Source organism: Chromobacterium sp. CCUG 76385, assembly GCF_059916625.1.
The window spans coordinates 1-55,470 of record NZ_JAUCGU010000016.1 but is presented as its reverse complement, the minus strand read 5'-3'; the positions used below and the strand labels follow the sequence as shown (position 1 = coordinate 55,470).

Annotated in this window: 50 protein-coding genes and 2 tRNA genes; 17 read left to right on the top strand and 35 right to left on the bottom strand. The window is 62.6% G+C overall.

The features are described from left to right. Positions 1-2 precede the first annotated feature (2 nt). The 4 genes from QUG01_RS11985 to QUG01_RS11970 all read left to right on the top strand — a co-directional run bounded on the left by QUG01_RS11985 (position 3) and on the right by QUG01_RS11970 (position 2,218). Positions 3-78 (top strand) — tRNA-His (locus tag QUG01_RS11985). A gap of 27 nt (positions 79-105) precedes the next feature. Next, a tRNA-His gene (locus QUG01_RS11980) sits at positions 106-181 on the top strand. A 167-nt stretch (positions 182-348) separates the two neighbouring features. Then, positions 349-1,023 (top strand): GntR family transcriptional regulator, encoded by a 675-nt coding sequence (locus QUG01_RS11975; RefSeq protein ID WP_500830348.1) that lies wholly within the window; start codon positions 349-351, stop codon positions 1,021-1,023. Between the two features lie 370 nt (positions 1,024-1,393). Beyond that, positions 1,394-2,218, top strand: coding sequence for a pirin family protein (locus QUG01_RS11970; protein ID WP_500830347.1), 825 nt, complete (start codon positions 1,394-1,396; stop codon positions 2,216-2,218). A 66-nt stretch (positions 2,219-2,284) separates the two neighbouring features. Here QUG01_RS11970 and QUG01_RS11965 read toward each other — a convergent pair whose 3' ends face one another. After that, positions 2,285-7,183 (bottom strand): hemagglutinin repeat-containing protein, encoded by a 4,899-nt coding sequence (locus tag QUG01_RS11965; RefSeq protein ID WP_500830346.1) that lies wholly within the window; start codon positions 7,181-7,183, stop codon positions 2,285-2,287. A gap of 166 nt (positions 7,184-7,349) precedes the next feature. Continuing rightward, positions 7,350-8,957, bottom strand: coding sequence for a ShlB/FhaC/HecB family hemolysin secretion/activation protein (locus tag QUG01_RS11960; RefSeq protein ID WP_500830345.1), 1,608 nt, complete (start codon positions 8,955-8,957; stop codon positions 7,350-7,352). A 322-nt stretch (positions 8,958-9,279) separates the two neighbouring features. On the opposite strand from QUG01_RS11960, the gene QUG01_RS11955 reads away from it, so the two are divergent. Further along, on the top strand, positions 9,280-10,599 hold the full coding sequence (locus QUG01_RS11955; RefSeq protein ID WP_500830344.1) for a methyl-accepting chemotaxis protein: 1,320 nt from the start codon (positions 9,280-9,282) through the stop codon (positions 10,597-10,599). A gap of 136 nt (positions 10,600-10,735) precedes the next feature. Here QUG01_RS11955 and QUG01_RS11950 read toward each other — a convergent pair whose 3' ends face one another. The 5 genes from QUG01_RS11950 to QUG01_RS11930 form a co-directional block, all read right to left on the bottom strand. After that, a complete protein-coding gene (locus QUG01_RS11950) occupies positions 10,736-11,161 on the bottom strand; it encodes an aminoacyl-tRNA deacylase (RefSeq protein WP_500830343.1) in 426 nt (141 codons plus the stop codon). Positions 11,162-11,214: 53 nt separating this feature from the next. Next, positions 11,215-12,150 carry a LysR family transcriptional regulator gene (locus tag QUG01_RS11945; RefSeq protein ID WP_500830342.1) on the bottom strand — a complete coding sequence of 312 codons (936 nt, stop codon included), beginning with the start codon at positions 12,148-12,150 and terminating at the stop codon, positions 11,215-11,217. Between the two features lie 37 nt (positions 12,151-12,187). After that, positions 12,188-12,799 (bottom strand): LysE family translocator, encoded by a 612-nt coding sequence (locus QUG01_RS11940; protein WP_500830341.1) that lies wholly within the window; start codon positions 12,797-12,799, stop codon positions 12,188-12,190. Positions 12,800-13,233: 434 nt separating this feature from the next. Continuing rightward, positions 13,234-14,304 carry an alanine racemase gene (alr, locus tag QUG01_RS11935; protein ID WP_500830340.1) on the bottom strand — a complete coding sequence of 357 codons (1,071 nt, stop codon included), beginning with the start codon at positions 14,302-14,304 and terminating at the stop codon, positions 13,234-13,236. Between the two features lie 4 nt (positions 14,305-14,308). After that, on the bottom strand, positions 14,309-15,676 hold the full coding sequence (locus tag QUG01_RS11930; RefSeq protein ID WP_500830339.1) for a D-amino acid dehydrogenase: 1,368 nt from the start codon (positions 15,674-15,676) through the stop codon (positions 14,309-14,311). 79 nt (positions 15,677-15,755) lie between these two features. Here QUG01_RS11930 and QUG01_RS11925 point away from each other — a divergent pair, with 79 nt between their 5' ends. From QUG01_RS11925 to QUG01_RS11915, 3 genes are all read left to right on the top strand, one after another. Continuing rightward, positions 15,756-16,247, top strand: coding sequence for an Lrp/AsnC ligand binding domain-containing protein (locus QUG01_RS11925; RefSeq protein ID WP_043622207.1), 492 nt, complete (start codon positions 15,756-15,758; stop codon positions 16,245-16,247). A 286-nt stretch (positions 16,248-16,533) separates the two neighbouring features. Then, the gene (locus QUG01_RS11920) at positions 16,534-17,661 is read left to right on the top strand and encodes a methyl-accepting chemotaxis protein (protein WP_500830338.1); all 1,128 of its coding nucleotides are present in this window, start codon (positions 16,534-16,536) and stop codon (positions 17,659-17,661) included. Positions 17,662-17,723: 62 nt separating this feature from the next. After that, on the top strand, positions 17,724-18,191 hold the full coding sequence (locus QUG01_RS11915; protein ID WP_500830337.1) for a YbaK/EbsC family protein: 468 nt from the start codon (positions 17,724-17,726) through the stop codon (positions 18,189-18,191). Positions 18,192-18,272: 81 nt separating this feature from the next. Here QUG01_RS11915 and QUG01_RS11910 read toward each other — a convergent pair whose 3' ends face one another. The 10 genes from QUG01_RS11910 to QUG01_RS11865 all read right to left on the bottom strand — a co-directional run bounded on the left by QUG01_RS11910 (position 18,273) and on the right by QUG01_RS11865 (position 27,590). Further along, positions 18,273-19,316, bottom strand: a complete 1,044-nt coding sequence (locus tag QUG01_RS11910) for an ABC transporter ATP-binding protein (RefSeq protein ID WP_500830336.1) — start codon at positions 19,314-19,316, stop codon at positions 18,273-18,275. Between the two features lies 1 nt (position 19,317). Beyond that, a complete protein-coding gene (locus QUG01_RS11905) occupies positions 19,318-20,919 on the bottom strand; it encodes an ABC transporter permease (protein WP_500830335.1) in 1,602 nt (533 codons plus the stop codon). Between the two features lie 71 nt (positions 20,920-20,990). Then, a complete protein-coding gene (locus QUG01_RS11900; protein ID WP_500830334.1) occupies positions 20,991-21,983 on the bottom strand; it encodes an extracellular solute-binding protein in 993 nt (330 codons plus the stop codon). A gap of 153 nt (positions 21,984-22,136) precedes the next feature. Further along, positions 22,137-23,369 carry a flagellar assembly protein T N-terminal domain-containing protein gene (locus QUG01_RS11895; protein ID WP_500830333.1) on the bottom strand — a complete coding sequence of 411 codons (1,233 nt, stop codon included), beginning with the start codon at positions 23,367-23,369 and terminating at the stop codon, positions 22,137-22,139. Positions 23,370-23,419: 50 nt separating this feature from the next. Next, complete coding sequence (locus QUG01_RS11890) at positions 23,420-24,130, bottom strand: LPP20 family lipoprotein (protein WP_500830332.1); 711 nt, start codon at positions 24,128-24,130, stop codon at positions 23,420-23,422. Positions 24,131-24,241: 111 nt separating this feature from the next. Continuing rightward, a complete protein-coding gene (locus QUG01_RS11885) occupies positions 24,242-25,153 on the bottom strand; it encodes a GlxA family transcriptional regulator (protein ID WP_500830331.1) in 912 nt (303 codons plus the stop codon). Further along, on the bottom strand, positions 25,146-26,045 hold the full coding sequence (locus tag QUG01_RS11880; protein WP_500830330.1) for an EamA family transporter: 900 nt from the start codon (positions 26,043-26,045) through the stop codon (positions 25,146-25,148). The genes QUG01_RS11885 and QUG01_RS11880 overlap by 8 nt, the downstream gene beginning before the upstream one ends. Beyond that, positions 26,032-26,244, bottom strand: a complete 213-nt coding sequence (locus QUG01_RS11875; protein ID WP_043622188.1) for a DUF1737 domain-containing protein — start codon at positions 26,242-26,244, stop codon at positions 26,032-26,034. Before QUG01_RS11875 ends, QUG01_RS11880 begins: the two co-directional genes overlap by 14 nt. Before the next feature lie 53 nt (positions 26,245-26,297). Further along, positions 26,298-26,867, bottom strand: coding sequence for an isochorismatase family protein (locus tag QUG01_RS11870; protein WP_500830329.1), 570 nt, complete (start codon positions 26,865-26,867; stop codon positions 26,298-26,300). A gap of 105 nt (positions 26,868-26,972) precedes the next feature. Next, the gene (locus tag QUG01_RS11865) at positions 26,973-27,590 is read right to left on the bottom strand and encodes a LysE family translocator (protein WP_500830328.1); all 618 of its coding nucleotides are present in this window, start codon (positions 27,588-27,590) and stop codon (positions 26,973-26,975) included. A 180-nt stretch (positions 27,591-27,770) separates the two neighbouring features. Between QUG01_RS11865 and QUG01_RS11860 the strand changes: the two genes are divergently transcribed. The 5 genes from QUG01_RS11860 to QUG01_RS11840 all read left to right on the top strand — a co-directional run bounded on the left by QUG01_RS11860 (position 27,771) and on the right by QUG01_RS11840 (position 31,380). Further along, positions 27,771-29,237 carry an aminotransferase-like domain-containing protein gene (locus QUG01_RS11860; protein ID WP_199153313.1) on the top strand — a complete coding sequence of 489 codons (1,467 nt, stop codon included), beginning with the start codon at positions 27,771-27,773 and terminating at the stop codon, positions 29,235-29,237. Positions 29,238-29,435: 198 nt separating this feature from the next. Further along, positions 29,436-29,702 (top strand): translation initiation factor IF-1, encoded by a 267-nt coding sequence (infA, locus tag QUG01_RS11855; RefSeq protein WP_043622179.1) that lies wholly within the window; start codon positions 29,436-29,438, stop codon positions 29,700-29,702. A gap of 43 nt (positions 29,703-29,745) precedes the next feature. After that, positions 29,746-29,931 carry a hypothetical protein gene (locus QUG01_RS11850; RefSeq protein WP_500830327.1) on the top strand — a complete coding sequence of 62 codons (186 nt, stop codon included), beginning with the start codon at positions 29,746-29,748 and terminating at the stop codon, positions 29,929-29,931. Between the two features lie 130 nt (positions 29,932-30,061). Next, positions 30,062-30,331 (top strand): carbohydrate-binding protein, encoded by a 270-nt coding sequence (locus QUG01_RS11845; protein ID WP_500830326.1) that lies wholly within the window; start codon positions 30,062-30,064, stop codon positions 30,329-30,331. After that, positions 30,235-31,380: a chitinase gene (locus QUG01_RS11840; RefSeq protein ID WP_500830325.1), complete on the top strand. Its 1,146-nt coding sequence runs from the start codon at positions 30,235-30,237 to the stop codon at positions 31,378-31,380. Before QUG01_RS11845 ends, QUG01_RS11840 begins: the two co-directional genes overlap by 97 nt. 90 nt (positions 31,381-31,470) lie before the next feature. On the opposite strand, the gene QUG01_RS11835 is transcribed toward QUG01_RS11840, so the two are convergent. The 4 genes from QUG01_RS11835 to uvrA all read right to left on the bottom strand — a co-directional run bounded on the left by QUG01_RS11835 (position 31,471) and on the right by uvrA (position 35,890). Next, positions 31,471-31,851 carry a hypothetical protein gene (locus tag QUG01_RS11835; protein ID WP_500830324.1) on the bottom strand — a complete coding sequence of 127 codons (381 nt, stop codon included), beginning with the start codon at positions 31,849-31,851 and terminating at the stop codon, positions 31,471-31,473. 139 nt (positions 31,852-31,990) lie between these two features. Further along, on the bottom strand, positions 31,991-32,302 hold the full coding sequence (locus tag QUG01_RS11830; RefSeq protein ID WP_500830323.1) for a thioredoxin family protein: 312 nt from the start codon (positions 32,300-32,302) through the stop codon (positions 31,991-31,993). 51 nt (positions 32,303-32,353) lie between these two features. Beyond that, positions 32,354-32,797 (bottom strand): VOC family protein, encoded by a 444-nt coding sequence (locus QUG01_RS11825; protein ID WP_500830322.1) that lies wholly within the window; start codon positions 32,795-32,797, stop codon positions 32,354-32,356. Positions 32,798-33,055: 258 nt separating this feature from the next. Continuing rightward, positions 33,056-35,890 carry an excinuclease ABC subunit UvrA gene (gene uvrA / locus QUG01_RS11820; protein ID WP_500830321.1) on the bottom strand — a complete coding sequence of 945 codons (2,835 nt, stop codon included), beginning with the start codon at positions 35,888-35,890 and terminating at the stop codon, positions 33,056-33,058. A 157-nt stretch (positions 35,891-36,047) separates the two neighbouring features. Here uvrA and QUG01_RS11815 point away from each other — a divergent pair, with 157 nt between their 5' ends. Beyond that, positions 36,048-37,409: an MFS transporter gene (locus QUG01_RS11815; RefSeq protein WP_500830320.1), complete on the top strand. Its 1,362-nt coding sequence runs from the start codon at positions 36,048-36,050 to the stop codon at positions 37,407-37,409. Positions 37,410-37,549: 140 nt separating this feature from the next. Here the strand turns inward: QUG01_RS11815 and flgL are convergent, their stop codons facing one another. Genes flgL through flgB form a run of 11 tightly spaced genes read right to left on the bottom strand, consistent with a single transcriptional unit; the run spans position 37,550 to position 47,639 of the window. Further along, positions 37,550-38,473, bottom strand: a complete 924-nt coding sequence (gene flgL / locus QUG01_RS11810) for a flagellar hook-associated protein FlgL (RefSeq protein WP_500830319.1) — start codon at positions 38,471-38,473, stop codon at positions 37,550-37,552. Between the two features lie 28 nt (positions 38,474-38,501). Beyond that, positions 38,502-40,292, bottom strand: a complete 1,791-nt coding sequence (gene flgK / locus QUG01_RS11805; RefSeq protein WP_500830318.1) for a flagellar hook-associated protein FlgK — start codon at positions 40,290-40,292, stop codon at positions 38,502-38,504. A 48-nt stretch (positions 40,293-40,340) separates the two neighbouring features. Beyond that, on the bottom strand, positions 40,341-41,276 hold the full coding sequence (gene flgJ / locus QUG01_RS11800; protein ID WP_500830317.1) for a flagellar assembly peptidoglycan hydrolase FlgJ: 936 nt from the start codon (positions 41,274-41,276) through the stop codon (positions 40,341-40,343). A gap of 44 nt (positions 41,277-41,320) precedes the next feature. Continuing rightward, a complete protein-coding gene (locus tag QUG01_RS11795) occupies positions 41,321-42,418 on the bottom strand; it encodes a flagellar basal body P-ring protein FlgI (protein ID WP_500830316.1) in 1,098 nt (365 codons plus the stop codon). A 21-nt stretch (positions 42,419-42,439) separates the two neighbouring features. Next, the gene (locus QUG01_RS11790) at positions 42,440-43,123 is read right to left on the bottom strand and encodes a flagellar basal body L-ring protein FlgH (protein ID WP_500830315.1); all 684 of its coding nucleotides are present in this window, start codon (positions 43,121-43,123) and stop codon (positions 42,440-42,442) included. A 46-nt stretch (positions 43,124-43,169) separates the two neighbouring features. Further along, complete coding sequence (gene flgG / locus QUG01_RS11785) at positions 43,170-43,952, bottom strand: flagellar basal-body rod protein FlgG (protein ID WP_043622143.1); 783 nt, start codon at positions 43,950-43,952, stop codon at positions 43,170-43,172. A 36-nt stretch (positions 43,953-43,988) separates the two neighbouring features. Further along, entirely contained in the window at positions 43,989-44,729 is a 741-nt protein-coding gene (locus QUG01_RS11780; protein ID WP_500830314.1) for a flagellar basal body rod protein FlgF, read from the bottom strand. Positions 44,730-44,751: 22 nt separating this feature from the next. After that, a complete protein-coding gene (gene flgE / locus QUG01_RS11775) occupies positions 44,752-46,023 on the bottom strand; it encodes a flagellar hook protein FlgE (RefSeq protein ID WP_500830313.1) in 1,272 nt (423 codons plus the stop codon). A gap of 45 nt (positions 46,024-46,068) precedes the next feature. Then, positions 46,069-46,788, bottom strand: coding sequence for a flagellar hook assembly protein FlgD (locus QUG01_RS11770; protein ID WP_500830312.1), 720 nt, complete (start codon positions 46,786-46,788; stop codon positions 46,069-46,071). A 20-nt stretch (positions 46,789-46,808) separates the two neighbouring features. Further along, complete coding sequence (flgC, locus tag QUG01_RS11765; protein ID WP_071108316.1) at positions 46,809-47,219, bottom strand: flagellar basal body rod protein FlgC; 411 nt, start codon at positions 47,217-47,219, stop codon at positions 46,809-46,811. Positions 47,220-47,225: 6 nt separating this feature from the next. After that, a complete protein-coding gene (flgB, locus tag QUG01_RS11760; protein WP_500830311.1) occupies positions 47,226-47,639 on the bottom strand; it encodes a flagellar basal body rod protein FlgB in 414 nt (137 codons plus the stop codon). 246 nt (positions 47,640-47,885) lie between these two features. Here flgB and QUG01_RS11755 point away from each other — a divergent pair, with 246 nt between their 5' ends. Then, positions 47,886-48,683: a response regulator gene (locus tag QUG01_RS11755; RefSeq protein ID WP_500830310.1), complete on the top strand. Its 798-nt coding sequence runs from the start codon at positions 47,886-47,888 to the stop codon at positions 48,681-48,683. Positions 48,684-48,731: 48 nt separating this feature from the next. Here the strand turns inward: QUG01_RS11755 and QUG01_RS11750 are convergent, their stop codons facing one another. After that, the gene (locus tag QUG01_RS11750; RefSeq protein WP_500830309.1) at positions 48,732-49,559 is read right to left on the bottom strand and encodes a hypothetical protein; all 828 of its coding nucleotides are present in this window, start codon (positions 49,557-49,559) and stop codon (positions 48,732-48,734) included. 487 nt (positions 49,560-50,046) lie between these two features. Between QUG01_RS11750 and QUG01_RS11745 the strand changes: the two genes are divergently transcribed. Next, positions 50,047-51,363, top strand: coding sequence for a DEAD/DEAH box helicase (locus QUG01_RS11745; RefSeq protein WP_500830308.1), 1,317 nt, complete (start codon positions 50,047-50,049; stop codon positions 51,361-51,363). Between the two features lie 65 nt (positions 51,364-51,428). On the opposite strand, the gene QUG01_RS11740 is transcribed toward QUG01_RS11745, so the two are convergent. Both QUG01_RS11740 and QUG01_RS11735 read right to left on the bottom strand, forming a co-directional pair. Continuing rightward, a complete protein-coding gene (locus tag QUG01_RS11740; protein WP_500830307.1) occupies positions 51,429-53,102 on the bottom strand; it encodes a glycoside hydrolase family 9 protein in 1,674 nt (557 codons plus the stop codon). A gap of 44 nt (positions 53,103-53,146) precedes the next feature. After that, positions 53,147-54,358: an ROK family protein gene (locus QUG01_RS11735; RefSeq protein ID WP_500830306.1), complete on the bottom strand. Its 1,212-nt coding sequence runs from the start codon at positions 54,356-54,358 to the stop codon at positions 53,147-53,149. Between the two features lie 143 nt (positions 54,359-54,501). Between QUG01_RS11735 and QUG01_RS11730 the strand changes: the two genes are divergently transcribed. Then, a complete protein-coding gene (locus QUG01_RS11730) occupies positions 54,502-55,368 on the top strand; it encodes a glucosamine kinase nucleotide-binding domain-containing protein (RefSeq protein ID WP_500830305.1) in 867 nt (288 codons plus the stop codon). Positions 55,369-55,470 lie beyond the last annotated feature (102 nt).

Genomic DNA, 55,470 nt, shown 5'->3' with positions numbered 1-55,470 from the left:
CGGTGGATGTAGCTCAGTTGGTAGAGTCCCGGATTGTGATTCCGGTTGTCGTGGGTTCGAGTCCCATCATCCACCCCAAAGATTTCGGCCATCGCGTCACCAGCGGTGGATGTAGCTCAGTTGGTAGAGTCCCGGATTGTGATTCCGGTTGTCGTGGGTTCGAGTCCCATCATCCACCCCAGAAATTGAAAGCCCGACGGATCCGTCGGGCTTTTTTCATGTCCTCCTCCGCAAATTACAGATTCGCGACAAAAATATTCAAGTTAGATGCTTGCCGGAACAGGGAAGCTCCGTATAATCGAATACATTTGCATGTATCCGATTGACTGACAGATAACGACACCCACCATGACCACCCTGCAGCCGATCAAGCGCCAGACGCTTACCAGTGCCGTCACCGAATCCCTGCGCCGCCGCATTCTGTCGGGCGAATTCGCTGACGGCCAACAATTGCGCCAAGAGGCGCTGTCCCACGAATACGGCGTCAGCCGGGTGCCGGTGCGCGAGGCGCTGCGCCAGCTGGAGGCGGAGGGACTGATCCAGATCATCGACCACAAGGGCGCCCTGGTGTCCAAGCTGTCGCTGGAAGACATCCTGGAGCTGCTGGAAGTGCGGGCCATGCTGGAATGCTCGCTGCTGAAAGCCGCCATCTCCTGTCAAAGCGCGGCGGACCTGGACGCCGCCCAACAGACGCTGCGCGAATTCGAAGTGGCGCTGAACAACAACGACGTGCGCCACTGGGGCGAGATCAACTCCCGCTTCCATCTGGCCCTGTACCGCGCCGCGCGCCGCCCCAATACCCTGGCGCTGATCGAACAGCTGCACAACAAGACCGACCGCTACACCCGGATGCAGATCCTGTTCACCCGCACCATGGAGCGGGCCCACGAGGAGCACACCCGCCTGCTGGAACTGTGCCGCCAAGGCAAGGCGGAAGAGGCGGCCGAGTTCCTGCGCTTCCACATCCTGTCCGCCGGCCACGCGCTGGAAAGCTATCTGAAGGGCCAGCAGGCCAATCACTGACCGCCGCCGCACGGCGCAAAGGCTCATCCTGCGCCAGCCATAGCGCGGCCTTGCGCACCGCGCCGGCTTGCGGCGGCCATCGGTTGATAGCGGCTTGATCGGCGCCCTCCTCTTGCCGCGGCCAATCCACAGCCATCGCTCGCGCAGCCGCGCCATCGCCGCTGACCGATACCGGCTGCGATGCCGCCCCTCTGCCACCCAGGCCACGCCCCGCTCCGCAATGGCTCGCCATGCCGGCCATTGCATCAAGATGAGTTCTTGGCAGCCTCATACATCTAATTTTCCGATCATCCACTACTAAATTTTGCGCTTTTTAATCTACTTTTCCACCAGGAAAATAACAGCATCAAACTTGGAACAGGAGATGGCCATGCGCGCCCTCAGCAGAACAGTCGAACAACTGGTCAACGGCCGCGAAGTCTCAGACGGCGCTGGCGTGCGCCTGCAGCGGGTGCTGAGCCAATCGCTGCAACGGCGGCTCGACCCCTTCCTGATGCTGGATGAGTTCCGCTCCGACAACCCGGACGATTACATCGCCGGTTTCCCCAGCCACCCGCACCGCGGCTTTGAAACCGTGACCTATATGCTGGATGGCCGCATGCGCCACCGCGACAACGCCGGCAACGAAGGCCTGCTCAGCCCGGGCGGCATGCAATGGATGACGGCCGGACGCGGCATCGTTCACTCGGAAATCCCGGAGCAGCAGGATGGGCTGATGCATGGCTTCCAGCTGTGGATCAACTTGCCGGCCGCCGACAAGATGGCCGCGCCAAGCTACCGCGACATCCCGCAATGGCAAGACGCGGACGGCAATGCCTTGAAGCTGCTGGCGGGCCGCTTCGACGGCCGCCAAGGCGCGATCGAGCGCCCGGTGACCGATCCGCTATACCTGGACATCGCGCTGCGCCCAGGCAATCGCCTATGGCTGCCGCTGCCATCTAGCCACCACGCCTTCCTGTACCTTTACCAGGGGGCGGTGCAGGCGGCGGACAGCGTGATGGGAGAGCGCCAGCTCGCCGTGCTGGACAATGACGGAGACGGCATCGAGCTGCTCAACGGCAGCGCGGAAAGCCGCCTGCTGGTCTTGGCCGCCAGACCGCTGAACGAGCCCATCGTGCAATGGGGACCGTTCGTGATGAATACGCGCCAGGAAATCGAGCAGGCGATGGAGGATTACAGCGAAGGCCGGTTCTGATCCGCGCCACGAAAAAACGGCAGCCGCAGGCTGCCGTTTTGGATTACGCGGGGCGGAACGCCCTGCTCAAGCGCCCGACTTCACCTCGCCGCTCACCGTCTGCTTCTGATTGTCGATATCGACATGCATCAGCGGCGCCTTGCCGGAAGTCACGTCCTTGACCGCCTGCTGGATGATGGCCGCGGGGGTGCCGTCCAGCTTGACGCCGCCGGTGCCGGTGTAGCTGCTGGTCTGGATATTGGCGGTTTCCACCTTGGCGTCGCCCAGGCTCACCTTGCCGGCGCGGGAGTCGATCTGGCCGCCGGTCAGCTGCACCTTGCCGTCCACCGCCAGATTGACGCCCTGGTCGCCGCTGATCGCGCTGACCGTACCCACGCCATTGTCGGATTTGACGCTGACGTCGATCACGCCAGACACCTGGGTGCCCTTATCCTGCGGGTTCAGCAGCTTGTCTTTCAAGGTGTTGCCGCCTTTGCGCAAGGCGCTGTCCACCACGCCGGACTTGGCCTCGCCGCTGGTCGGCTGCGCCGGCAGCGTCACGCTGCCGCCGTTCCCATCCTTGTTGAACGCCACCGACTGGGTGGTGTCTTCCTTCAGGCCGTTCTTGAAGGCGATGCTGTTGTACTTGTCTTCCACCTTGTCGGCCACGGCGTTCACCGCGTCGGTCGCCTTTTCCTTCACCTTGCCGGACAGCGGACCGGTCAGATTGGCCGCCTGATCCACCAGGCTGGGGTTCTTGGCGTTGGAGCTACTGACGTTCAGGCCCACCTCGACATGATTGCCGTTGTTGCGGTCCTGCTGGCTCTGCACCACCACATTGCCGCCGATGCTGCCATCCACCTTGCCGGCGTTGATGTTGCCGCCGGCCAGCGTCAATTGACCATCGGCCTTCAGATTGACCTGATCGCCCTTGATGGCGGCGTTGGCGTTGGTCAGCTTGTCCTGCTGATCGACTTTGACATCGAAGCCGCCGTTCGCCTGATAGGTCTTGCTCGCGCCGTCGGCCTTGGGCTGGCCGTTTTCCTTGGCCACGCTGTTGCCTGCCCCGCCGCCCAGATTGGCATTGGCGCTCCAGTCATTCTTCTGGCTGCTGTTCTGCGCCGATTGCAGGCTGATGCCGCCATTGTCGGCGCTCAGATTGACCGTTTTGCCGGTCAACTGGCTGCCCTGAAGCGCCACCGCGTTGTTGCCGCTGGCGCCGCTACTGACGCTCAAGGCGCCGCCGCTTGTCACCTGCGTGCCGGACTGCGCGGTGTTGGCTTCATTCTGGCTGGACAGCTGCACGCCGCCGCCCACATTGAAGCCCTTGGCCGACGCATCCTTGCCGTTGCTGTTGTTGCCGCCGGCGTTGACGCTGAAGCCCCAGCCGCTGCCGGTTTTGCTGTCGCTGCCATTGGCCGCCTGCAGGCTCACTTTGCCGTCGGACTGCAGCTTGATGTCGCCGCCGCTGGCGAGGCTGCCGCCCTGCACGGTCAAGCCATTGCCGGATGTCAGCGCGATGCCGCCGGCCGACTGCACCGACCCGGTCACCGCCTGGCTGCTGGCTGCCTGGCTCTGCTGCTTGTTGACCGCCAGATTGCCGCTGCCGCCGAGCTGGTTGCCGCCATCGATCGGGCTGGTGCTGACGCCCACGCCAACCGAGGCGCCCACCGTGCGCTGCTGGCTGCTGCCGGTATTGTCGGCCTGGGTCAGGGCGAGCTTGCCGCCGGCCTGGATACTGGCCTGGCCGCTGCCGCCGTTGATGGCCGCGCCCTGGTAGCTCGCATCATTGTTCACCTTGATGCTCACGCCGCCGGCGGACTGGATGGAGCCGGTCACCGCGTTGCTGGACGCGCTCTGGCTGCTGCTGTAACTGCCCTGGCCGCCACCCTTGACGTTGATATCCTCGCCTGTCGTGGTGTAAACACGCACCGTGGCGCCGCCTTCGCTGCTCTGGCTGCTCTGGCTCTGGGTATTGGCCGCCGCCGTCATTTGGTGGCTGTCCGCGCTGATGCTGACTTGGCCTTGCGTCGCCTGGTACTGGGTTGCCTGATCCTTCAACGCGCCGCCAGCAGTCACATTGACCGATGCCCCGGCAATGCTGGTGGCCTGCGCGGCGCTGCTCTGGCTTTGCGATTTGCCGCTGCCGCCCGTGGCACCGACGTCCACGCCCAGATTGGCCGCGCCGAGATTGGCAGCCTGGCCCGCCGCGCCGGCCACATCGCCCTTGGCCACGCTGCCGCCTGCATTGGCTATGGGACGGGTGATGCCGCTGTAATCGACATTGACCCCGACATCCACGCCCCAATGGCTGCTGGTCTGCTGGGTTGATTGTTGACTGACGGCCGCCTGATTGCTGACGTCGCCCGCGGCGATATTCACCGCGCCGCCCGCCTTGATCTGGCTGCCCTGGTTCTGCACGTTGCCCATGCCGTTGCCGGCGGTGATGTCCAGCTTGCCGCCGGTCTTCACTTCGGTCGCCTGCGCGGTGCTGCCGTCGCTGACGGCGCGATTGCTGTTCTGGCCGAACTCGATGCCGGCGCCGGCCTTGTCCAGCCCGCTGGTCAGGTACAGGCCGCCGCCGGTCACGGTGCTGGCCTTGTCGCTGTGACTCGTGTTCTGCGCCGCGTTCAGACTGACGTTCTGGCCGGCGAGGCTTGCATCGCCCGCCGTTTCCAGCTTGGCGCCGGTCAGGGTCAGATCGTTGCCGGCCGCCAGCTTGACGCTGCCGCCGGACAGCTGCGAGCCGATCTGGCTGGTCTGGTCCAGCTGCTGGTCCGTGCTGGCATGTTCCAGCCGCACGCCGCCGCGGTATTGCTTGTCGCCGGTTTCGGCGCCGACGCCGCGCAGCGCCAATTGGGTATCGCTGGACTGGCTATGGGTTTCGGACGCCTGGCTGGCCACCCTGATGTCGCCCACGGCCTGGATGTCCAGCGCCTGCGCGGCCTTGACCAGGCTGCCCGTCACCGCCACGTCGCCGGCGGAGATCAGCTGCAGGTCAGCGTCCGACTTCAACGCCGAACCGACCGCCGTTTGCTGGCTGCTGCTGCCCTTGCTGGAGCTGCTGGTGATATTGAACGCCGTGCCTGTGCGCTGGTCGGTATGGGTCTGCGTCAGATCCAGCGCGCTGTCGATCACCACGCCGCCGGACAGGGTCTTGGCGTACGCGCCCTGCGCGCCCTTGGCCTGGCTGCCGTTGATGGCGATGCCGGCGTCGCCGTTGATGAACAGCTTGCCGCCGGCGTTCACCGCGCTGCCGGTATTGACGGTGGCGCTGCTGCTGTTGTTCTGGTTGCCGCCGCCGCCGATGCCGCCCCAGTAGGTCTTACCGTTCTGCACGCTGCTGCTGTTGGCACTGGTTTGCGTCGCCAGCGTGGTTTTGCCCTGGGCGGACAGGATGGCGTCGCCGCCGGATTGCAGAATGGCGGCCTGGGTGTTGATGTCGCCGCTGGCGCTCACGCCCAGCGCGTTGCCGGCGCGCAATTGCGCCTGCACCAGGCGCTGCTGCGAGCTGCTGTTGTTCCAACTGCCGGTTTCCAGCGCCGCGCCGTCGTTCTTGCGATTGCCGACGTCGCTGCTGGTATCGGTTTCGGTCAACGCGGACAATTGAACGCCGCCCACCGCGTTCAGTTTGAGATTGTTGCCGGCCTGCACGCTGGCGCCGGCGATGGCGATGTCGCCGCCGGTGCTGGAGATGTCCGCGTCGTGGCCGGCCTTGATGCGCGCCACCGATTGCTCCTGGGTGGCGCTGCTCTTGTCCTGGTTGAATGCCCAGGAATTCTTCCAGGCGTGGTCGCTGCTGCTGGCGCTGCTTTGCGCCAGCTGGCCGTCCAGACTGACGCCGGCGGCTGACAGCTTGACGTCCTGGCCCTGGATGTCGGCCGCGCCGACATGGGCGTTGCCGCTGGCGCTGATCGACACATTGTCGCCCTGCAGGGACGCGCGCTTGACGCTGGCGTCGGTCTTGCTGGACGCGCTGCTGCTCTCGCCGGTCTTCCAGATGAACCAGCTTTCATCATGCTTGCTGTCATTGCTGGTTTCGCTGTCCACGCGGCCGGAGATGTCCACGCTGGCGCCGTTCAAGGCCAGTTGTTTGCCCTTGAGCTGGGCCGCCTGCACCGCCAGCGCGCCGGCGGAATTGACCGTCAGTTCGTCGCCGCCGGACAGATTGCCGCCGACATTGACGCCGGCGCCGGCCGCGGTGCTGACGATATTGATCCGCCCCGCCTGCATGGCGCCCAGGAAATAGCTGTCCAGCTTGCCCACGCCGTCCGGCGCGGCGGCGGTGGCAGTGATCTGGCCGCTGACATAATCGACGGTATTGAAGCCGGCGCGGACACGGATGGCGTCGTTTGCGGAAACATTGCCGCGGATATCGAGGCGCGGCGCGATCAGGTCCAGCACGTTGACGCCGGACGCGCCGCCGCCATTGATGCTGAGCGCATTGCCGTTATTGGCCGCCTGCAGCGAGGCGATGGCGCCGTTTTGCAGATTGGCGGTGCCCACCAGCAGGGAGGCCCGAGGGATGTTGATGAAACCGCAGCCGTTGCAGGCGATGCCGTTCGGATTGGCCAGCACATAGTCTGCCGCCTTGCCGAAGACTTCCTGCTTGCCCAACAGCAAGGACGGGTTGCGGCTGACCACCTCGTTCAGGATCACGCTAGCCTGGCTGCCGCCAAGCTGGGCATTGGCACCCAGCAGGCCGGCCAGCTGCGACTGGCCAGCCTGCAAGGCGTTATTGAACACTGCGCCCGGCTTCCCGACATTGAAGTCCTGGTACTGGTTGACCGACACCCCGCCGGCCGTCGGCGCGGTGATGTTGATCACCTGCGCGCCATTGCCGGCTGTGGAAACCTGCGGCTGCTGGCCGTTGCCGCCGGCAGCCACAATGCCGCCGGCCTGAACCGCATCGGCCAGCACAAAGGCCAGCGTCAGCGCCGCGGCGACTTTGCCGCTCACGGACAAATCGAATCTGCTTTTTTTCATCATCATCCCCTCGAATCCAGGTTCGTCGGCCCTCTTGCCGTGGCCTGCGACCAAATAAAACAAGTGTTTAGTTTGGAATCTAAGGGGTTTTTTAAAGCAAATCAATCGAAACACAATTTTACAATATTATTTCAATTATTTTCCGCGCATTTACAACACTTTGCCCTCACCACTGCCACGCCAGCCGCGCAAACAGGATGTGCCCTTCCGGCAACCAGCCCTGCGGGTGGCGCAGCGGGCGGCTGTAGTCCAAATCCAGCGTCAGGCCGCCCCGCGCCAGCGCCACCCCGACATCGGCGCCGGCGATGTCCTGCCAGGTCTCGTTGCCGCCGCGCTGCAATACCCGGCCGCCATCCCAACCCAGCCGCGGCGTGACGGCGAAGGCGCCAAGCTGCCAACGCCGCGACAAGGTATTGCGCCAGTACCAGCCGGTTTCGGCCGGCAAGGCATTATTGCGGAAACCGCGCACCGCGCTGCTGTCGGCGATATCCAGCTGCTCGACGCCGGGCAGCCGGTCGCGACTGGCTTGGCCGGAAAGGCTCGATTGCAGCTGGAACGGCCCGCCCGGCCAGGCGATGGTCTGCAGCCAATTGGCGCTGAGGCGCAGCTTGAGAAACTGCGGATTAGGCGTGCCGGGGAAGCGCGTGTCCTGCGCATCCGCGCCCATCCAGCGCGTGCCGCGCTGCAAGCCGCCCTCCAGTTGCAACACGCCGCCCGGCAGCACCGTCATCCTCGACAACCCGGCCTCCAGCACGGTCAGGCTGGGGCTGCTGACTGGAATCTCGGCATCCTGCAGATAGTTGCGCACGCGCTTTTGCGTCAATTGCAGGTCCGCGGTCAGGATATGCCCCTGGTCGCGCGTCAGCACCCTGTCCAGCCGCAAGCCGCTCTGCGCGGTGGAGCCGGACAGCTGCACCGCGCTATGCGCCAGCTGCAAGGGGTTCAGATAATCGGAGCGGCTGGCGAAAGCGCTGGCTGTCCAGTAGCCATAGGGCAGCGAATAGAATAGCGACTCGCTGCGGCTGTGCCGCGCCGCGGGATTTTCCGTGGTGGTCTGCGCCGACAGGCTGAGGAAGTCGGACCAACCGGTGACATTGTCCCAGCCCAGATTGGCGCCGGCCTGGATGCGCCCGGTGGACTCCCGCCCGGTATTGTCCAGCGTCAGCCCGCCCGCCAGGAGCGAGTCCGGCTGATTGTGCAACTGCAAGATGGAATCGCCTATGCCGTCGCCGGGCAGCACATCCACCGTCGCGTGATTCGAGCGCAGCCGGTTGGCCTGGTCCAGCCCCTGGTCCAGATCATGCACATTCAGCGGCTTGCCCAGCATGCCGGGGAACAGATTGCCAGGCCGCAAAGCGGCGTCGTCGCTGCGGATCGCCGCCACCCGCCCCTCCACCGCGCGCAGCGTCAGCACGCCATTCGCGTTCGGCCCCTCGGCCAACACCCGCGCGGCGATATAGCCTTTGTCGAGGTAAAGCGCGGTCAGCGCGCGGCTGAAGCGGTTCAACTCGCCGACGTCCAGGCAATCGCCCTGGGGCAGTCCCAGCGCGGCAACTTCCTCATGCGTCAACAAGGTGATGCCCGCCAGGCGCAAACCTGTCACCGGCAGGCAAGCCTCGCCGGCCGCCACGGGCTGCCTGGCGGTGTCCGCCGCGCTGCCGCCGCCTTGCAACTGGCGCAGCTTTTGCTGCCGGATCAAATCGTCGAATTGTCGGCTGGAATCCTGCAGCAAACGCCGGGCATCGTCATCCCCCATCCGCAAATCCGCGGGCAAGGGATGGGTTTCCGCTCGCAGCGGGCCGGCGCAACATAGCAAACCGAAAAATAACCAAGAGTGTTTCATCACGCGGAGTCGATTCCGATTCCGCGCCGGCGCGGCCGGCGCGGAAATTGCGAAAGGTTCAAGGCCATCTATCAGCGCCTCTGACAGATGACTGCGGGCATCTTTGTTAAACCGGCATCATATATCGAAATAGCGCCTGCCACGTCACAGGCCAAAGCAAGTGATTGTGATCGTCGCAAGTAGTTATACCTAATTCCACACTCATGACGTAAGGCTATGCTGAAACTCTGAATAGCGCATCAGGAGGAATGCCATGTGGTTTGCCGGAAACAAGATGATCAACCAGTTGGATGCCGCCGTGGAAGCCGTACTGCGCGGAGAATCGGCCAGATGGCAGATTCACGGCGATGAGCGCTGGCGGGCTCTGGGTGAGAAACTGTCGCGCGTATGGGAGCAACGCGACCGGCAAATCAACGAAGCCGACGCGGAACGCCAGGCCGCCGACCGCCAGCTGACGCAACTGCAGGACGCGCTGCGCCGGGCCGAGGAACAACTGACGCTGCTCAGCGTCCGTTTCGACCTGGTCAACCGCGCAGCCAGCGAGGGGCTGTGGGACATGTCGGTAGTGGCCGGCGACCCGCTCAACCCCAATAATGTGTTCTGGTGGTCGCAAACGTTCCGCGCGCTGCTGGGTTTCAACGACCAGCGCGACTTTCCCGACGTGCTGGGCAGCTGGGCCGGCCGCCTCCACCCCGATGACAGGGAGCGGGTGCTGGACGCCTTCGGCGCGCATCTGAGCGACCGCAGCGGCATGACGCCGTACGACATCGAATACCGGCTGCAATGCAAGAACGGAGAATACCGCTGGTTCCGCGCCCGCGGCGCCACGCTGCGCGACGATAAGGGCGTGCCCTTACGGGTGGCTGGGTCATTGGCCGACATCACGGAATGGCGCGCGCAGCAGTTGCAATTGGAGCGGACCATGACCCGCTTCGAACTGGGCAGCGCCATGCTGGCCGAGGGGCTGTGGGACATGGAAGTGGACCCCGCCAATCCGGTCAGCGGCAACAACGCCTTCTGGTGGTCGCCGCAGTTTCGCCAGTTGCTCGGCTTCGACACTGAGCAGGATTTTCCGAACGTGCTGGAGAGCTGGTCCAACCGCTTGCATCCCGAAGACAAGCCAGGCGTGCTGAACGCCTTCGCCGCCCATCTGAGCGACCGCAGCGGCCAGACCCCGTATGATCTGGAATACCGCCTGCAATGCAAAAACGGCGAATACCACTGGTTCCGCGCCCGCGGCCAGACCCGGCGCGCGGCGGACGGCACGCCGCTGCGGGTGGTCGGCGCGCTGATCGACATCGACGCGGAAAAGCGCTCCGCCGCCCTGGACAGCGAAAGCCAGCAACGGCAGCAACTGGAAAAGAGCCTGTCCGAGATCGGCGCCATCGTCAGCACCATCCAATCCATCGCCGACCAGACCAATCTCTTGGCGCTGAACGCCGCGATCGAAGCGGCCCGCGCCGGAGAAACCGGCCGCGGTTTCGCCGTAGTGGCCGATGAAGTGCGCAAGCTGGCGGAACGCACCCGCGACGCCACCCAGCGGGTGGAAAAACTGGTGGTGCAAAAGGCCTGAGCGGCTCACCGCCAGCCGCCGCGCCTGACACATGGCTGGCGATAAGCATCGTCCCGCGTCTTATCCGCATAAGCTACGGGACTGGCATATTGCCAGTCCCGTCATCAAACAGCGCTGCGCCCCGCGCGCTCACGCTTCATTCATAAAACAGCTGGATATTATTGGCGCTTATCAACTCCGCGGGCGAGACTTTGGCCGTCGCATTGAAACTCCCCGTTCCGCCGTATACATAATCCTGCCGCAGCAGCGCCGCATCCAGAATATACGGCATCGCCAGCCCGGTAAGCGGAATGGCGCCGATGGCGAGGCCGGTTACGCTTTCCACCCTTTGCTTGCTGGCCAGGTTGGCGCTGTCCGCCCCCAGGACTTGCGCCAGTTTTTTGAAGTCGATATATCCTCGCGCCGCGGATAAGATCAAAGCGTACAGCTCCCCATCCGCATCGATCACAAAAGTCGGCGCGCCCTGCTCCGGACTGATTCCAAATTGATCCAGGCCATCCCTGACCGATCGCACCGGTTTACTGTGGTTTAATATTTCCACGCAAAACTCCCAATCAATCATGTTTTTTCATCAATGCTCATTGAATCTGCCTATACAAAAAAGGCAATCGCAACTCAAGCCCCAAGTTCCACACGCCTCGCCACACCATGGATAGAGTGGTAGAGAACATCGAAAACATGCTCGCGAAACCAACGATGCGCCAGGTCCTTGTCCACTCGGCCATGCCACAACAACCAGTAGTGGTTGACGTGATCGACAAAGGGAATGGGCCTGAAGCATACCGGAAACTGCAGCATGAACTTGGCCGCCATATGCTCCGGAATCGTCAATAACAATTGACTGCGGGAGACGATATTGAGCGCCGAAACATAATATGGTGTTTCAATCCTGATATTTCTTTTCAATCCCGCTCGCGAAAAGTAATGATCGACAAAGCCATCTTTATCGCTGGCACCGCTGATATGGACATGCTGAAAATGGGAATAGTCATCCAGCGTCAATTCGCGCTTCTCCGCCAGCGGATGGCCTACCGCCATAAGGCAAACCGGTTTGTCATGCCCGATCGATTTGCCGTAGATATTTTCCGGAAGTTGATCGGCTATCGCCCCCATCAAATCCACCTCCTCATCCACCAATATCTTGAAATGATTCGCTCTCCAGGCAAGAAAACTGATGTGCGCGCGAGGAGCCAAGGGCATGACTCTATCGATGATGTCCGGAAACATATACTCCGCCAGATAATCCGATCCGGCAAAGGAAAACGCTCTCTCGCACGAGGCCGGGTCGAAATCGGACGGACCGTATATTTTTTCTATTTTCTCCAGCAGCGCATCCAAATCCACGCGCAGCGCCTTTGCCCGTTCGGTCAAGACATAGCTGGACCCTTCGCGCACCAATAGCGGGTCTTGGAATTCGTTTCTCAGCTGAACCAGATGTCGACTCATTGCCGACTGGGCCAACCCGAGCCGGCCTGCGGCATGCGTCAAATTGCGAGTTTCCAGCAGCGCCTTCAATGAATACAGCAAATTTAGATTAACGTTTTGAGCCATGACAGGGCCTATCCTTTTCGCACACCCGCGTACCGCATCACACCAACAAGACCGAGCCTGCAAGCAGAATCAGAAAACCGCCGCTGATTCGGCTTATCCATCTCACCCCACTCTCTTTCCAGACAGAAACAGCTTTTCGCCCAAGAATAGCATAGCCCACCATAACAGCCGCATCAATTACCATGACAATAATAGTCAACGCAGCATACTGTGGCAGCGCGGCGTTAGCGGTATGGATGAACAGAGGCAAGACGGCAGCGAGAAAAAGGTAATACTTGGGGTTGCTTATCGCCATGAAAAAGCTCTTGAGAAAAATCGCATAGTCTGATGGCGAAGCCTCCATAACAATGTTTTCCATCGCTTTCCCGGATAACTTCAGCATTTGAATACCCATAAAAGCCAACCACCCCGCGCCAAGCCATTTCAGACCGACAAACAACACCTCGGAGGCGGAAAGAACCATATCAAGACCCAGACCTATCAGCAAAATCAACACGGCATCCGCAAGAACCGCTCCCAAAATTCCAAACAAGGCGCGGCGCATGCCGAATCTGCCGGCATTATCCAGTGCCAAAAGCACAGTCGGCCCTGGCGTAACAATTGCCGCAAACATGAGCAAGGCAAAAGCAAAAAGCGAAGCTGCTGTCATTTATTGAAACTCCAAATTCATTCATCTCATCCCTAGACAACGCCATTATCTTATTCGATCCAAAGCGCAGTCCGATTACAAGTCATTGATTCTTCATTAGCGAGAATCGAAAACCAGTTTACTTTAAGCAAAGATGACTTAAAACGCTTATGCGCAGATAGCGACCATCTGAAATTTACATGGCGGAATGTTCATAACGCCTGCCGTGATCGATATGAACAGGCAGAGACTCCGCCTGATGGCGGCAGGGTACTGTGAAGGCAACGATGGGCGGGCTGCGGAATCAGCGCTTGCGCGGCGCGGTAGCCGGGCTTGCGCTAGCGATGGGGGGGAGACGCGTGCGACCAGAAAAACAAACAGCCCCGCCGGCTCACGCCGACAGGGCTGTCATGGGCTGAGCCAAGCGCGTCGCGCGCCAAGCTGCTCGAGAATGCTCAGTGGTAATCGAAATGCGCCCGCTTGACGTTGCACAAGGGCTCGTAGCCTATGGTGCCTGCATGGGCCGCCACCTCGTTGACCGACACCGCGTCGCCCCACAACTCTACCTCGCTGCCGATGCCGGCCTCGGGCAGATCGGTCAGATCCACCGTCAGCATATCCATCGATACCCGGCCGATCAGCCGAGAGCGCCGCCCGTCCACCAGCACCGGGCTGCCGCTGGAGGCGCGGCGCGGGTAGCCGTCGGCGTAGCCGCAGGCTACCAGGCCGACGCGGGTAGGCCGGTCGGTGACGAAGTTGTCGCCATAGCCTATCGGTTCCCCGGCGGCCAACTCGCGCACGCCGAAGACCCGGCTGCTGAAACGCATCACCGGACGCAGGTCGGCTGCGTCTTCGAAGCCGGCCGGCAGCGGCGTCACGCCGTACAGCGCGATGCCGACGCGGCCCCAGTTGCGTTGCGCGCGCGGGTGGCACAGGATGCCGGCCGAGTTGGCCACAGACTCGTCGCCCGGCGGCAACGCGCGAACAACGGCGTCGAAACGCTCCAGCTGCGCCGCGGTCATCGGCAGCTCCGGCTCGTCGGCGCGGGCGAAGTGGGTCATCTTGGTGATCGTGCCCGCCTTGCCGCTAGCCTCCAGCCGGCGCCAGGCCGCGTGATAGGTTTCCGGCAGAAAGCCTTCTCTATGCATGCCGGAGTCCAGCATCAGCCAGACGTTGAACGGCTTCTGCGGCGCGGACTGCTCGATCATCCGCAGCTGCTCCTCGCTGGTCACCGCCAGCCACAGCTGGTGCGCGTCCACCGCCTTCAGTTCCTCGGCTTCGAACACGCCTTCCAACAACAAGATGGGATGGACGATGCCGGCCGCGCGCAGTTCCAGCGCCTCTTCCAGACAGGCGACGGCAAAGCCGTCGGCGATGTCGGCCAGCGCCTGGGCGCAACGCACCGCGCCGTGGCCATAGGCATTGGCTTTCAATACGGCCAGCGTCTTGTCGCCATGGGCCGCGCGGGCCACTTGATAGTTATGCCGCAGATTGTCCAGCCGTATCGTCGCGATCAGGGGACGCATCGCCTCACGCCCCTTGCACGGACGGGCGCATCGCCGGCACCACCAGCGTTTCGCCCTGCTTGGCGTAGCGCTGCATGGACAGGCCGTCGATGCTGATTTCCGGCTTGGCGCCGGTGATGATGTCGGCCAGCACCTTGCCGGAGCCGGCGCTCATGGTCCAGCCCAGCGTGCCGTGGCCGGTATTCAAGGACAGGTTGGCGTAGCGAGTGCCGCCGACGATGGGCGTGCCGTCCGGCGTCATCGGCCGCAGGCCGGTCCAGAAGGTGGCGGCCGGGATGTCGCCGCCGTTCGGATACAGATCGCCGACTACCATTTCCAGCGTCTGGCGGCGGCGCGGATTCAATTCCAGATTGTAACCGGACAGCTCGGCCATGCCGCCGACGCGGATGCGGTTGTCGAAGCGAGTGATCGCTACCTTGTAGGTTTCATCCAGGATGGTGGACACCGGCGCGCCGGCCGGATTGGTGATCGGCACGGTCAAGGAATAGCCTTTGACCGGGTATACCGGGATATCGATGCCCAGGGCTTTCACCAGATCGCGCGAGTAGCTGCCCATGGCCACCACATAGTGGTCGGCGGTCAGGGTCTCGTCGCCGACACGCACGCCGGTGATGCGCTTGCCATCGTTCAGGATGGCGTCCACCTTCACGCCGAAGCGGAATGCCACGCCCTTGGCGCGAGCCAGTTCTGCCAGGCGGCTGGTGAACAGATTGCAGTCGCCGGTTTCGTCATTGGGCAGTTGCAGGCCGCCGGTCAGCTTGTGCTTGACCGCCGCCAGCGCCGGCTCGACGCGGGCGCAGCCATCCGGGTCCAGCACATTGAAGTCCACGCCGCATTCGCGCAGCACGGCGATGTCCTTGGCCATGCCGTCGACTTGGGCCTGGCTGCGGAACAGCTGCAGCGTGCCGCCCTGGCGGCCTTCATAATCCAGGCCAGTCTCGGCGCGCAGCTCCTTGATCTTGTCGCGGCTGTACTCGGCCAGGCGCATCATGCGGCTCTTGTTCACCGCATAGGATTTTTCATTGCAATTGGCCAGCATCTTGGCGATCCACTGCAGCTGGTACAGGCTGCCGTCCGGGCTGATGGCCAGCGGCGCATGGCGCTGGAACATCCACTTGATGGCCTTCAGCGGAATGCCGGGCGCCGCCCAAGGCGCGGAGTAGCCGGGCGAGATCTGGCCGGCGTTGCCGAAACTGGTTTCCAAGGCCACGCCATCCTGGCGCTCCAGCACCGTCACCTGGCAGCCGGCCTTGGCCAGATACCACGCAGTCGATACGCCCAGAACGCCGCCACCCAGCACGATTACCTTCATGATTCCCTCTCCGTTTGTAGCCATGTCACTACAGCTAGTGAATTCCGCTAGTATATTCATTGATATCTGGTTTTTTTCACTGAAATTGACGAGAATCAATAGATGACTAATAAGAATTTTTCGCGTAGGCAGTGAAAAAATGAAGACTGTCACTTCCTCCGGCAAAGCGCTGGACAAGATGGACCGCAAAATCCTGCGCATCCTGCAGAAAAACGGCCGCATCGCCATGACCGAGCTGGCCGAGAAAGTCGGGCTCTCCACCACGCCCTGCACCGAGCGGGTGCGCCGCATGGAGCGCGACGGCATCATCGACGGCTATTACGCCCGCCTCAATCCGCACGCGTTGGGCGGCTCGCTGCTGGTCTTTGTCGAGATCAAGCTGGAGGCCAAGTCCGGCAATATCTTCGACGCCTTCCGCCGCGAAATCCTGAGCATTCCGGAAATCCTGGAATGCCACCTGGTATCCGGCGACTTCGACTACCTGATCAAGGCGCGCATCGCCGACATGTCGATGTACCGCAAGCTATTGGGCGACATCCTGCTGCAGCTGCCATCGGCCAAGGAGTCCAAGAGCTATGTAGTGATGGAAGAGGTCAAGGAAACCCTCGCCTTGCCCCTGAACGACGCTTGAGCCGCCAGCTTGCCGTGCCACCTACAATCTGCCTTGGCGCTTGTCAAGACGCCGCGGTTCAGCGCGCATTCCGGGCTGCATCTTCAGCAAAAACACTTATGATTGATTGAGATAGTCCTAGCTGAATGCATCGCATTGACAGGCGTCTGGGCTGGCGCGCATGCCGCAAGCAGCGCCCTGCTTTCAGCGTGTCCGACAAGATCCCGCAAGCCATAGCGCCTACTGGCAATCCTGGCATCGCCATCTCGTCAGCCACGCCCGACATCATCGTTCGCAGGAGGTGGCCATGGCAGGCTGGTTCAAAAAAACCGCGCAATCGGAAGATCTGGAACAAACCATCCATCAATTTCAGTGCGTGCTGGATAACAGCGACAACCTGATCATGTTGTGCGATACCAGCTCGGACAATGTGATTTTCTATATGAACAAGACCGCGCAGGATGTGCTCAACCAGCACCGTGCCTCGCTGAATCAGCGCTTTCGCGCTGGCGTCGACGTCAATCAGGCGATGAATCACACCATTCATCAGTTCCATCGCGATCCCTCGCACAACCGCAGGATTCTGGCGGACCTGGCCGCCCGCAAAATGCCGTTTCACAGCGCGTTGATCCCCGTGGGCGATGTCATTTTCGAAACCAAGGTTTTCCCGATCTGGAGCCGGCAAGATGGCAGCAAGCTGCTCTGTTTCATGGCCAGCTTCAAAGACGTGTCGGCCGAGGAAAGAGCGCGCCAATTGCAGGAAGAAAACGACAAGCGCCGGCAATTCCTGGAAGCGCGCATCAACGAGCTTTCCGAGAACATGCAGGCGATGAGCGCCACCATCCAGAACGTGGCGGTACAAACCTCCTCCGCTTCCGAATCAGCCGATCTGATGCTGGCGGAAAGCCGCAAAGGCTCCGCCATCGTCGGTGAAACCAGCAACGGCATGAAGAGCGTCGGCACCATGGTGCGCCACACCGCGGACAGCCTGGTTTCGCTGGGCACGCGCTCCGAGACCATCGGCCAGATCATCAACGTGATCAAGGACATTGCCGATCAAACCAACCTCTTGGCCTTGAACGCGGCCATCGAGGCGGCGCGCGCCGGCGAAATGGGCCGCGGCTTCGCCGTTGTGGCCGATGAAGTGCGCAAACTGGCGGAACGCACCGCCAAGGCGACGCAGGAAATCGGCGAAATGATCCGCATGATCCAGACCGAAGTGCAGCAAAACGTGAAGGCTATAGAGGAAGGCCGCAACACGGTAGCCGCCACAGAGAGCGACTTCCTGCGCGCGGAGGAAGCCCTGGAAGCCATCGTCCGCGAAATCAACAATATGCGCGACTTCGTGGTACAGATCGCCAATGCGGCGGAGGAGCAGGCGGCCACGTCGCAGGACATCGCCGACAAACTCACGGAAATCACACAGGGACACTGAACGGTATTGGCGCGCGCGGCCGGATAAGATAGCTTGTGGATTTTACTTGCGAAGACAAGACCATGAGCCTGGAGTCCGTCCGTCAGTTTTTCGCCAGCCGCCTGCTGGACATCGAAATCATCGAGCTGCCGGTCAGCACCGCCACGGTGGCGGAAGCGGCCGCCGCCCACGGCGTGGAGGCCGGCCGCATCGCCAAGACGCTGGCTTTCCGCCTCAACGATGGCCGCGAGGTGATCCTGGTGGCGCGCGGCGATGCCCGCATCGACAACCGCAAGTTCAAGGACGCTTTCGGCAAGGGCAAAATGCTGCCGCCGCAGGACGTGGAGGGGATCACCGGCCACCCGGTGGGCGGCGTCTGCCCCTTCGGCCTGGCGCGCGAACTGCCGATTTACCTCGACGTATCCATCCAGGCCTTTGACGAAATCCTGCCCGCCGCCGGCGCCGTGCACAGCGCGGTCCGCATCAGTCCCAGCCAGTTGAGCGACATCACCGCCGGACAGTGGGTGGACGTCTGCCAGGCTTTCGACTAAGCGCCGCCCATCCACCCCGATCTTGCGTTGCGCAGCCTTGCCCCAGGCGCTTCGCTGATCTTTTCAGCTTGCCCAGAGGCGTCAAACCGCAAACGCCAACAGCCGCCGCGGCTGCAGGCGGATGCCCACCGTTTCGCCCACAGCCAGCTGCTGATCATGGCCCAGCTCGGCCACCAGACGCCTGCCGGACAGCAGTTCCAGCGCATAGTGGCACACGCCGCCGCGATGGATGCGCTCCGCAACCTTGGCCCGCAGCGCGCTGCCCGGCTCCAGCCTCACCTCGTCTGGCCGCAACAGCACCTCCACCGCCGCGCCATCGGCAAAGGGCAAGCCGACCTCGCTCCGCAGCTCGCCGGTCTCCAGCACCACGCTGCGGCCGCCGCTTGCCTTACCCGGCAAAAAAGCGCCCTGGCCGATGAAGCCGGCCACATAACGGCTGGCTGGGGCATGATACAAAGCCTCCGGCTGATCCCACTGCTGCAGGCGTCCGCCATGCATCACCCCGACTTTGTCTGCGAAGGCGAAGGCCTCGTGCTGATCATGCGTCACCATCAACGCGGCGATGCCCAGCGACTTCAGCATCGACCTCACCTCGCGCGCCAAGCGTTCGCGCAACTCCGCGTCCAGATTGGAAAATGGCTCGTCCAGCAGCAACAGCCTGGGCAAGGGCGCCAAGGCGCGCGCCAGCGCCACCCGCTGTTGCTGCCCGCCGGACAGCTGGTGCGGGTAACGATCCGCCTCCGCCGCCAGGCCCACCAGTTTCAGCACTTCCGCCACCCGCTCGCGGCGGCCGGCGCGGCTCAAGGCCGACAAGCCAAAGGCGATGTTGCCTGCCACGGTCAAATGTGGAAACAGCGCATGATCCTGGAACACCATGCCGATGCGGCGACGATGGGCCGGCAGCATCACGCCGCTGTCGAACAGCATCGTTCCGGCCAGCCGGATCGCGCCGGCAGCCGGCGTCTCAAAACCGGCGATGCTGCGCAACGCGCTGGTTTTGCCGCAGCCGGAGGCGCCGAGCAAACAGGCGATCTCCCCTGGCTGCAGGGTAAAACTCATGCCATCCAGCACCGTTCGTCCTGCGAAGTCCAGGCTCACATTGTCGAATTCGAGCAGGTTTTCCATATCAGGCTCCGGATTTCTGTCTGGACAGCAGCAGCACCGGCAGCAGGCCGGCCAGCACGATGGCGACCGATGGCAATGCGGCGCGCTGCCATTCGCCCTCGGTGGTCAAATTGAAGATGCGCACCGCCAAGGTGTCCCAGCCGAACGGCCGCGTCATCAGCGTGATGGGCATTTCCTTCATCACGTCGACAAACACCATCAGCATCGCGGTGAACAAACCGCCGCGCAGCAGGGGCAGATGCAAGCGCCAGGCCAGACGCATGCCATGCAGGCCCAGGCTTTGCGCGGCCTCCTCCTGGCTGCGCGCGATGCGCTGCATCGCGGTGTCGAGCGCAGAATGGCCTACCGCCAGAAAGCGCGAGGCATAAGCCAGCAGCATCACCAGCAGCGTGCCCTTGAACACGGCGGAGCTGCCCGCCGGCAGCCAGTGGCCGAAATGATCGAGCAACAGGTTGTCCAACGCCGCCACCGGGGCGAAGATACCCACCGCCAGCACCGTGCCGGGCACCGCGTAACCCAGCGTGGCCAGCCTGGCCCATGACCGGCTGCGGGGGTCGCGGCGGACCGCGAAAACCAGCAGCAAGGCCAGCGCCGGCACCAGCAAGGCCGCCAGTGCGGCCAGCACGAGCGAGCTTTTCAAATAATCCAGCAGGTCGGCCACATCATCCGCCGCATGCCCGGCGGCCCAGAGCAGGATCTGCCCGAACGGCAGGACGAAGGCCAGCAGCAGCACCAGGCTGCAACAGGCGCAAGCCAGCCAGCCGCGCGCGACGGGCAAGCACGTCCGCGGCAAGGGCGCCGCCCTGCCCGCCTCGCCATAGGCGCGTTGGCCGCGCGCCCATTGCTCCAGCCATACCAGCGCCAGCACCAGCAAGACCAGCAACGATGCCAGCTGCTTGGCAGCAGGCAGCGAGAACAGGCTGAACCAGGCTTTGTAGATGGCCGAGGTGAAAGCGTCGAAATTGAACACGGCAACCGTGCCGAAATCGGCCAGCGTTTCCATCAGCGCCAGGCTGAGTCCGGCCACGATCCATGGCCGGGCCATGGGCAGCGCCACGCGGAAAAAACCGGCCAGCGGAGACAAGCCGAGCGACTGGCCGACTTCCAGCGCGCGCCGCCCCATCGTGGCAAACGCATTGCGCGCCAGCAGATAGACATAGGGATAGAAAGCCAGCGTCAGCACCGCCACCACGCCCGGCGTCGAGCGGATATTGGGCATCCAGGACGAGCTGCCGAATATCTCGCGCAGCCAGGTTTGCAGCGGTCCGGTAAAATCGAACAGACCCAATTGCGAAAACGCCATCACATAGGCCGGCATGGCCAGCGGCAGCATCAACGCCCAGGAAAACACCCGGCGGCCCGGAAAATCATGCACCGCGGTCAACCAGGCCAGCGGCACGCCCAGCAGCAACACGCCCGCGCCCACGCCCAGCAGCAGAATGGCGGTGTTGCGCCACAGCTCCGGCAACGCATGCGCCGATAGATGGCGCCAAACCTCGATATCCGGCGTGAGCAGCCCCAGGGCGATCACGCCCAGAGGCACCAGCGTGAGCAGGCTGATGGCTGCGGACAGCGTCCTCCAGCGCAAAACAGAAGCAAACATGAGATTGATCCAGCAACAACGGCCCGCCGTTGAAAAAACGGCGGGCCGAAGAAACCAACAATGGGCGGCGCTTATTTGTAGCCGGCGCGGTCCATCAGCTTCACCGCCTCAGCCTGCCGGGCGCCGGCATTGGAGACATTGATGTAGTTATGCTTGAAATCGCCCCAAGCGGCGACGCGGGCATCCGGCTTCACCTTGGGATTGACCGGAAACTCCATATTGACGTCGGCGAACAGGTTCTGCGCCTTTTCCGAGCTCAGCCACTCCAAGAACTTCAACGCGCCCTTCTCGTTCTTGGCGTAGCGGGCGATGCCGGCGCCGGAAACGTTGACGTGAGTGCCCTTGCCAGCCTGATCCGCCCAGAAGATGCCGATAGGCAGCTTCGGCGATTTCTCCATCAAACGGCCGTAGTAATAGGTATTGGCGATGCCTACATCACACTGGCCTGCGGCGATCGCCTCCAGCATCTTGGTGTCGTCCGGGAAAGGGGCGGTAGCCAGATTGTTCACCCAGCCCTTGACCACCTGCTCGGTCTTGGCCGGCCCCATCTCAGTCAGCATCATCGCCACCAGCGACTGGTTGTACACCTTCTTGGAAGTGCGCAGGCACAGCTTGCCCTTCCACTTAGGATCAGCCAGGTCGGCATAGCTGGACAGCTCGGCCGGTTTGACTTTCTGGGTGTTGTAGAAAATAGTGCGGGCGCGAATCGACAGGCCATACCATTGATGGTTGGGGTCGCGCAGGTGGGCGGGGACATTGGCGTCCAGCACCGGCGATTTCACCGCTTGCAGCAGGCCCATTTTTTCCGCCTGCCACAGATTGCCGGCATCCACCGTCAGCAGCAGGTCGGCCGGACTGTTGCGGCCCTCGGCCCGCATCCGCTCCATCAGCGGGCCTTCCTTGTCCGACACCAGCTTGACGGTCACGCCGGCTTCCTTCTTGTAGGCGTCGATCAAGGGCTTGACCAGTTGTTCCGCGCGCGCGCTGTAAACGACGACATCCTCGGCCAGCGCCTGGCCGGCCAGCGCCGCCAGTACGGCGGCGAAAATCAGTTGCTGCTTCAAGGTGTATCCCCTGTTTTGCTGTTTGAGAGCGAAGTGCGGGATGCACCGTAGCATCAAGTGATAATACGTATCAATACAAAAATATTTTGTAAATTGGGGAACTGCCAGAAAGAAGAGCCTCGGCATGTTCCCGCCCCACGGCTATCGCCGGGATCACCGGGTCGGAACGAAACGGACAAAGTCGCCTTCCGACACCGCCTGGCTGCTGCTCTGCACCACACCGATGGAGAAATTCGGCTGCACCTGGGTCAGCGTGACATCGCCGTTCAGGCTTTCCGGCATGCCCAGATCCGTCCCGGAAATCAGGTCGCGCACCGGCTGGCCGGAAGAGCGCTTGTACAACAGCATCTTGTCGCCCACCGCCATCCCGTCCAACAGGCCGGCGTTGATATAAACGCGCTTACCCTCCTGCCGCACGATGCGGGCAGAGAATGGTATGCAGGAAATGACGTCATCGACGCGCTGCGCCGCCTTGTCCATCAATTTATCCACCAACTTGCCGTAGTCCGTGGCCCAAAACGCGGCGGAGGCGAAAGGCTTGGGCAGCTTGGGCACCACATCGCCGCGCATCAGGCCGCCTACGCGTTCATTGGCCAGCAATGATCCAGTCAGACCATCGTAAATCCACACTTCCATATCGAACTGGCGCTCGGTGGCCTTGTATTTGGCGCCGCCGCCCAGCAGGCCGGAAAACGGCCCGTTATAGATGGCGCTCTGCTCGCTGGTATTGTTGGATTCGAAAAACGACGGCTTCAGGCCTTTGTCGGTCACCGAGGTGGACAGCACGCGGCCGGCCACCACGAACTGCACGCCTTCGCGCAGGCCCAACTGGCTGGCGACGTCGCGGCCGGCGGCGGGTTCGGCGATGCGGCTGTCCGACAGCACCGACACGGTATTGGCGTCGCGCACCAGCAGCAAGGGATTGCGCGACAAACGGCGCGACAGCTCGGTCGGCAACGCCGTGGCCAGATTCGCCAGGTCGGACGCATCGGCGGGACGCGTCACATCGAAATAAGTCGTCACCAGTTTGCGCCGCAGCGAACGCCCCGGCGGCATCGCGCAGGACGGATCGCGGCTGCGCGTTGAAGCCTGGGCCTCAGCAGCCCCCTCCGTATCGACCTCGATCTTGACGTGGTACAGCTTGCCCTGCTGGTACTCATTGATCACCCGCACCGTGCCCTGCAGCTGGCCGCTCGCGGTCAGCGTGGCGGACTCGGCCGGCTTGCCGTTCTCCAGCACCTGCACCGACTCCACCCGCGCGCCCTGGTTGATGGTGATCAGCCGCATCGCGTCGCGGATGGCCATCTCGCGCGCCGCCACCGTGCCGTTATCCAAGGGCGCCACGCCCTCCGCGCTCAGGATTTGCGCCTGCGCCGATGCGGACAAAACAAATGCCGCCACAAGGGCGGCAGCCGTCTGACGAATTCGCGTCTTCATCATTGGTTCACATAGAAATTGCTGCTATAGCGCGCCGGAGCCACCATCATGGTTTGCGCCGGGCTGGCGGCCGGCATGGTCTTGATGGCGCCGCAGTTAGGCTCGGCGCACTGCGCGCCGACGGCGCCGGTTTCCTGCGCCGCGCGCATCACGCTGCCGCTCTTGTCGAAGGAGTTCTTGAACTGCTTGTAGAAGTCCTGATCCAGCGTGATTTCCGCCACCGCCTCGCTGGTGCCGTCCGGCTTCATCGTGGTGGAAACGATAGTGACGCCGCGCAGATAGGCATCCACATAGGTGCGGAAGCTGTCGCTGTTGGCGATCATATTGGACACCGTGCTGTTGCCCACCAGCTTCATGCCCTGCACTTGTTCCGCAATGGCGCGGAACGCATCCAGCCGCGCGGCGCGCATCGCCAGCAGCTTGCGCTGCGACGGGGTCAGGCTATTGGTATACGGCGCGGCTCCGCTGCCGGTGACGCGCACCACGATGGGCTGGAACGGATTGACTTCCCGCACCACCACCTTCACATCCTCGCCGCTATTGCCTCCCTCGCCGGGACCGACATAGCCGACGCCGGACGGCACCATGCCGCCTTCCTTGGCCGGCCCAGGCGCAGCCATTTTCTGCGGCGGCGTGCCAGTGGAGCAGGCGGACAGGGAGGCCAACAGAACCAGAGGCAGGAGACAAGACAGGCTGCGGACAGTTTTCATGGCAATTACCGGTAGATATTGATGGAATGGTATGAACCATTCCCGGAGCGCGTCAACCCGGAATATCGTCCAGAATCGTTAAAACTTAAGAAATATGCTGTCCAGCAAGGTTTAGCGGCGGGATGCCGCCCGCCCCAACTGCCTTGCGGACGAGAAACCCGCCGCCAGCGCCGCCTTTTCCTTGCCCAGCCCGGCCGCGCGCCATTGCATGGCCAGCGCCAGCCGCAAAGCCTGGTGATAATCGTGCGCGCTGATGCCGGCATGCTCGCGAAACAACCGCGACAGGTGCCGCGCGCTGACATGCGCCCGCCCCGCCAGCTCGTTCAGCGGCCAATCACGCACCGGGTCGGCGCAGATCAGATCTTGCGCGCGGTGCAGCGCAGGATGCAGATGATTGCGCCAGGCCAGCCACGGCGACAGCTCCGGGTCTTGCGGCGAGCGGCGGAAGTAGACCACCATCTCCCGCGCCACGGCGCGCGCGATGGCCGGATCGATACGCTCTCCGATCAAATGCAAGGCCAGATCGATGCCGGCGGTGATGCCGGCGCTGCTGCAGCACGGCCCGTCCTGCACGAATACCCGGTTCTCCTGCACCCTGGCCGCCGGCGCCGATGCGCGCAAACGGTCCAGCAAGGTATGGTGGGTGGTGCAGGCGCGATCATCGAACAAGCCGGCCTCGGCCAACAGCAGGCTGCCGGAGCAGATGCCCACCCAAGACACGCCGGCTTGACGCTTGCGCGCGGCCAGCCAGGCAACGATGCGCCGCGCTTCGGGCTTGGCGTAAGCCACGGCGGACGGCGTAGAACCCGGCACCACCACCAGCGCGCCCTCCGGCAGCCTCTCCGGCAAGGGCTGCAGGCTGGCTAGCGGCAAGCCCAGCGACGTCGCGGTTTCCTGCACCGGGCTGACAAAATGCAAACGCAGGTCCGCGCCGAACTCGCCAGCCAGGCGAAACGCCTCGGCCGGCCCCGCCAAATCCAGCAGCAGCAGGTCCGGCGGCAAAACGAAGTACACCTCAAGCACGGCCAACCCTCGCCGCCATCGACAGCGCGCGGCCGCCGAATACCGATACCGCCAACCCAGCCAGCAGCAGGCCGCTGCCCGCCAATTGCGCTGGCGTCAGGCTCTCTCCCAACAGCAGATGCGAGGCCAGCAGCCCCACCACCGGCACCAGCAGCGAAAACGGCGCCACCTTGGCGGCGGCGTGCCGGGTCAGCAGCCGGCTCCACAGGCCATAGCCGAACATCGAAGCCACCACCGCCAGATAGGCGACGGCGAACAGCGACTGCAGATTGAAATCGCGCAGAGCCGGCAAGATGCGCTCGCCGCCCTCCAGCCACCACGACAGCAGCAGAAACGGAATCGGCGGGATCAGGCTGGACCAGATCACCAGCCCCAGCGGCGCCACCTTGTAGCCGTCGCGGCCGATGGCGCGCACCACTACATTGGACGCGGCCCAGCTGGTAGCGGCGGCGATGGTCAGCCCAAAGCCCAGCGCCGTCATATTGCCGCCCTTGCCGCTCCCGATCAGCGCCAAGCCGCCCAAGGCCAGCGCCAAACCCGCCAGCTGGCTGCGCTGCCAACGCTCGTTCAGGAAGAAGCGCGCCAACAGCAAGGTGAAGAATGCTTGCGACTGCAGCACGACCGAGGCCAGCCCGGCAGGCATGCCCAGCTTGATCGCCGAAAACAGGCAGCCGAACTGCCCCACGCCCACCGTCAAGCCATACAGCGCCAGATAGCGCCACGGCAGCGGCGGCCGCTTGACGATGAATACCGCCGGCAGCGCCACCAGCGCAAAGCGCAAGGCGCCCAGCAGCAGCGGCGGCACGCCGGCCACGCCCCATTTGATCACAACGAAGTTGACGCCCCAAGCCACCACGATGGCCAGCGCCTGCGCCACGTCAATCGGCGGCATGGTCCGCTCCCGGCCACAACACGGCCTGCGCCACGATGACACGCTCGCCATTGAAGGTGGCGGCCGGCGAGCCATACAGCCGGTAGCCCAAAGCCAGCGCCTCGCTGACCCGCTTGCAGAAGGCCGAATCGTCAGGCCCGGTCAACAGCCGATAAGCCGGCAGCCCGTCCGGCGGCAACCTCGATGCGTCTTGCGCCATGCTTACTCCTGATCTGAACAAAACCGATCCCGACACCTTATGCCATGCCGATGTCAATCGACAAGCTCGGCCGCGCGCGCCATCCGCCGCAGCGCCTCATCGACCGTGACAATGGCGGCGAAGCGTCCCGCCAGCACCAGCTCGGTACGCTCGCGGATTTCAGCCGGACTGTAGACGCGGCCGCTAAGGGGATGCGTCATGGCGAAAGTCAGCGTGGCCTCGCTGACGAAGTCCACCTCATAACCGAGGTCCGATGCCACGCGGGCGGTGGTTTCGCAGCATTGCTCGGTGCGGATGCCGGAAATCGCCAAGCGGCGAATGCCGCGCGCGTCCAACCAGGCCTGCAGGCCAGAGTCGGTCAGCGCGTTGTGCACATGCTTGATGAAAGTCGCCGCAGGCTGATGCGTCAGCCAGGCTTGCGGACGCACCAGGCCGGACTCGACGCGGAACGACGCGTCGTCATCCACATGCAGGATATTGACCACCGGCACGCCGCGCGCCTCGGCGCCGGCGATCAGCGCGCGCTGCGCCTCGCGATAGGCCGGCAGCTCACGCTCATCCCAATAAGGGCGGGAAAGAAAAGAGTCCTGAACATCTATCACCAGCAAAGCAGTCTGTTTCATGCGGCCTATCCTCGGCTCAGGTGGAATATGGACGCCATGCTAATCCTGCCATCGCCTTGGCTGAAGGTCTGACGAGGACAATCATCTGCCAAAAAAGGACATCATTCAGATCCAGCCCAGCACCGGCTGCAGCTCGTCATACATCAGCCACAACGCCGTAGCGGCCATCATGCCGCCCATGGACAGGTTGTATACCAGCAGCGCCTCGGGCCTTTGCAGCCAACGGCGCAGTTTTTCCCCGCCCCACGCCCACACGCTGATGCACGGCAGGTTGACCACGGCGAACACCAGCGCCAGCAGCAAAGCCGCCGCCATCCTGCCATCCGCCTTGGCCGGCATGAACAGGATGGACGCGTTCAGCACCATGACCCAGGCCTTGGGATTGAGCCACTGGAACATCGCCGCGCCGACAAAGCCCAGCGGCCGCGCCTGCGCCCTGCCCTCCGGCAAACCGGACATCGCCAGCGTCCAGGACAGCCACAATAAATAGACGCACCCAGCCACAGCCAACGGCAAACGCCAGGTTTCCAGCCAGCCCAGCATCTGCGCCAACAGCATGGCCACGATGAACACCTGCAGCGCGCAACCCAGGCTGATGCCCAGCATGTGCGGCACGGTGCGGCGGAAGCCGAAATTGACGCCTGAGCTGGCCAGCATCAGGTTATTGGGCCCCGGCGTGATCGACATCAGGGCGACATAGGACAGCAAAGCGAATTCGGGCATGGCGCGTCTCCTGCAAAGCGGCAAACGGCGACAGACTGTCGCCTACCCGAACATGCTATGCGCAGCCGCTGAATGGATACAGATTCAAAAATCCATTATTGATCTGGTTACAGATTGTTCTTTTCAGCAACTGTCACCTGACTCTATGATAGGCGCTGTGCCCCATCAACCAGACCAACGATGCAGAACAGCGCCCCCACCCTCTATCAGCAGCTGGCAGACGACCTATCGCTGGCAATCCGCCGCGGCACGCTGCCGCCTGGATCGCGCCTGCCATCGGTGCGGCGCACCGCGCACAGCCGCCAGCTCAGCCTCAACACCGTGGTCAGCGCCTACCGCGTGCTGGAAGACCGCGGCCTGATAGAAGCCCGGCCTCAATCCGGCTACTACGTGCGCGCCCGGCTGCCTTCGCCGGCTCGGCCCGCGGTCACCGAAAGCGGCCCGGCCTCCCCCACCCAGAACGCCGTGCTGGACCTGATCGGCACCGTGTTGCAGGCGCAGCAGACCGAGGGCTTCATCGATCTGGCGCTGGCCTGCCCGCGCGGCGGGGACTTCTATCCCGGCAACAAGCTGGCGCGGCTGATGGGCCAGATCCTGCGCCGCCATCCCGGCATGGTCAGCACTTACGCCTTGCCGCCGGGGTCGGAGCGGCTGCGCACCCAGATAGCCCGCCGCGGCATGGATCTGGGCATGACGCTGCAGCCGGACAACATCATCCTGACCCACGGCTGCATGGAGGCGCTGCAACTGGCGTTGCGCGCCGTCACCCGCCACGGCGACGCCGTCGGGCTGGAATCGCCCACCTATTTCAACCTGCTGCCGCTCTTGGCCAGCCTGGGCCTGAAGGCCGTGGAAATCCCCACCGACCCGCAAACCGGCCTGTCGATAGACGCGGTGGAGGTGTTGCTGGCCGAGCAGCGCATCCAGGCGCTGGTGGCCATGCCCAATGTCCACAATCCGCTGGGCTGCTGCATGCCGCTCGACAACAAGAAGCGGCTGGCCAAGCTGGTCAACCAGTACCAGGTGCCGCTGATCGAAGACGCTTTGTACGCCGAGCTGCAATTCGCCGACACGCTGGCGCCGGCAGTCAAGGCCTTCGACGCCGACGGCTGGGTCATCGTCTGCGCCAGCTATACCAAGACGCTGGCGCCGGATTTCCGCATCGGCTGGATGGAGGGCGGCCGCTTCGATGCCGCGCTGCGCAAGCTGAAGTTTGCCTCATCGGTGGCGCAGCCGGCGGTGCTGGCGGAAACCTTGGGCGCGTTTCTGGAGTCCGGCGGCTACGATCACCACCTGCGCACGCTGAAGCGCCGCTACGCCGCCCATGTGGAGAAGGTGCGCGGCCTGATCGCCCGCCATTTCCCCGCCGGCACGCGCGCCACGCAGCCGCAAGGCGGCTTCCTGATCTGGCTGGAGCTGCCGGAGGGCTGCGACAGCGTGGCGCTGTTCCACGCGGCGATGGCGGAGAAGATCAGCCTGATTCCCGGCCCGCTCAGCTCGCCCGGCGGCCGCTACCGCAATGCGATGCGCTTGTCCTGCTGTTATCCGCTGGATGAACGCTATTTGACGGCCTTGGTGCGCGTCGGCCAGCTGGCCTGCGAGCAGCAGGAACAGGCGCGGCGCCATGGCCATGAAATAAACGGCTGACGCGGCGGCCCTTTGGCGTTAAAATAGGCATTGCCTCTACTTCTCGTCGCGCCAACACTGTTTGACGCGACGCCTTGCCTCCCGGGCCGCGCCCGGCCCGCTGGGTTACCGAATCGAAGCTCCATCGCCCGTCTGCGGTAGTCGGTATCGACAGCCGACGCGGCCAATGCATTACCCGTATTTACTGAAAGGAATCCCATGTCCAAAGAAGACATGATCGAACTGGAAGGCGTCGTTATCGAAATGCTGCCGGAGTCGCGCTTTCGCGTGCGCCTGGACAACAATATGGAAATCCTCGCCTACGGCTCCGGCAAAATGAAGATGCACCGCATCCGCGTGCTGCTGGGCGACCGCGTCACCGTGGAAATGTCCCCGTACGACCTGACCAAGGGCCGCATCAATTTCCGTCACCCCACCGCCAACATCGGCGCCGGTTCCCGTCCGCCGCAACATCGCCGCCGTTAATATTTACGGCATGGCCGCCTTGCGGTCACGCCTTGGTAACCCAATGAAGATTCATGAATTACAGCCAGGCGATCTGGTCACCGAACAACACGGTGCCGACACCATCGCCTTTGAAGTGGTCGCCATCAAGCAGATGGGGCGGCGCTTCGCAGTCACCTTCCATTCCGCGCTGGGTCTTGCCAGCGCGAATTACGCCGGCGACGCCTGGATCCGCGCGATCCGCGCCTGAGCCGGTGCCGGGCCCGCTGCTCAGTCTCCGCGGCTAGAAAATCCGGCATTAAAATCATTTGACATATTTCATATTGGTTCCATAGTGGTATTACGTGCCAGCCGGCATGCTCCACTATAGGAAGACCAATATGAAACTCATCGCCACTCTTGCCCTGTCACTGCTGGCTGGCTCCGCGCTGGCCGCCCCCTGGAATGCCGGCATGGCCTACACCAAAGGCCAGGTTGTGCAATGGCAGGGCCGCAGCTGGCAGGCCAAATGGCCCAGCCGCGGCGAAACGCCTGGCGCCAATCCCAAAGGTTCATGGATCGCCCACGTCGGCGGCGCGTTGCGCAAGCTGGACGATGCCGCTCCCGTCATTCCCCCCTGCAGCAGGCGCTGCAGCATGAAGCCGATCTGACCAACAACGATTTCTTCCGCAAGGTGAAGGCGTCCATCCGCACCTTGTCCAACGATCAGGTGGCGCGGGTCGCGCCCGGCAATGCCGCCAACCCCGTCAACGTGCGCCGCGTCGAGCGGCTGCTGCCGGCCGCCAAATGGGATTACTATTTCAGCCGCCGCGATCCCAGCTACACCTATGCCCGCTTCCTGCAAGCCGTAGCCAAGTTCCCGGCGGTGTGCGACGACTACAGCGATGGCCGCGACGCCGACGCCATCTGCCGCCACAGCCTGGCCACCATGTTCGCCCACTTCGCCCAGGAAACCGGCAACCACGACGCCAGCGACACCATCCCGCAATGGCGCCAGGGCCTGGCCTATCTGCGCGAAATGGGCTGTTCCGATACCGGCCCCGGCTGCGGCTACAACACCGAATGCGACGACCCGGTATTCAACAAGGTATGGGCCTGCGGCAAAAACCCGGACGGCGGCTGGAAAAAATACTTCGGCCGCGGCGCCAAGCAGCTGTCCTACAACTACAACTACGGCCCGTTCTCCCAGGCCATGAACAACGGAGACCAGTCCGTGCTGCTGCAGAACCCGGACCTGGTGGCCAGCACTTGGCTGAACCTGGCCTCCGCCACCTTCTTCTTCGTCTATCCGCAACCGCCCAAGCCTTCGATGCTGCAGGTCATCGACGGCACCTGGGCGCCCAACGCGGCCGACATCGCCGCCGGCGCCGGCAACAACTTCGCCACCACCATCATGATCATCAATGCCGAATGCGGCGGCGGCACGGAGCGCCAGGCCGCGCAGAACCGCATCGACTACTACAAGCAGTTCGCCCACGACCTGGGCTGGGACTACGGCGCCGAGCAACTATCCTGCGCCAATATGCAGCGCTTCACCTCGGCCAGCTCCGCCGCCTACAACATCTACTGGGAAAAGGATTGGCAATGGGGGCATGACTACCAGTGTCAGCTGGTGAGCTACCAGACGCCATACAGCGCGCTGCAGCCGGGCAACTACCAGCATTGCGTCGAGGACAACTGGGGCATCAAGCTGCAGTAAGCGCCGTCAAAACGAAGACCGGCGCACCGTCTCGCCACGGTACGCCGGTCTGCCAACATGTCCATGCATCCCTAAGCCGGACGCTGCGAGTCAGAATTGAACCTGCTGCTCCAGCTTCAACACCTGCTTGATTTGCCCCTTGGTCCAGGCGCTGCGCGCGGCATAAGGCGCGCAAGCCTCGGGATGGGTCTCGCTCTCCACCACGCGGAACAGGCCCTGGAACTTCCAGCTGCTGGCATTTTCCTTCAGGAACACCGGAATCACCCCGCCTTGGCGCGCCAGTTGCTCGCCCGCGGCGCGCTCCGGCGGGCAGGAATTGCACAGGATGACATGGGGCGCGTCCGGATTCAGATCCGGACGCAGGCAGGCGGCCACCACCTTGCCTTTTTTGCGCGGCAGATAGGAATGCTTGTTGCCGCCGACCACGGCGTGGATTTCCTCGCGGGTATAACTCTTGCCCTTTTCAAACATGGATATCTCCAAACCCTTACCCGTCCGGCCGCCACCCCTTGCGGCAGCCTTTGATGGGACGGGCATGCAAGATATCCAAATTCGCTTAAAAGCCAGATAAAACCGGAGGCTCCGCGCGCAAAATCGGCATCAAAGCCCTTTACGCGCCTCGCATTAGCGACTCCAGCTCAGCCAGGCTCTGCGGCCTCACCGCGCGGCCGATCTCCACGCCATCCCGCAGCAGAATGAAGCTAGGCCATAGTTTGACGCCATGCGCGCGCCCCAAGCGCCGTCCCTTGCCGTCCTCCACCGCCAGATGGCGCAACTGCGGGCGGCTCGCCAGAAACTGCGCCAGCAGCGCTTGCGCGCCCTGGCAATGCGGGCACCAGTCCACGCCGAACTCCAGCAAGGTCAGGCCCGGCAAGGCCGCCACAGCCTCCGGCGCGGGATTGTCGGCCAAGTAATGGCTCATGATTGCCTCCAAAGAAAAACACCCGCTGGCGCGGGTGCGAGATAAACGGCGTCAAACGGAGAGATGGCCGCCCAGCTTCAGCTTGCCGACCAGCCAGGTGTGGTCGTAGCTGACGATCTCGAACGGATTGCCGAACGGATCGACAAAGGACAGCGCGCAGAAGAAGCGATGATCGTGCACCGAGTCGCGGGCGATGGTCTGGCCTTCGCGATTGGTGACGCGCTCGCCGGCCAGCCGGTCTATCCACTCCAGAAAATCCTGGCCGCTGACCACAAACGCCACCGCGCCCTGGGCGCCGGAAACCGCATCCGAGTCCTCGCTGATGGCCAGGCGCACGCTGCCGCTTGCGTTGACCAGCATGGCGGCGTTGTGCTCGCCATCCGTCTTGTAGCGCGCATCCGGGGCCAATCCCAATACCCGCTGGTACCATTTCAACGCCACAGCGACGTCTTTGACGCGGATATGGATATGATCGATCTTGCCTAAGCTCAGCATGCCTACCTCTGATGTATACGGTGGGTGGGCGCCGGACAAGCCGGCGTCGGTTTTATCTAACAAATCTTGATGGGCCACGAAACCCGCGAAACGACACGAAAAGCCAAAGGCATGAACACCTGGCGAGCAAAACCCACGAGAGCGACCACCTTAAGCGCTCGCCTTTCAAAGGCCTTGCTAATTTCGCGTTCTTTCGTGTATTTCGTGGCCAATACGTTTTTGGATTTATCGATTTTCCGTGCCAATCCGTAGCCAAGGCTATTGCTTCTTGTCCCGCTCCAGCAACGGCGCCAGATAGCGTCCGGTATGGCTGGCCGGATTGGCGGCCACTTGCTCCGGCGTGCCGCTGGCGATGATCTGGCCGCCGCCGGCCCCGCCTTCCGGCCCCAGGTCGATCAGCCAATCCGCAGTCTTGATCACGTCCAGATTGTGCTCGATCACCACCACCGTGTTGCCGCTTTCGCGCAGGCGGTGCAGCACCTGCAGCAACAGGTCGATGTCGTGGAAATGCAGGCCGGTGGTCGGCTCGTCCAGGATATACAGCGTTCGGCCGGTGTCGCGCTTGGAGAGTTCCAGGCCCAGCTTGACGCGCTGCGCCTCGCCGCCCGATAGCGTGGTGGCGCTCTGGCCCAGGCGGATGTAGCCCAGGCCCACGTCCATCAGCGTTTTGAGTTTGCGCGCCACCGGCGGCACCACGGCGAAGAATTCCAGCGCCTGCTCCACTGTCATCTCCAGCACTTCCTGGATGCTCTTGCCCTTGTACTGCACTTCCAGCGTCTCGCGGTTGTAGCGCTTGCCGTGGCAAACGTCGCAAGGCACATAGATATCGGGCAGGAAATGCATTTCCACCTTGATCACGCCATCGCCCTGACAGGCCTCGCAGCGGCCGCCCTTGACGTTGAAGGAGAAACGGCCCGGTCCATAGCCGCGCTCGCGCGCCAGCGGCACGCCGGAGAACAGCTCGCGGATGGGCGTGAACAGACCGGTGTAGGTGGCCGGATTGGAACGCGGCGTGCGGCCGATCGGGCTTTGATCGACGTTGATCACCTTGTCCAGCTGATCCAGCCCCTTGATCTCACGGTACGGCGACGGCTCCTCGCTGGCGCCGTTCAGGTCGCGCGCGGCGATCTTGTACAGGGTGTCATTGATCAAGGTGGACTTGCCGGAGCCGGACACCCCGGTGATGCACACTAGGCCGCCCAGCGGCAGATTCAACGTCACGTCCTTCAGGTTGTTGCCGGTGGCACCGATCAGCTGCAGCATCCGCTCCTCGGACAGCTCGCGGCGGCCGCCCGGCAGCGCGATCTTGCGGCGGCCGGACAGGAAGGCGCCGGTGACCGAGTGCTCGCAAGCCGCCACTTCGTCCGGGGTGCCGGACACCAGCACTTCGCCGCCGTGCTCGCCGGCGCCGGGGCCCATGTCCACCAGGTAATCGGCCTCGCGGATGGCGTCCTCATCGTGCTCTACCACGATCACGCTGTTGCCCAGATCGCGCAGCCGTTTCAGCGTGCCCAGCAGGCGGTCGTTGTCGCGCTGGTGCAGGCCGATGGACGGCTCGTCCAGCACATACATCACGCCGGTCAGGCCGGAACCGATCTGGCTGGCCAGCCGGATGCGCTGCGCCTCGCCGCCGGACAGGGTGTCGGCGGAGCGGGACAGGTTCAGATAATCCAGGCCCACATTGTTCAGAAAGGACACCCGCTCGCGGATCTCCTTGACGATCTTCTCCGCCACCGCCTGCTTCTGGCCGGAAAATTCAAGCTGATCGAAGAATTGGGCAGTCTCTTTCAGCGGCAGCTGGTTGATCTCGTGCAGCGTGCGCGTGCCAATGAACACATGACGCGCCTCCAGCCGCAGGCGCGAGCCGCTGCAATGCGGGCAGGCCTGATTGTTCTGGTACTTGGCCAGCTCCTCGCGCACCGCCATGGAGTCGGTCTCGCGGTAGCGCCGCTCCAGGTTGGGGATGATGCCCTCGAACGGATGCTCGCGGGTGAACTTGCTGCCCTTCTCCGACATATAGCTGAACTCGATGCTGTCGCGGCCCGAGCCATGCAGCACCACATTGCGGATCTTTTCCGGCAAGTCCTCAAACGCGAGATCGTTGACGGAGAAACCGTAGTGCTCGCCCAGCGCAAGCAGCATCTGGTAATAGAACTGGTTGCGCTTGTCCCAGCCCTTGATCGCGCCGGAAGCGAGGCTCAACTCCGGATGCGCCACCACGCGCTTGGGATCGAAGAAGGTGATTTCGCCCAGACCATCGCACTTGGGGCAGGCGCCCATCGGGTTGTTGAACGAAAACAGCCGCGGCTCCAGCTCCGGCAGGCTGTAGCTGCACACCGGGCAGGCGAATTTGGCGGAGAACCAGTGCTCCTTGCCGCTATCCATTTCCACTGCGATGGCGCGGCCTTCGGCATGGCGCAGCGCGGTTTCGAAGCTCTCGGCCAGGCGCTGCTGCATGTCAGCGCGCACCTTGAGGCGGTCTATCACCACCTCGACGGTGTGCTTCTTGTTCTTGTCGAGCTTGGGCACCGCATCCAGTTCGTACACCTCGCTGTCCACCCGCACCCGGACGAAACCCTGAGCGCGCAGGTCGTCGAACAGGTCCAGGTTTTCGCCCTTGCGGCCGACGATGACCGGCGCCAGGATCATCACCCGCGTTTCTTCCGGCAGCGCCAGCACATGGTCCACCATCTGGCTGACAGTCTGGCTGGACAGCGGCTCGCCATGCTCCGGGCAATGCGGATCGCCGACGCGGGCGAACAGCAAGCGCAGATAGTCGTGGATTTCGGTGACGGTGCCGACGGTGGAGCGCGGATTGTGGCTGGTGGCCTTCTGCTCGATGGAGATCGCCGGCGACAAGCCTTCGATCAAGTCCACGTCGGGTTTCTCCATCAGCTGCAGAAACTGGCGGGCATACGCCGACAGGCTTTCCACGTAGCGACGCTGGCCCTCGGCGTACAGTGTGTCGAAAGCCAGCGAAGATTTGCCGGAGCCGGACAGGCCGGTAATCACGATCAACTGGTTGCGCGGCAGGTCCAGATTGACGTTTTTCAGATTGTGGGTGCGGGCGCCACGGATACGGATGCTGTCCATAAGAAGCTGTTACTCACCGTCGGTCAGGGAACCTGTTAATATACCCGACTTGGCCGGGACGGCTCCACTTGTCCGTGCATTGCGCGTGTAAACGCGTCATCCTTTGCCTGCCGCGGTCGTTAAAACCAGATTCAGCCAAACTAACCTCGAATACCGCATGAACGCCACTGAATTGCGGGCCAGCCTGGGGCTGGCCGGTATCTACGCCCTGCGCATGCTGGGCATGTTCCTGATCCTGCCCGTGTTCGCGATCTATGCCGAAAAACTGCAAGGCGCCGACAACCATACGCTGATCGGCATCGCGCTGGGCAGCTATGGCCTGACCCAGGCCCTGCTGCAGCTGCCGCTGGGCATGCTGTCAGACCGCATCGGCCGCAAAAAAGTGATTTACGGCGGCCTGCTGCTGTTCGCCATCGGCAGCTTCGTCGCCGCCGGCGCGCACGACATCGCCACTCTGACGCTGGGCCGGGTGATCCAGGGCGCCGGCGCCATCTCCGCCGCCATCACCGCGCTGCTGGCCGACCTGACGCGCGAGGAAAACCGCACCAAGGCGATGGCCATGATAGGCATGTCGATCGGCACCACCTTCGCCGCCAGCCTGGTGCTGGGGCCGCTGCTGGCCAAGTATATCGGCGTCAACGGCATCTTCGCCCTGACCGGCTTCTTGTCGCTGGCGGCGCTGATCGGCGTATGGCTGATCATCCCGGATCCAGTGCAATCGCGCTTCCACTCCGACACCGAGGCCAACACCAAGCGCCTGCCGGCGGTGCTGAGAAACAGCCAGCTGCTGCGCCTGAACTACGGCATCTTCGCGCTGCACGCGGCGCAGATGGCCATGTTCGTCACCATTCCGTTCGCGCTGATCAAGACCGGCCACCTGGACAAGTCGCAACACTGGGAGGTGTATCTGCCGGTGACGGTGATCGGTTTCATCCTGATGGTGCCGGCCATCATTTACGGCGAGAAAAAAGCGCGGTTGAAGCCGGTATTCGTCGGCGCCATCGCGCTGATGACAATGGCGCAGCTCGGCATGGCGCTGGCTCTGGACAGCTTCTGGCAGATCGTAGCCTGGCTGTCGCTATACTTCATCGCCTTCAATATCCTGGAAGCCACCCTACCCTCGCTGATCTCCAAGATCGCCCCGGCCGACGCCAAGGGCACGGCGATAGGCGTGTACAACACTTCTCAGTCATTCGGTCTGTTCCTCGGCGCCGCCGCCGGCGGCTGGCTGTATACCCATTACGGCCCGGCTGGGGTATTCGGCTTCACCACCTTGCTGATGCTGTCGTGGCTGATCTGGTCGCTGGGCATGCAGCCGCCCAAGGCCGTGCGCTCGGTAATGTTCCACATCGGCGAGTCCTGGCGCGGCGACGCAGAAGCGCTGTCGCGCGAGCTGGCCGGCGTGGCGGGAGTGCATGAGGCTTCCGTGCTGTTGGCGGATCGCGTGGCCTACCTGAAGGTATCGCAGCAACAATGGGACGAGACCGAAGTACGGAGATTGATAGACGCCACCTTCTAAACCCAAACGGTGTCGATGCAAAAGAAAAGGGCGGATTCCCGACACGACGGGAGCCGCCCTTGTTACATCCTGGCTGCGCCGCATTGAAAAATCGCCTGCAGCTTGCAGGTGATCAGTCTGAGGCGGCTAGAAAATCTGGCTTAGAGATTGTTGAACAGAGACAATCGCGCCACCTGCGCATAGGTTTTCTGGGTGTACTGCAGCGAAGTCTGCGTCATGGTGAAATCGGAAATCGCCTTCGCCATGTCCAGATCCTGCAAATTGCTGATACTTGTGTTGTATTGCAAGCCCAGGCTGTTGCTCATGGACTGCAGATTGGCATTCTCCGCCTCTCGCGAGCCGACCGAAGCTAGGCTGACCGACATCTGCTGCGTAGCCGATGTGATCTGGTTGATCGCCCCCTGCACCTGGGTATCATAGTTGGCGGGCTTGGGATTCTGCCCCAACAAATTATACAAATTGATCAAGGAGTCAAAAGCAGCCGTTGGGCTGCCGCCGGGGATGCCGAAGACCGCATTGCCGGGATCGGAAATCGTCATGGTCCGCGACGCAGCCACCTGCACGCTGCGCTGGCCATTGTCGCCGTTATAAGTAGCGACCGGCGGCACGGCGGAAAGATTGACCGAAAACGGCACCGTCGTCACCTGATTGCCGCTGAACAGATAGCTGCCATTGCCATCCGTTGCGTTGGCATAACCCGCCAGCTCGTTGATGCCCTCGCCGACGGTTTTCTGGATCTGCTGCAATTGGACGGTGGACAACGCGCCGTTCCCGGCATAAATTGCCTGGCTCTTCATCGAGTTCATCAAATCGATCGCATTTTTCAGCGTCGTATCCGACAAAGACAGCCAAGAATCTACCGATTGGGTGTTCTTCTGGTACTGGCTGTTCTGGCCGTTCGAGGTTTCCAGCAACTGGATGCGCGCCGCCGCCACGGGGTCATCGGCTGGCGTAACCACACGTTTCTGGTTGTCGATCTGCGTATTGATCTGCACCAAGTCGGCTTGCAGATTCGACATATTGTTCACGCCAGACTGGTACAGCGTGGAAGAACTGATACGCATCGTCGCGCTCCTTCAATGACTAACCGTCTCAGGACATGATGTTCAGAATACTGGAGAACGTAGTCTGGGCAAGTTGGATCACCTTGCTGCATGCCTGGTAGGACTGCTGATATTTGATCAGGTTGGCCGCCTCCTGGTCCAGATTCACCCCGGTGGCGTTGGAATTATTGGTGGTGGCCTGCTGCAACGAGGCCTGAGCCGCCGTATTTTGCAAGCTGGAAGTATTGGTCTGGTTGCCCACCGATGCCACCAGGGTTGAGTAATAGGTCTGATACGACTGGTTATTCACCAAGCTCTGGTTCTGCTGCGCAGTCAACTGGCGCAAATTGTTGCCATCGCCCAGAGACTGCGTGCCTGGCGTTTGCGGCCCCACCGTAAATGTCTGACCATTGACCGGGGAACCGGACAACTGGAAGCCGATGCCGACATCGACCGGCGGAACGGCCGTCGTCTGCAGCTTGTAGCTATTAGGCAAAGACGGATCGACAACTACATTATACGGCCCGCCGCCATTCGTGCCGGCTATGGTGGCGGTCATGGTCACCGGCGCGCCGGCCGCCGTGACGGTCATGCTGGTCAAGCCGGTGGCAGGATGCTGCGCAATCGACGTGAAAGTCGGCGGCGTCGTGTTCAGGCCGGCAGTATACGTTCCCGGCAAGGTAGACCACACGCCGCTCATCACCGTCCCACTGCCGCCTGCCGTGCCGGTGGGCACCAGGTTCGACGCCGTGGCCAGCTTCGCCGGGTCCGACATCACCACGGCGAATTGACTGGCCGCGTACTGCGGATTGTTGGCATAGGCCGACAAATCCTGAAAGATGGGACCGCCGGGCTGGCCGTTGAAGTCCATACCCAGTTTATTCTGATAGTTCATCGCCGCAGACAGGTTGATCGCCATGGAACCGAGCTGATTCTGCGTTTGCGCCAGCGCGTTGTCGCGGAAATTCAGTAAGGCGCCCAGCTGGCCGCTGCTGAAGAGACTATCGGACAGCACGGTAAGCGTGCCGTTGCCATTGGTGAAGCCGACCTGCACATTGGACGGGTTATTCGGGTCGGTCTGGGTGCCTAGCTGGTTGACGGAGTTGCCAGAAACCAGCGATTGGCCGCTGCCGATGTAAACCGTATAGGAACCATCGCTCTGCTTGAATACCGAGGCGCCCACCAACTGATTCAACTGCAGCACGGCCTGATCGCGCTGATCGAGCAAAGAATTCGGCTGGCCCTGCGGCGGATTGGGATTGCCGCCGGTCGCCGCTCCGATCTGCTGGTTCAGCGAAGCAATCTGCTGCGCCAAGGCATTGATACTCTGGACTGAGGTCGTGATCTGGCCATTCGCCCCTTGCTGCATTTGCACCAAGCGGCTGTTCATGGCGGTGATCTTGGTCGACAGCGCCTGGGCCATGCTCAGCACCGTCTGGCGGCTAGGCAAAGAAGACGGCTGCTGCGTCAGCGTTTGCATCGCGCCGAAGAAGTCCTGCAGCGCCGGGCTGGGGCTTTGCGTCGAGTCGGCGATCATATTGTTGATCTGGCCCAACTGCTGATATTGCGTGGTGTAGAAGCTGCTATTAGTTTGCGCGCCTTGCAGCTGCTGCGCCAGAAACTGGTTATAACTGCGCTGCACGCTGGTCACATCGACGCCCTGGCCCAGGTAGCCAAAACCAGCAAACTGAGGCTGACGGCTGGCCTGAGTGGTGTATTCCTGGGTGTAGCCCGGGGTGCTGACATTGGAGATGTTGTTGCTGGTCACCGACAAGCCGTTCTGAGCGGCATTCAATCCGCTCACTCCAATCCCGAAAATATCCGCGCCAACGATAGCCATGATTAACTTCTCCCTAGTCCTTTATCGGCAGCGCCGCGCCGGACTTGATCAAATACGCGCCACTTGCTGCGCCAGCGACGCCGCCACATCGACCAGTTTTCTCGCGTAGCGCGGATCGGTGGCATAGCCGCCGGACTGCAGGCCTTGCGCGAATCCGTACATGTTCTGGCCTTGGTTCAATACATTGCGGTAGCGCGAGGAGCCTTTCAGCAGCTGCGCGTAGTCCGAAAAGGCCTCCGCGTAGGAGCCATAGGAGCGGAAGGTTTCCTGCCTTTTTTGCGGCACGCCGCCGCTGTATTCGGTGGTGACGATGGTGGTGGTCTTGCCATGCCAGTCTGAACCAGCCTTGATGCCGAACAGATTGTGGCTGTCGCTGCCATCGGCATTGCGGATGGCGCGCTTGCCCCAGCCGCTTTCCAACGCGGCATGCGCCACCACGCACTCCGGGGCCACGCCCAGTTGCTGCGCGGCCTGGCGGGCATGCGGCAACAGGCCGCTCACAAACTCCCGGCTGCTTCCGCCTGCTGGAACGCCAGCCTGCGCCGACGCGGCCTGTGCCTCCTGGTACGCTTGCATGGGGCGCAAGCCTGCAGGCTGCGCGGTCAAGGCCGGGCCATTGCTCTGCAACGCCGCCATCTGGCTGGCATCCGGCTTGAAGCCGGATTGCTTCGACAGCTGCCGGTAGATCATGTCGCCCAGCCCTAATCCGCCGCGCTCGCACAAGGATTGAACCATCTGCTGGTCCGACAAGCTTTGGAAGGTGTCGAGGCTATTGGAGGGCTCCTCCTCGTCGAAACGCACCGACCGCATCGATTTCAGCATGGTATTCATCAGCAAGGCCTCGAACTGCGAGGCCGCCTGACGCGCTGCCGCTTGCGGATTCTTGCTGGCCGCCGCTTTCAACTTTTGCATGCCGGTCGGGTCCGCCGCCAAGGTGTGGCTAAGCGGATCCTGCGGCAAAACACCCTGAAACTTCATCGTCATATCCCGCTCCTTGACTTAACAAAAAGCAAGAAACATGCCAAAGATTAGATAATTTGCAGATCGGCCCTCAGCGAGCCGGCCGACTTCATCGCCTGAAGAATGGAAATCAGGTCCTGTGGAGACGCGCCCAGCGCATTCAAAGCATTGACCACCTGCGCCAGATTGGCGCCGCCCTTCAAACCCACCACCTTGCCGCTGGTGCTGTTGATGGTGATGTCAGCCTGATTGGTGACAGTGGTCTTGCCGCCGGACAAGGGATTGGGCTGGCTGACTTGCGGCGTATTATTGATGGTGACCGACAAATTGCCGTGCGAGACGGCGCAGGCGCCCAGCGTTACTGCCTGGTTCATCACGATGGAGCCGGTGCGGGCATTAATGATGACCAGAGGGGAAACATCTGCCGGGTCGACGGCAATATTTTCCATTCGCGCTAGAAACTGCACCCGCTGATTATTGTCGAACGGCGCCCGCACCTCGATCAGCCGGCCATCGACCGCGCGCGCGGTATCCGTGCCAAACACCTTGTTGATGGCCTGAACGGCACGGTTAGCCGTGGTGAAGTCGGCATCCTGCAGTTCAAGATGAATGAACTCGCCGTCGCCCAGCGCGGTTTGCACCTCGCGCTCCACCGTGGCGCCGGCCGGAATGCGGCCCACGCTCAGTTGATTGATCTGGGTGGAGCTGCCGCCGGCCGAAGCCCCGGCGCCGCCCACCACCACATTGCCCTGCGCCATCGCATAGATCTGGCCATCCGCACCCTTTAACGGCGACAGCAGCAAAGTGCCGCCGCGCAGGCTTTTGGCATCGCCGATCGAGGAAGCGGTCACGTCCAGCGCCTGGCCACGCTTGGCGAACGGCGGCAGCGTGGCGGTCAGGGAAACCGCCGCCACGTTCTTCGGATCGATCTTGGTGCCTGGCGGCACTTGCACGCCGAGTTGATTCAGCATATTGATCATGGCTTGCCCGGTGAACGGCGACGAGGTGACCTTGTCGCCGCTGCCATCGAGACCCACCACCAAGCCATAGCCGATCAATTGGTTGGGACGGACGCCGCCGATATTGGCGATATCCTTCAGCCGCTGCGCGGACAGCGCAGGCAGCGAGGCCAGCAACAAGCTGGCCATGACAATCCATCTTTTCATTAGGCTACTCCCGCCGCCGCATCAGATCGGCAGCAGCGACATGAAGAACTTGGTCAGCCAACCCGGCTCATTGTAAAGACGGTTGTTGCCCTTGGTTTGCTGTTCGATGCGCGCGTCTGCCACCTTCAACGATGATATGGTGCGATCCGGCGCCACGTCGCGCGGATTGACCACCCCGGACAGGCGGATCGATTCCGTATCGCTGTTGATCCTCACCTGTTTCTCGCCGCTGACCACCAGATTGCCATTGGCCAATACATCGATGACGGTGACAGTGATTGAACTGACAAAAGTGGTGGCAACCTGGCTATTGCCCTTGCCGGTATTGTTGGCGGAGCCCGTGCCGTTGAAGCTGGTGCCGCCCAAGCCGCTTCCCAGGCCCGAAGGCAGGAAGGGAATCTTGAGGCCGGCATTGATGCCGGAGGTCAAGGACGAAGTGCGGGTATCGGTGGTCTGCTCCGACTGCGAGGTCGAGGAGTTTTCCTGGATGGTGATCTGCAGCGTGTCGCCCACCTGAATGGGCATCGCATCCTGGAACATCGGCCGATAGCTGGCGGCCTGGAAGATTGAGCCATTGGCCGGCAAGCCTACTGGCTTAGGCTGCGGCCGCGCGGTGGTCGGCCCCTGCACCAGTTGCGGCTCCTGCACTGCGCAACCGGCCAATACCATGACGGCAGCCGCCATCATCGCCAGTTTGATCTTCATGGTCTTACTCCCATCCCGACGAGCGGCCCAAGGCCGCCCTGCCGTGTTACAAGTTGCTCAGCTTCTGCAGCATCTGATCCGCCGTCGTCACCGCGCGCGAATTCATCTCGTAGGAACGCTGCGCGGTGATCATATTGACCAATTCCTCGGTCACATTGACGTTGGACGACTCCAGAAAACCAGAGCGGATGGTGCCGCGGTCATCGGTCTGGGGATTGCCGTCCTGCGGATCGCCCGAAGCCGCGGTTTGCAGGTACAGATTATTGCCCAGGCTCTGCAAGCCTTGCGGATTGATGAAGGTGGTCAGCAAGATTGTGCCCGCGGTTTGCGGCGCGGTGGCGCCGGCCAGCGTGTACTGCACCACCCCTGCGGGCGAGACCGTGATCTGTTGCGCGGTGGCCGGAATATTGATGTTCGGATTCAGCTGCAAGCCGTCGATGTTGACGATATTGCCGTTCGGATCGCGCTGAAACTGGCCATTGCGGGTATAGGCCGTGGTGCCGTCCGCCTGGAGGATGCGGAAAAAGCCGTCTCCGTTGATCTGCAAATCCAGCGGCTGATCGGTCTGCTGCGGCGTGCCCTGGGCAAAAATGCGGGTGGTGGCGACAGCCGCCGCGCCGGTGCCGACCTGCAGGCCGGACGGCAAGAGATTGCCGTTGGCCAGCTGCCCGCCGGGCTGGCGCAGCGTCTGATAATACAAATCCTCGAATATGCCCCGGCTGCGCTTGAAACCTATGGTATTGACGTTGGCCAGGTTGTTGGACACCACATCCAGCTGGAATTGGCTGGCATCCATGCCGGTTTTGGCGATATACAGTGCGCGCATCATGGCGATTTACCTATTTCTTTTTTCGTTTGCTTGTCATCAGCTCATCGACAACAACTGCGCAGCCTGCTGATCGTTTTGTTGCGCGGTCTGCATCATCTTGATATTCATTTCATACTGCCGGCCATGCGAAATCATCTGCACCAGCGCATCCACCGAATTGACGTTGGAGGCTTCCAGCGTTTCCGGCACCAGCTTGACATCGGCGCTGGCCGGCAAGGTGCCGCCGCCGTTGACGTGGAACAAACGATCCTCGCCCTTGTACACGTCCTTGGGACCCGGGTTGACCATTTTGATCTGGCCGACCAGTTGCGGCGTGCGATTGGTGCCGGATTGCGGAATCGCCAGCACCGATCCATCGGCGCCCAGCTGGACCTGCGAGCCGGCGGGCACGGTGATCGGGCCGCCATCGCCCATGATCATCAAGCCGGCGCGGGTGCGCATCAGTCCATTGGGATCCAGCACATAGCCGCCATCGCGGGTATAGGCCTCTTGGCCATCCGGCCCCTGCACGGCAAAGAAACCCGGCGAACCCAGGGCGAAGTCGGCCGGATTGCCGGTATGCTGCAAACTGCCCTGGCTGGCATCGAACCCTATGGTGTTGTCTACCACATAGGTCCGGGTTGGCGCGCCGTCGCCCAGCACCGGCAGCGCGCGGAACGCCGCCAGATCGGCCTTGAAGCCATTGGTGTTGACGTTGGCCAGATTGTTTGAAGTGGTGGCCTGTTGCCACATTTCATGCTTGGCGCCGGTCATGGCCAGAAACAGCACTCGATCCATGCTTCAGTCTCTAGTGGGGTGATCAGATATTCAGCAGGGTCTGAATCAGCGTGTCCTGCGTCTTCACTGTCTGCGCATTGGCCTGATAGTAGCGCTGCGTAGTGATCATATTCACCAGCTCGTTGGTCAGGTTGACATTGGAGTCCTCCACCTGCCCCGCGGACAAGGTGCCGGTATTGCCTGTGCCAGGCACGTTGGTGGTCGGCGTGCCGGAGTTATTCGTTTCCGACCACAAGTTGCCGCCCATCGCCTGCAGCCCCTGCGGATTGATGAAATTGGCAAGCGCAACCTGGCCTATGGTCTTGGTCTGGCTATTCGAGAAGCTGGCCTGGATGGTGCCGTTGCTGGAGATATTGATGCTCTGCAAGGTGCCGGGCGCGATGCCGTCCTGAGTGGCAGACAGCGTCGCCGATTGCTGGGCGATCTGCGTGGAATTGGCGAAGTTGACGTTGACGGTCTGCGATGTCGAAGCGGAGCTGCCATTGGGCGGCGCAATGGTGAACGACAGTGGCACCGCTCCTGGCGCGGCGCCGTTTACGGTAGACAGCAAGCCATTGGTGTTGTAGCCCAATGTCAGCGGATAGGTCCCAGTCGACGTCACCTGGTTGCCGTCGACATAGGCGTTGACCGTCCAGGTATTGCCAGTTGCCGCCTGCGACGTGAGCGTGTAGTAGAACACCATCTGATGGGAATTGCCGAGGCTGTCGTAAACCGTCTGGTTATTGCTCCAGTTGTACGACGTGCTCACAGCAGGATTATTGTACGGCGGAATGCCGGTGCCGGTCGGCGTGGTGCTGTTTGAATTCAATTGCACCGCCAAGGACAGCTTGGAGGTCGGCACCGGGGAAATCGAGGTATTGGTCAGTTGCAGCTTGCCCACCGGACCATAGGAAATCCCGCCCGCGGCATTTGCCGTCCAGCCCTGCAGGTAATTGCCCGAGGTGCCGACGATATAGCCCTGGTTGTTGACCTGAAACTCGCCATTGCGGGTATACGCCTGATTGCCGTTGGGCGTCTGGACAATGAAAAAACCGCTGTTATTGATCGCCAGGTCCAGACTGCGTCCCGTGGTCTCGATATTGCCATTGGTCATGTTCTGGGTGATGCCCTGCACCTGCACGCCAATGCCGGGAGTCGTGGAGGTGATGCCGTACAAAGTCTGGCCGTACAAGTCGCCAAACTCGGTACGCGAACTCTTGAAGCCCACCGTACTGGCGTTGGCGACGTTGTTGCCTATGGTGTCAAGCTGAACCGATGCCGCGTTCAGACCGCTCAAACCTTGCTGGAAACCCATTTTCGTACTCCTTGAACTCTAACCATTTCACCGCGAGGCGGCGGATCAGGACATCTGCGCCACGCTGGACAAGGAAACCTGCGCATTGCCCGGCAGCACCAGCATCGGCGCGCCATTCACCCACGATACGGCCTGAACCTGCTGCGTGTTGTACGCAGTCGCCGTGGTCGTGCCGCCTGCGCTGGCCTGATTGACCTTGGCCTGGAAGGTGTAATTGCCCTTGGGCAGGGCATTGCCGTTGCCGTCGGTGCCGTCCCAAGTGAAGGTATTCATCCCCTTCGACGGACTGGCAATCGACTGGGTCGCCACCACGTTGCCGCTCTTGTCCAACACATTGATCTGCACCGACGAGGCCGGACCATTCAGCATCACGCCGCCCTGCGTCGTCTGCCCTGCAGCCGGCGTCTGCAGGCTACTACCCGCCACCAGCACGTTCTTGCCTATCATGCTGGCCGCCATCATCGACTGATTGGCGCTCTGGGCATTCACCAGTTGCTGCATGGTCTGATTCAGCGACTGGATGCCGGCCACCTGGCTGATTTGCGCCATCTGGCTGGTGATCTGGCTGTTGTCCATAGGATTCAGCGGATCCTGGGCATTCAGCTGGGCGGTCAGCAAGGTCAGAAAATTACTCTGCATGCTTTGCGCGCTGCTTGCCGACTGCGCATTGCCGCCGGCCGAACCGTTGGCCGCCTGAATGCTGGTAGCACCCGGCGCCGGCTGGTTGTTCAAATTGCCGTAGTTGAAGCTGCCGCTAGTGGCCATGGCCATCTCCCTGGAAAAGCTTACTGGCCGAGCTGCAAGGTCTTCTGCAGCAAGGTCTTGGCTGTGTTCATCATTTCGACGTTGTTTTGATACGCGCGGGAGGCGGCGATCATGTCCGCCATCTCCTCCACCACATTCACATTTGGCATCGTCACGTAGCCGCGCTCATCGGCCAGCGGGTTGCCCGGCTCATATTTCAGCCGCGGCGGCGTCTGGTCTTCCACCACGGAGGTGACGCGCACGCCGGCGACATGAGGCTGCGCGCTATCCACCGGCACCGCGGTAAATACCACATGGCGTCCCTTGTACGGCTGACCAGTGGAACTGGTTGCGCTTTCCGCGTTGGCGAGGTTGCTCGCCACCACATTAAGCCGCATCGACTGCGCCGACAGCGCCGACCCGGAAATATTGAACAGATTCGACAAGGACATTTAAGCCTAACCTCCCGTGCCGTTGCCCTGGATCGCGGCATTCAATCCGCCGATCCGCTTATTCAAAAACGCCAGCGTCGTCTGATACTGCAAGGCATTGTCGGCAAACGCGCCGCGCTCGACATCCATGTCCACCGTATTGCCGTCCAGGCTAGGCTGCACGGCGCTGCGATACTGCAGCGGCACCGCAGCCGAGCCTTCCGGCGCGCTGGCGATATGCCGCGGATCGGTCACCGCCAAGGACAAACGCCCCTGCTGGTCCGTCTGCGCCTGCAAGGCTGCCTTGAAATCGAAGTCCACCGCCTTGTAATACGGCGTTTCCGCATTGGCCACATTGCTGCCTATCACTTCGGCGCGATAGGCCTGCAGATTCAGCGCGCGCTGCTGGAAATCGAAATAGTGGGCAATCTTGTCTAACATGAACGTCTCCTGACTGACGGCAGCCATTAAGCACGAACCGTGCCAGGAAAAACCACCCACCCAAGCCATTGATTACAAAGAATGGATAGCAAAACGGCAAACTTGTGTCGTTTCACAGCGGCAAAACTTGCCGCTCATCCGCCTTAACGGCAAATTCAGGGGTGCATGCAAGGATTTTGCTTGCCCAGCGCGCCAAATCGTGCCAAAACCGTCAATAATGTAGTCAGGGAAAAGTGGGAGTGGACCATGCTGGCCCTGGAAGAATTGTTGATCACGCTGGCGGAACCATCGCCGGTACAAGCCCAAATCATCACCAAGGCATTGGAAGAACTGGGAGCGCGTCAAGTTGAAGTGCACGCGACGGGCGAGGAACTGATCAGCCAGGCAAGGGAACGCCGTCCCAATCTGGTGATCAGCGCCTATCACCTGCCGGACATGACAGGCAGCGATCTGGTTCAGACACTGCGCGGCAGCTCGGACCTCTATGACCTGCCCTTCATACTGATTAGCAGCGAAACCAACCCGGAGCGCCTGGAAACCATACGCCAGGCCGGCAGCCTGGCGATCCTGCCCAAGCCTTTCGATGGCCCTCAGCTAGCCCAAGCGATGCAAAGTGTAATGAGCTTCATCAACTGCGCCACCCTGGGCGCGGAAGTGGATGCGGACATGGCGCTGATGAGCGTGCTGATCGTCGACGACAGCCAGACCTCGCGCCACCACATCCGCCAAGTGATGGAGAAACTGGGCTTCGAACACTTCTGCGAAGCCGTCAGCGCAGAAACCGCCATACCCTATCTGGAGCAGGAGCCGTTCAAACTGATCATCACCGACTTCCACATGCCCGGCATGGACGGCCTGGACTTCGCCCGCTACGTTCGCGACAGCCAGCTGCAACCAGGCACCCCGGTATTGATGATCACCAGCCAGAACGAACCGGCCAGCCAGGAGGATCTGGAAGATGCCGGCATCGCCGCCTGCTGCGAGAAACCATTCGATATCGAGCAGATGCGCGAACTGGTTCGCCGCCTGCTCAATGAATATTAGGAACGGTTGGCGCTTGCGGCGCGGGTCGCCCGCAAACGCCAGCCAGCATTAGCGCGGCGCCACCCACACCAGGCGCGAATGCGCCTTGTCCTCGCCAAAAGACTGTCGGCGCCAATAACCTTGCGCGCCATACTCCGCCTGAACCGGCAGATCCTCTACGCGGCAGAAGGTAATCTCGCCGAACCCCGCCTTCAACAACTGGCCGCGCGCCTTCTGCCGGGTCTTGACGCAGCTAGGATGTGCAACCGCCGCCACCCATTCCGACGGCGCCGCCGATTCCCACTCCCGAACCAGCTTCAGCTTGGGCTGGGTCATGATCGCCAGACCATTCAACACCGAGACCAGCAAGCCATTCCACTCGGCCGCCACTTCCTTCAATTGCGGCGCCAACTCGCCCGGATACTCCACCCGCGCCAGCTCCACCTGATCCGCCGCCTGCAGCCAGCTGACGCCATCCGGCGCAAAACCCATCCGCACCAAAGTCAGCAACAGGGCGCGCCGCTCCGGCTGATGCGTGATGAAAGCGCCGCCCTCGCCCGGCACATGCAGGAAGAAAGCATCGGCTGGCAGGTTTAGCGTATCCGGCAGGTTGCTTGGCTGACGGGTATGCGCCAACGCGCCGGCCAGCGCCGCGTCCAGATGCGACACCACGCGCCCATGGCGGGCGAAATGCCCCCACGCTTCCGCCAATGCCAACTCGGTCACGATGGCAGACTGGGGAATGTCGAATACCTGCGCCGCCCGCTCCAGCTCCCGCTTGATCACATCCTTCATCTGCGCCCTGGCCTCGGCGGCCTGGATGGCCTGCGCGTAAAGCTGGGCGATCCGTCTGGCCCAGGGCCGGGTGGCGGCGTAGCGCTGCACAGCGTATTGCATTCCCATGATTCCTTGCGAAACAAAAAAGGCGGCATTGTAGCAAACGGCGCCCCCTCGCCCAAGCCGATGCTCACCGCCTTGAGATTGATGCAGGCGTCACCTCACAGCGCTGCCGACAGCCCCATCGAAAGCCCACCCTCGGCCGCAGCTGACGTTTTTTTCCCGAAAGCGGCAACTCAAGCCATACGCAATCAAACACTTATACTGACAAACTGCGAAAAACTATTGCCACCGGGCGATATTTACCGTATAGTCCGCTCTCTTGCATTTTCACCGGGCAAACCCACACCACGCCTCTGCCCGAGTGTGTTTTCATCGTCCCTGACCCTTTCCAGGCTTCGTCCAAGCAATAATGTCGCTTTCGACTGGACCGCTGTTCGCCGCTTGCCAGGTTAGTGCCGATGATTTACGGCCCAAAGGCGCCGTATAACCGCCACGAAATCTGGCTATAAGTGACGCCGGCATCATCCGGCCTGAAAGGATATACATGAACTTTTCCGATCTGGGCATCGCCCCGACCATCCTGCGCGCTCTGGAAGCTGCCGGCTACACCGCCCCGACCTCGGTGCAAGCCGAAGCCATCCCGGCCGCCATCGCTGGCCGCGACCTGCTGGTTTCCGCTCAAACCGGCAGCGGCAAGACCGCCGCTTTCCTGCTGCCCGCGCTGACCAAGCTGTCGGAACGCTCCACCGGCAAGGGCCAAGGCCCGCGCGTGCTGGTGCTGACCCCGACCCGCGAACTGGCGCAGCAAGTTGAAAAGAACGCGCTGGAATATGGTAAGGACCTGCGCTGGATGAAGACCGCCTGCCTGGTGGGCGGCTCCTCCTTCGGCTTCCAGATTCGCGCCCTGTCCCGTCCGATCGATCTGATCGTGGCCACGCCGGGCCGTCTGATGGACCACATGCGCTCTGGCCGCATCGACTTCTCCCGCCTGGAAATGCTGGTGCTGGACGAAGCCGACCGCATGCTGGACATGGGCTTCATCGATGATATCGAAGCCATCGTCAAGGCTACGCCGGAAACCCGCCAGACCGTGCTGTTCTCCGCCACGCTGGACGGCATCGTCGGCCGCATGGCTGAAAAGATGACCCGCGAACCGCAGCGCATCGAGATCGCCCGCACCGAAACCTCGGGCGGCACCATTGACGAGCACCTGCTGTACGCGGATGACCTGAACCACAAACATCGCCTGCTGGATCACATCCTGAAGGAATCCGGCTTCGACCAGTGCGTGATCTTCTCCGCCACCAAGGCGTATACCGAAGAACTGGCCGACAAGCTGTCCGATCAGGGCTACTCCGCAGCCTGCCTGCACGGCGACATGCCGCAAAGCTGGCGCAATCGCACCCTGAACGACCTGCGCCGCGGTCGCATCAAGGTGCTGGTTGCCACCGACGTGGCCGCTCGCGGCATCGACGTGCCGACCATCACCCACGTGGTGAACTTCGACCTGCCGAAGCAAGCTGAAGACTACGTGCACCGCATCGGCCGTACCGGCCGCGCCGGCCGCGATGGCACCGCCATCACCCTGGCGGAAGCGAAAGAGTCGCACAAGGTGCGCCGCATCGAGCAATACCTGAAGCGTTCCATCACCGAAGGCGTGATCGAAGGCATGGAGCCGACTCGTCGCCCGTCCAAGGGCGGTCCGCGTCGCAACGGCAAGCCGGGCGGTTACGGCGATCGTCGCGGCAATGGCGGCAATCGCGGCGGCTACCAGGGCAATCGCCGCGAAGGCGGTTACCAAGGCCAGCGCCGCGAAGGCGGCTACCAGGGCAACCGCGGCCCGCGCAGCAGCGCCCAGTAATCGGCCTGCTCGCCAGACAAAACGCCACCGTTCAACCGGTGGCGTTTTTCATTGCCCCGCGCCACTCAAGACTGACGCAAGGCCAGCGCCAGGAACAACCAGGCGCCATGCGGCAGCCACTGCTCGCTCCAACGCCAGGATTGGCTGATGTCCGTCTGCTCCGGCAGAAAAAAAGCCACCCCGTCATCCCGCCCCGGCTCGGCGGTGATGCCGTTGCACACGCCGCCCGGCGCGTTGAAATAGCCTGGCTCATACTGCGGATTGCGGCGGCCATGCCCCTGCCACATGCACATATCAAATGGATTGCGGCCCAATATCCAGTCCACCGCCGCTTGGGCATAGCCGCCCAAGGCAGCCGCATGCTCCGGCCAATGCCGCGCGGCCTGCCAGGCCGCCGCCGCCAGCGATGCCAGCCTGGCGTTCTCGCCCTGCCACCAGTAGCCGCTGGCATTGCGCTGCGGCATGAAAAACCTCGGACCCGCCTCTTCGCCCGGTCGCTGCGCCCACTGCCGCGGGTAGCCGAAAGGATTGCCCGCCTGCGCCGTGCGTTCCAATTCGCCCAGCAGGCCATACAGCCAGCCTTGCGCCACCGCCGCCGCATACGGCCCCTCCGGCAAGACTTCCAGATAGCGCGCCAATGCCAGGTAAGGCAAGCCGGCATCGGAAGCATGGCAATAGCTGTAGCGCCGCTCGTTATCCAGCCAGAACCAGCCAGCATCGTGCTGGCGGTCCAGCATGCAGGCCGCGCGCTCGGCGGCCGCATCGGCATACTCGGCCTCGCCGCAGGCGGCATGCAGTTCGCAAGCGGCCAATAGGCCGCAATAATCGTCAATCAAGTTTTCATTGCCGTCCGGCAGATAAGTCTGGCCATATTCCTGCAAGTGGGCGAAGCCGCGCCGCGCCGCCTCCAGATAAGCTTCCCGGGCAAACTCTCCATCGCGCGGCAAGCGCGAGGCAGCCGCCAACGCGGCGATGGCCATGCCGCCGCCCTGGCGCCAGCCGGCCTGAAACGCCGCCGAGCGCAAGCCTTGCTGCGTGGCATAGGCGCACAAGCTGCGCTTGTGCTCATCCTTGCTCCAGCCATCGAATAGCGTCTGGTAGAAATAACCATCGGGGCGCTGCATCCGCAGCAGAAAATCCGCGCCATGCAAGGCCTCGTCAACCAGCCGCTCGTCAAACCACTTGCCGTGGCCGGGCTGCGCCAGCCGGGCGCGGATCAGGTTCCACACCAATAGCGGGGTTTGTTGCGGATTCAGATGATTGGCGTAAGACAGATGGCTCAGATACTTGGAGCAGTCGCCGGAGGCATCGTACCAACCGCCGTGCACATCGCGCCTTTCGCCGCCCCCCTCTTCCGGTGCGGCACGGTCCGCGGCGTCGTACAGGCCGCTGCAACGTTGCGATTTGAAATAGAACAGCAAGTCAGACAGCAAGGCCGGGCCGTAAAGCCCATCCGCCACCGCGAACGGCGCCGACACCACCGGCGGCGCCATCCCCTCCAGCCACAGCTGATAGATACCCGGACGGCGCAACGCGCCGATGTCGGCCTGCCAGTAATGCCAGTCCGCCCAGCCCTCTGCCGGGCCCAGCGCATGCAGGGGGCAGCGCAGCACGACCAGTCCCGCCTCGTCCAGCACCGCCACGCCATCCACCCTGGCCCGCGCCTCGCCCTGCAGCAACACCTTCTTGTCCGCCCCGGTTTCAAAACCCAAGTGATTGAACAGGAACCGCAATGCCATTCTCGCCTCCTCCGGATCGTGATGGATCTGCCGACGCGCGCCGGTCAGCCGCGGCCGTTTTTCAGCAATACCTCGTACTGCGGATTGAACTCATCGAAGATGGGCAGCGCCGCCGCGCCCAGCGCCACCACATCGCGGCCAGCACTGCCCAGCCGCAGCCGCTCGCCATCGTGGAGGCGAATCGATACCGGCAAGGGATGCAGGCGCTCGACCAGTGCATTCAGCCAGTCCGGCGGCAACAAGCCGCCGATCACCACCGCCTCGATATCCAACAGCGACTCCAGGATATTCACCGCCTGGCGCAACGGCCCCACCGCGCTATCCAGCCAGCGCTCGCCGTTTTGCGCAATCGGCAGGCCGGACAGGTATGCCGGCGTAGCCAATTCGCCATCGGCCACGCCCAGCGTTTCATATAGCGCCCGCAGCGAAACATAGCGCTCCAGGCAGCCGCGATTGCCGCATTCGCAAGGGCGGCCGCCCGGCGCCACGATCATATGACCCACTTCGCCGGCATTGCCGCGGCCGCCGGTATACAAGCGGCCATCCAGAAACAAGCCGGCGCCCAAGCCCGTGCCGATAAATAGATAGATGAAGTTGCGCAATTCGCTGGCCATGCCGTACAGGCGCTCGCCAATGGCGGCGGCGGTGGCATCCTTCTGCAACAACACCGGCAAGCCCAGTCGGCGGCTGAGCCATGCGCCATCCACCGCCTCCCAGCCCGGCAAGGTTGTGGGCCCGACCGAAGTCATGCCCTCCACGCCGAACGGCCCCGGCATGACAAAACCCATTCCCAGCAGCCGCGTCCAATCGAGTCCGGATGCCCGCCTCAATTCATCATGCATCTGCGCGATCAAGGGCAAGGCGGTCTGAGGATCGGGCCGGCGAACCACCCGCTCCGTCCGCACGCGGACTCGGCCGGCCAGATCGGACACCACCGCGATCATGGTTTGATGATCAAGCTGCACCCCGATGGAGTACGCGCCATCCGGATTGATGCTGAGCGGCACCGCAGGCTGGCCGCGCGCGCCGCCGCGCAATGGCGGGCCTGCCAGCAGCATGCCGGCGTCCAGCAATTCGGCCGTGATATTGGACACGGTTTGCGGCGTCAACGCGGTCAAACGGGCGAGGTCCGCCCGCGTCAACTGGCGGTTGAGCCGCACGGTTTCCAACACGGCGCGGCGGTTGTGCGAACGCGCGCGCTCAAGGTTGGTGCCGGACACGGTCAAGGCATCCGGGCGGATAACGGTCGATTTCATGACGGCAGTATCGCAAGCGCCACAGCTGGCCGGCAAGTGAATGACATGAATGCCGCATTTAAATAAATCAAGTTGACGAAATAATCAAGCAATGCTCCAATCATAAATACAATTGTCATTTTTGGCGACGGGACATATCCTTCATGGACAATTCCATTCCCTACCTGATCGGCGTGGACGGCGGCGGCACCGGCACGCGTTTGCGCATCGAATCTCCGGATGGCCGTCCGCTGACCCAGGCGGAAGGACCGGGCTCCTCGCTGGCCCAAGGCACAGAACCGGCTTGGCGCACCGTCCTTGCCTTGCTGGAGCGGGCCTTTGGCGAGATAGGAAAAGTCCTGCCGCCTTACGCCGATTGCGCCATCGGACTCGGGCTGTCCGGCGCGAACAACCCGGAGTGGGCGCGGCAATTCCATCAGCGCGCGCCGGATTTCGCCCGACTGGAGTTGGCCACCGACGGCTACACCACCCTGCTGGGCGCGCATGGCGGCCAGCCCGGCGTCATCGTCGCCCTCGGCACCGGCAGCGTCGGCGAGGCGCTATATCCCGACGGCAGCCACCGAGAGGTAGGCGGCTGGGGTTATCCCAGCGGCGACGAAGCCAGCGGCGCCTGGCTGGGACAGCGCGCCGCGCAATTGACGCAAATGGCGCTGGATGGCCGCTATACCCATACCCCTCTGACCCGCGCCGTGCTGGAATTCGTCGGCGGCAACTGGCAGGCGATGATGCGCTGGAACAGCGAGGCTAATCCGGCGCGTGTCGCCCAACTCGCGCCGCTGGTTTTCGCCGCGGCGCGCACGGATCCGGAGGCCGACGCGCTGCTGCGTCAGGCAGGAGAAGACGCGTGGACCATCGCCCGGGCACTGGACCCCGCCGGCGAATTGCCGGTGGCCTTATGCGGCGGGCTGGGCCAGGCCTTGCGCGACTGGCTGCCGCCAGGCTTCCGCCAGCAACTGACGCCCGCCAAGGGAGATTCGGCCAGCGGCGCGCTGCTGTTGCTGCGCCGCTGACCCAACACAGGAGGAGATGAATATGAAAGGCTATGTCCCAATTGTAAGTTGGTAGCCTCTCCCCACCGCTTCCTGCAAACAATGCACAGGTTGTATCTGCTG

What these genes read in the sequence shown, in the direction of transcription:
- QUG01_RS11845 (WP_500830326.1), top strand. Translation starts at nt 30,062, where the DNA reads ATGAAACTCATCGCCACTCTTGCCCTGTCACTGCTGGCTGGCTCCGCG.
- QUG01_RS11875 (WP_043622188.1), bottom strand. Translation starts at nt 26,244, where the DNA reads ATGGCGCAAGACGCATCGAGGTTGCCGCCGGACGGGCTGCCGGCTTAT.
- QUG01_RS11755 (WP_500830310.1), top strand. Translation starts at nt 47,886, where the DNA reads ATGCTGGCCCTGGAAGAATTGTTGATCACGCTGGCGGAACCATCGCCG.
- QUG01_RS11740 (WP_500830307.1), bottom strand. Translation starts at nt 53,102, where the DNA reads ATGGCATTGCGGTTCCTGTTCAATCACTTGGGTTTTGAAACCGGGGCG.
- QUG01_RS11730 (WP_500830305.1), top strand. Translation starts at nt 54,502, where the DNA reads ATGGACAATTCCATTCCCTACCTGATCGGCGTGGACGGCGGCGGCACC.
- flgK (WP_500830318.1), bottom strand. Translation starts at nt 40,292, where the DNA reads ATGGCTATCGTTGGCGCGGATATTTTCGGGATTGGAGTGAGCGGATTG.
- QUG01_RS11745 (WP_500830308.1), top strand. Translation starts at nt 50,047, where the DNA reads ATGAACTTTTCCGATCTGGGCATCGCCCCGACCATCCTGCGCGCTCTG.
- QUG01_RS11735 (WP_500830306.1), bottom strand. Translation starts at nt 54,358, where the DNA reads ATGAAATCGACCGTTATCCGCCCGGATGCCTTGACCGTGTCCGGCACC.
- QUG01_RS11950 (WP_500830343.1), bottom strand. Translation starts at nt 11,161, where the DNA reads ATGATTGATTGGGAGTTTTGCGTGGAAATATTAAACCACAGTAAACCG.
- QUG01_RS11940 (WP_500830341.1), bottom strand. Translation starts at nt 12,799, where the DNA reads ATGACAGCAGCTTCGCTTTTTGCTTTTGCCTTGCTCATGTTTGCGGCA.
- QUG01_RS11945 (WP_500830342.1), bottom strand. Translation starts at nt 12,150, where the DNA reads ATGGCTCAAAACGTTAATCTAAATTTGCTGTATTCATTGAAGGCGCTG.
- QUG01_RS11850 (WP_500830327.1), top strand. Translation starts at nt 29,746, where the DNA reads ATGAAGATTCATGAATTACAGCCAGGCGATCTGGTCACCGAACAACAC.
- QUG01_RS11770 (WP_500830312.1), bottom strand. Translation starts at nt 46,788, where the DNA reads ATGGCCACTAGCGGCAGCTTCAACTACGGCAATTTGAACAACCAGCCG.
- QUG01_RS11865 (WP_500830328.1), bottom strand. Translation starts at nt 27,590, where the DNA reads ATGCCCGAATTCGCTTTGCTGTCCTATGTCGCCCTGATGTCGATCACG.
- QUG01_RS11970 (WP_500830347.1), top strand. Translation starts at nt 1,394, where the DNA reads ATGCGCGCCCTCAGCAGAACAGTCGAACAACTGGTCAACGGCCGCGAA.
- flgE (WP_500830313.1), bottom strand. Translation starts at nt 46,023, where the DNA reads ATGGGTTTCCAGCAAGGTTTGAGCGGTCTGAACGCGGCATCGGTTCAG.
- QUG01_RS11825 (WP_500830322.1), bottom strand. Translation starts at nt 32,797, where the DNA reads ATGCTGAGCTTAGGCAAGATCGATCATATCCATATCCGCGTCAAAGAC.
- flgG (WP_043622143.1), bottom strand. Translation starts at nt 43,952, where the DNA reads ATGATGCGCGCACTGTATATCGCCAAAACCGGCATGGATGCCAGCCAA.
- QUG01_RS11955 (WP_500830344.1), top strand. Translation starts at nt 9,280, where the DNA reads ATGTGGTTTGCCGGAAACAAGATGATCAACCAGTTGGATGCCGCCGTG.
- QUG01_RS11890 (WP_500830332.1), bottom strand. Translation starts at nt 24,130, where the DNA reads ATGAAAACTGTCCGCAGCCTGTCTTGTCTCCTGCCTCTGGTTCTGTTG.
- QUG01_RS11930 (WP_500830339.1), bottom strand. Translation starts at nt 15,676, where the DNA reads ATGAATATACTAGCGGAATTCACTAGCTGTAGTGACATGGCTACAAAC.
- QUG01_RS11860 (WP_199153313.1), top strand. Translation starts at nt 27,771, where the DNA reads ATGCAGAACAGCGCCCCCACCCTCTATCAGCAGCTGGCAGACGACCTA.
- QUG01_RS11815 (WP_500830320.1), top strand. Translation starts at nt 36,048, where the DNA reads ATGAACGCCACTGAATTGCGGGCCAGCCTGGGGCTGGCCGGTATCTAC.
- QUG01_RS11795 (WP_500830316.1), bottom strand. Translation starts at nt 42,418, where the DNA reads ATGAAAAGATGGATTGTCATGGCCAGCTTGTTGCTGGCCTCGCTGCCT.
- QUG01_RS11920 (WP_500830338.1), top strand. Translation starts at nt 16,534, where the DNA reads ATGGCAGGCTGGTTCAAAAAAACCGCGCAATCGGAAGATCTGGAACAA.
- infA (WP_043622179.1), top strand. Translation starts at nt 29,436, where the DNA reads ATGTCCAAAGAAGACATGATCGAACTGGAAGGCGTCGTTATCGAAATG.
- QUG01_RS11750 (WP_500830309.1), bottom strand. Translation starts at nt 49,559, where the DNA reads ATGCAATACGCTGTGCAGCGCTACGCCGCCACCCGGCCCTGGGCCAGA.
- flgJ (WP_500830317.1), bottom strand. Translation starts at nt 41,276, where the DNA reads ATGACGATGAAGTTTCAGGGTGTTTTGCCGCAGGATCCGCTTAGCCAC.
- QUG01_RS11905 (WP_500830335.1), bottom strand. Translation starts at nt 20,919, where the DNA reads ATGTTTGCTTCTGTTTTGCGCTGGAGGACGCTGTCCGCAGCCATCAGC.
- flgC (WP_071108316.1), bottom strand. Translation starts at nt 47,219, where the DNA reads ATGTCCTTGTCGAATCTGTTCAATATTTCCGGGTCGGCGCTGTCGGCG.
- QUG01_RS11975 (WP_500830348.1), top strand. Translation starts at nt 349, where the DNA reads ATGACCACCCTGCAGCCGATCAAGCGCCAGACGCTTACCAGTGCCGTC.
- QUG01_RS11910 (WP_500830336.1), bottom strand. Translation starts at nt 19,316, where the DNA reads ATGGAAAACCTGCTCGAATTCGACAATGTGAGCCTGGACTTCGCAGGA.
- QUG01_RS11830 (WP_500830323.1), bottom strand. Translation starts at nt 32,302, where the DNA reads ATGAGCCATTACTTGGCCGACAATCCCGCGCCGGAGGCTGTGGCGGCC.
- QUG01_RS11965 (WP_500830346.1), bottom strand. Translation starts at nt 7,183, where the DNA reads ATGAAAAAAAGCAGATTCGATTTGTCCGTGAGCGGCAAAGTCGCCGCG.
- QUG01_RS11915 (WP_500830337.1), top strand. Translation starts at nt 17,724, where the DNA reads ATGAGCCTGGAGTCCGTCCGTCAGTTTTTCGCCAGCCGCCTGCTGGAC.
- QUG01_RS11835 (WP_500830324.1), bottom strand. Translation starts at nt 31,851, where the DNA reads ATGTTTGAAAAGGGCAAGAGTTATACCCGCGAGGAAATCCACGCCGTG.
- QUG01_RS11925 (WP_043622207.1), top strand. Translation starts at nt 15,756, where the DNA reads ATGAAGACTGTCACTTCCTCCGGCAAAGCGCTGGACAAGATGGACCGC.
- flgB (WP_500830311.1), bottom strand. Translation starts at nt 47,639, where the DNA reads ATGTTAGACAAGATTGCCCACTATTTCGATTTCCAGCAGCGCGCGCTG.
- QUG01_RS11880 (WP_500830330.1), bottom strand. Translation starts at nt 26,045, where the DNA reads ATGCCGCCGATTGACGTGGCGCAGGCGCTGGCCATCGTGGTGGCTTGG.
- QUG01_RS11790 (WP_500830315.1), bottom strand. Translation starts at nt 43,123, where the DNA reads ATGAAGATCAAACTGGCGATGATGGCGGCTGCCGTCATGGTATTGGCC.
- QUG01_RS11870 (WP_500830329.1), bottom strand. Translation starts at nt 26,867, where the DNA reads ATGAAACAGACTGCTTTGCTGGTGATAGATGTTCAGGACTCTTTTCTT.
- QUG01_RS11840 (WP_500830325.1), top strand. Translation starts at nt 30,235, where the DNA reads ATGGATCGCCCACGTCGGCGGCGCGTTGCGCAAGCTGGACGATGCCGC.
- flgL (WP_500830319.1), bottom strand. Translation starts at nt 38,473, where the DNA reads ATGCGTATCAGTTCTTCCACGCTGTACCAGTCTGGCGTGAACAATATG.
- uvrA (WP_500830321.1), bottom strand. Translation starts at nt 35,890, where the DNA reads ATGGACAGCATCCGTATCCGTGGCGCCCGCACCCACAATCTGAAAAAC.
- alr (WP_500830340.1), bottom strand. Translation starts at nt 14,304, where the DNA reads ATGCGTCCCCTGATCGCGACGATACGGCTGGACAATCTGCGGCATAAC.
- QUG01_RS11780 (WP_500830314.1), bottom strand. Translation starts at nt 44,729, where the DNA reads ATGGATCGAGTGCTGTTTCTGGCCATGACCGGCGCCAAGCATGAAATG.